The 44,800-nt window shown below is 32.8% G+C and carries 41 protein-coding genes (1 of these 41 cut by a window edge); 28 read left to right on the top strand and 13 right to left on the bottom strand.

From position 1 onward, the window contains the following. The first annotated feature begins 422 nt into the window (after positions 1-422). The 4 genes from KLA_RS11415 to KLA_RS11400 all read left to right on the top strand — a co-directional run bounded on the left by KLA_RS11415 (position 423) and on the right by KLA_RS11400 (position 6,848). Positions 423-3,227: a TonB-dependent receptor gene (locus tag KLA_RS11415; RefSeq protein ID WP_034645966.1), complete on the top strand. Its 2,805-nt coding sequence runs from the start codon at positions 423-425 to the stop codon at positions 3,225-3,227. A gap of 9 nt (positions 3,228-3,236) precedes the next feature. After that, positions 3,237-4,760: an SGNH/GDSL hydrolase family protein gene (locus KLA_RS11410; RefSeq protein WP_013620623.1), complete on the top strand. Its 1,524-nt coding sequence runs from the start codon at positions 3,237-3,239 to the stop codon at positions 4,758-4,760. A 231-nt stretch (positions 4,761-4,991) separates the two neighbouring features. Further along, positions 4,992-6,500 (top strand): F0F1 ATP synthase subunit beta, encoded by a 1,509-nt coding sequence (gene atpD / locus KLA_RS11405; protein WP_013620622.1) that lies wholly within the window; start codon positions 4,992-4,994, stop codon positions 6,498-6,500. Between the two features lie 69 nt (positions 6,501-6,569). Beyond that, on the top strand, positions 6,570-6,848 hold the full coding sequence (locus KLA_RS11400) for a F0F1 ATP synthase subunit epsilon (RefSeq protein ID WP_013620621.1): 279 nt from the start codon (positions 6,570-6,572) through the stop codon (positions 6,846-6,848). Between the two features lie 301 nt (positions 6,849-7,149). Here KLA_RS11400 and KLA_RS11395 read toward each other — a convergent pair whose 3' ends face one another. The 4 genes from KLA_RS11395 to KLA_RS11380 are packed head-to-tail and all read right to left on the bottom strand — an operon-like array spanning position 7,150 to position 10,506. Beyond that, on the bottom strand, positions 7,150-7,584 hold the full coding sequence (locus tag KLA_RS11395) for a LexA family protein (protein ID WP_013620620.1): 435 nt from the start codon (positions 7,582-7,584) through the stop codon (positions 7,150-7,152). 2 nt (positions 7,585-7,586) lie between these two features. Beyond that, entirely contained in the window at positions 7,587-8,843 is a 1,257-nt protein-coding gene (locus tag KLA_RS11390; RefSeq protein WP_034645963.1) for a Y-family DNA polymerase, read from the bottom strand. A gap of 60 nt (positions 8,844-8,903) precedes the next feature. After that, entirely contained in the window at positions 8,904-10,025 is a 1,122-nt protein-coding gene (locus KLA_RS11385; protein WP_034645961.1) for a C1 family peptidase, read from the bottom strand. A 43-nt stretch (positions 10,026-10,068) separates the two neighbouring features. Next, on the bottom strand, positions 10,069-10,506 hold the full coding sequence (locus KLA_RS11380) for an ankyrin repeat domain-containing protein (protein ID WP_034645960.1): 438 nt from the start codon (positions 10,504-10,506) through the stop codon (positions 10,069-10,071). A 193-nt stretch (positions 10,507-10,699) separates the two neighbouring features. Here KLA_RS11380 and KLA_RS11375 point away from each other — a divergent pair, with 193 nt between their 5' ends. From KLA_RS11375 to KLA_RS11335, 9 genes are all read left to right on the top strand, one after another. Next, positions 10,700-11,860, top strand: coding sequence for an aminotransferase class I/II-fold pyridoxal phosphate-dependent enzyme (locus KLA_RS11375; RefSeq protein WP_034645958.1), 1,161 nt, complete (start codon positions 10,700-10,702; stop codon positions 11,858-11,860). Then, positions 11,857-12,231 carry a DUF2007 domain-containing protein gene (locus tag KLA_RS11370; RefSeq protein ID WP_034645956.1) on the top strand — a complete coding sequence of 125 codons (375 nt, stop codon included), beginning with the start codon at positions 11,857-11,859 and terminating at the stop codon, positions 12,229-12,231. Before KLA_RS11375 ends, KLA_RS11370 begins: the two co-directional genes overlap by 4 nt. 11 nt (positions 12,232-12,242) lie before the next feature. Beyond that, a complete protein-coding gene (bioD, locus tag KLA_RS11365) occupies positions 12,243-12,857 on the top strand; it encodes a dethiobiotin synthase (RefSeq protein WP_034645953.1) in 615 nt (204 codons plus the stop codon). A 127-nt stretch (positions 12,858-12,984) separates the two neighbouring features. Next, entirely contained in the window at positions 12,985-14,250 is a 1,266-nt protein-coding gene (gene bioA, locus KLA_RS11360; protein WP_034645951.1) for an adenosylmethionine--8-amino-7-oxononanoate transaminase, read from the top strand. 2 nt (positions 14,251-14,252) lie between these two features. After that, the gene (locus KLA_RS11355) at positions 14,253-15,407 is read left to right on the top strand and encodes a beta-ketoacyl synthase N-terminal-like domain-containing protein (protein WP_034645948.1); all 1,155 of its coding nucleotides are present in this window, start codon (positions 14,253-14,255) and stop codon (positions 15,405-15,407) included. 61 nt (positions 15,408-15,468) lie between these two features. After that, positions 15,469-16,047, top strand: coding sequence for a hypothetical protein (locus KLA_RS11350; RefSeq protein WP_034645946.1), 579 nt, complete (start codon positions 15,469-15,471; stop codon positions 16,045-16,047). Between the two features lie 4 nt (positions 16,048-16,051). After that, entirely contained in the window at positions 16,052-17,473 is a 1,422-nt protein-coding gene (locus tag KLA_RS11345) for a flotillin family protein (protein WP_013620610.1), read from the top strand. A 134-nt stretch (positions 17,474-17,607) separates the two neighbouring features. Then, a complete protein-coding gene (gene bioB / locus KLA_RS11340) occupies positions 17,608-18,702 on the top strand; it encodes a biotin synthase BioB (protein ID WP_013620609.1) in 1,095 nt (364 codons plus the stop codon). Positions 18,703-18,849: 147 nt separating this feature from the next. After that, positions 18,850-19,704, top strand: coding sequence for a cupin-like domain-containing protein (locus KLA_RS11335; RefSeq protein WP_034645944.1), 855 nt, complete (start codon positions 18,850-18,852; stop codon positions 19,702-19,704). Positions 19,705-19,708: 4 nt separating this feature from the next. On the opposite strand, the gene KLA_RS11330 is transcribed toward KLA_RS11335, so the two are convergent. The 3 genes from KLA_RS11330 to KLA_RS11320 form a co-directional block, all read right to left on the bottom strand. Beyond that, positions 19,709-20,188 (bottom strand): regulatory protein RecX, encoded by a 480-nt coding sequence (locus KLA_RS11330; RefSeq protein ID WP_034645942.1) that lies wholly within the window; start codon positions 20,186-20,188, stop codon positions 19,709-19,711. Positions 20,189-20,312: 124 nt separating this feature from the next. Continuing rightward, positions 20,313-21,863 (bottom strand): ribonuclease E/G, encoded by a 1,551-nt coding sequence (locus KLA_RS11325; protein ID WP_013620606.1) that lies wholly within the window; start codon positions 21,861-21,863, stop codon positions 20,313-20,315. Positions 21,864-22,134: 271 nt separating this feature from the next. Continuing rightward, positions 22,135-22,425 carry an HU family DNA-binding protein gene (locus KLA_RS11320; RefSeq protein ID WP_013620605.1) on the bottom strand — a complete coding sequence of 97 codons (291 nt, stop codon included), beginning with the start codon at positions 22,423-22,425 and terminating at the stop codon, positions 22,135-22,137. A 125-nt stretch (positions 22,426-22,550) separates the two neighbouring features. On the opposite strand from KLA_RS11320, the gene mutY reads away from it, so the two are divergent. From mutY to gldD, 4 genes are read left to right on the top strand one after another with little or no spacing between them, the layout of a single operon-like run. Next, positions 22,551-23,576: an A/G-specific adenine glycosylase gene (gene mutY / locus KLA_RS11315; RefSeq protein WP_034645940.1), complete on the top strand. Its 1,026-nt coding sequence runs from the start codon at positions 22,551-22,553 to the stop codon at positions 23,574-23,576. Between the two features lie 34 nt (positions 23,577-23,610). After that, positions 23,611-24,096 carry a single-stranded DNA-binding protein gene (locus KLA_RS11310; RefSeq protein WP_034645938.1) on the top strand — a complete coding sequence of 162 codons (486 nt, stop codon included), beginning with the start codon at positions 23,611-23,613 and terminating at the stop codon, positions 24,094-24,096. A gap of 19 nt (positions 24,097-24,115) precedes the next feature. After that, positions 24,116-25,447: a gliding motility-associated protein GldE gene (locus tag KLA_RS11305; RefSeq protein ID WP_013620602.1), complete on the top strand. Its 1,332-nt coding sequence runs from the start codon at positions 24,116-24,118 to the stop codon at positions 25,445-25,447. Then, entirely contained in the window at positions 25,437-25,994 is a 558-nt protein-coding gene (gene gldD, locus KLA_RS11300) for a gliding motility lipoprotein GldD (protein WP_013620601.1), read from the top strand. Before KLA_RS11305 ends, gldD begins: the two co-directional genes overlap by 11 nt. Positions 25,995-26,080: 86 nt before the next feature. On the opposite strand, the gene KLA_RS11295 is transcribed toward gldD, so the two are convergent. The 3 genes from KLA_RS11295 to KLA_RS11285 all read right to left on the bottom strand — a co-directional run bounded on the left by KLA_RS11295 (position 26,081) and on the right by KLA_RS11285 (position 30,001). Continuing rightward, complete coding sequence (locus KLA_RS11295; RefSeq protein WP_034645935.1) at positions 26,081-26,470, bottom strand: heavy-metal-associated domain-containing protein; 390 nt, start codon at positions 26,468-26,470, stop codon at positions 26,081-26,083. Between the two features lie 146 nt (positions 26,471-26,616). Then, positions 26,617-28,674, bottom strand: coding sequence for a M16 family metallopeptidase (locus KLA_RS11290; protein WP_034645933.1), 2,058 nt, complete (start codon positions 28,672-28,674; stop codon positions 26,617-26,619). 4 nt (positions 28,675-28,678) lie between these two features. Then, positions 28,679-30,001 (bottom strand): M16 family metallopeptidase, encoded by a 1,323-nt coding sequence (locus KLA_RS11285; RefSeq protein ID WP_013620598.1) that lies wholly within the window; start codon positions 29,999-30,001, stop codon positions 28,679-28,681. A gap of 290 nt (positions 30,002-30,291) precedes the next feature. Between KLA_RS11285 and rplU the strand changes: the two genes are divergently transcribed. The 5 genes from rplU to KLA_RS11260 all read left to right on the top strand — a co-directional run bounded on the left by rplU (position 30,292) and on the right by KLA_RS11260 (position 37,015). After that, positions 30,292-30,930: a 50S ribosomal protein L21 gene (gene rplU, locus KLA_RS11280; RefSeq protein ID WP_013620597.1), complete on the top strand. Its 639-nt coding sequence runs from the start codon at positions 30,292-30,294 to the stop codon at positions 30,928-30,930. Between the two features lie 42 nt (positions 30,931-30,972). Beyond that, the gene (rpmA, locus tag KLA_RS11275; RefSeq protein WP_013620596.1) at positions 30,973-31,233 is read left to right on the top strand and encodes a 50S ribosomal protein L27; all 261 of its coding nucleotides are present in this window, start codon (positions 30,973-30,975) and stop codon (positions 31,231-31,233) included. Positions 31,234-31,372: 139 nt separating this feature from the next. Further along, positions 31,373-32,953: a tetratricopeptide repeat protein gene (locus KLA_RS11270; RefSeq protein WP_034645931.1), complete on the top strand. Its 1,581-nt coding sequence runs from the start codon at positions 31,373-31,375 to the stop codon at positions 32,951-32,953. A 173-nt stretch (positions 32,954-33,126) separates the two neighbouring features. After that, positions 33,127-35,985 (top strand): TonB-dependent receptor, encoded by a 2,859-nt coding sequence (locus KLA_RS11265; protein ID WP_051456096.1) that lies wholly within the window; start codon positions 33,127-33,129, stop codon positions 35,983-35,985. 10 nt (positions 35,986-35,995) lie between these two features. Beyond that, on the top strand, positions 35,996-37,015 hold the full coding sequence (locus tag KLA_RS11260; RefSeq protein WP_152536848.1) for a phytase: 1,020 nt from the start codon (positions 35,996-35,998) through the stop codon (positions 37,013-37,015). Positions 37,016-37,095: 80 nt separating this feature from the next. Here the strand turns inward: KLA_RS11260 and KLA_RS11255 are convergent, their stop codons facing one another. Both KLA_RS11255 and ahcY read right to left on the bottom strand, forming a co-directional pair. After that, positions 37,096-38,199: an SDR family oxidoreductase gene (locus tag KLA_RS11255; protein ID WP_034645922.1), complete on the bottom strand. Its 1,104-nt coding sequence runs from the start codon at positions 38,197-38,199 to the stop codon at positions 37,096-37,098. Positions 38,200-38,301: 102 nt separating this feature from the next. Beyond that, positions 38,302-39,618 (bottom strand): adenosylhomocysteinase, encoded by a 1,317-nt coding sequence (gene ahcY, locus KLA_RS11250; protein ID WP_013620591.1) that lies wholly within the window; start codon positions 39,616-39,618, stop codon positions 38,302-38,304. A 130-nt stretch (positions 39,619-39,748) separates the two neighbouring features. Between ahcY and KLA_RS11245 the strand changes: the two genes are divergently transcribed. The 5 genes from KLA_RS11245 to KLA_RS11225 are packed head-to-tail and all read left to right on the top strand — an operon-like array spanning position 39,749 to position 43,353. Further along, the gene (locus KLA_RS11245) at positions 39,749-40,384 is read left to right on the top strand and encodes a 4'-phosphopantetheinyl transferase family protein (protein ID WP_034645921.1); all 636 of its coding nucleotides are present in this window, start codon (positions 39,749-39,751) and stop codon (positions 40,382-40,384) included. A gap of 30 nt (positions 40,385-40,414) precedes the next feature. Next, the gene (locus KLA_RS11240; RefSeq protein ID WP_034645919.1) at positions 40,415-40,675 is read left to right on the top strand and encodes a thiamine-binding protein; all 261 of its coding nucleotides are present in this window, start codon (positions 40,415-40,417) and stop codon (positions 40,673-40,675) included. Then, entirely contained in the window at positions 40,659-41,297 is a 639-nt protein-coding gene (pnuC, locus tag KLA_RS11235) for a nicotinamide riboside transporter PnuC (protein ID WP_013620588.1), read from the top strand. The genes KLA_RS11240 and pnuC overlap by 17 nt, the downstream gene beginning before the upstream one ends. Beyond that, positions 41,252-41,818 (top strand): AAA family ATPase, encoded by a 567-nt coding sequence (locus tag KLA_RS11230; RefSeq protein ID WP_034645916.1) that lies wholly within the window; start codon positions 41,252-41,254, stop codon positions 41,816-41,818. The genes pnuC and KLA_RS11230 overlap by 46 nt, the downstream gene beginning before the upstream one ends. Beyond that, entirely contained in the window at positions 41,815-43,353 is a 1,539-nt protein-coding gene (locus KLA_RS11225) for a DUF4301 family protein (protein ID WP_034645914.1), read from the top strand. The genes KLA_RS11230 and KLA_RS11225 overlap by 4 nt, the downstream gene beginning before the upstream one ends. Here KLA_RS11225 and KLA_RS11220 read toward each other — a convergent pair whose 3' ends face one another. Beyond that, positions 43,354-43,725: a VOC family protein gene (locus tag KLA_RS11220; protein WP_034645913.1), complete on the bottom strand. Its 372-nt coding sequence runs from the start codon at positions 43,723-43,725 to the stop codon at positions 43,354-43,356. 283 nt (positions 43,726-44,008) lie between these two features. On the opposite strand from KLA_RS11220, the gene KLA_RS11215 reads away from it, so the two are divergent. After that, a protein-coding gene (locus KLA_RS11215) for a TonB-dependent receptor (RefSeq protein ID WP_034645912.1) crosses the window boundary here: on the top strand, positions 44,009-44,800 show its 5' end (the start). 1,434 nt of this gene lie beyond the right edge of the window; 792 of the gene's 2,226 nt are visible here — the first part of the coding sequence; it begins with the start codon at positions 44,009-44,011; its stop codon lies off the right edge, out of view.

The raw sequence follows: 44,800 nt of genomic DNA, 5'->3' as shown, positions 1-44,800 counted from the left end.
AATTAAGCTATTTAAAACCATTTAAAAACTAATTACTAATACATACAAAAAAAGCCCTAGAAAATATATTCTAGGGCTTTTGGTGTTTTATGTGGGTGTGTAGAATTATAACTCTAATTTTTTGTATATATGTAACAAAATTTTATACCATTAAGATAGATTAATGGTTGAAGTTGCTAATTAATTTTTTGTTCAGTTCTTATTTTAAATTTTAACATTGTACTATTTTAGTAAAGTAGTAATAAAAGTGTTAATGTCGTAATTTGGTAAAAATTGCTAACTATTTTTAGGGTATAAATAAATATTTGCACTAAAAAATGTTAAAAAATTACTATGCACGCATAATTTAATAGTGTTAATAGTTGTTAAAATCAAAAAAAAATATAACTTCACAATCAAAACTAACTTAATTCAATACTAGAATGAGAAAATTAATTCTTTTTTCTTTCCTGATTTTTGGAGTTCTGGGGTATTCTCAGACTACAATAAAAGGAAAGGTTGTTGATCAAAACGGTCAACCAGTATCCTCTGCCAATGTTGTAATCGTAGGAAAGGCTGAAGGTGTAGTAGCCGACTTTGATGGTCTTTTTACATTAACCACGTCAGAAGTGCCACCATTTAAACTAAAGGTTACAAGTATTGGTTATTCATCTTCAACAGTAGATGTAACTTCCAATAATCAAAACTTAACAATAAAGCTTACTGAAGAAGCAACTCAATTGGGAGAAATTGTAATATCTGCTTCTAGAACACCTGAACGTATTTTTGAATCACCCGTATCTGTAGAGCGTTTTGGGCTTAAGGATATAAAAAATACTGCTTCATCAGATTTTTATGATGGTTTGGAAAACTTAAAAGGAGTAGATATAAACACCAACAGTTTAACTTTTAAGTCTATTAACACTAGAGGTTTTGCCACATTTGCAAATACAAGGTTTATGCAAATGGTAGATCAAATGGATAATTCTGCGCCTGCATTAAATTTTCCCTTAGGAAATTTATTAGGTATGACAGAAACTGACGTTTTAAGTGTGGAGCTTTTGCCAGGTGCTGCTTCTGCTTTATATGGAGCCAATGCTTTTAATGGTATTTTATTTATGAGAAGTAAAAATCCTTTTGATTTTCAGGGTATTAGTGCTTACATAAAAAGAGGTATAACATCTCAAGAAGTATCAGGTGATAATACATATACAGATTTTGGTATAAGAGCTGCTTATAAGTTTAGTGATAAATTTGCAGGTAAAGTGAATTTTGGCTATTTAAATGGTACAGATTGGGGAGCTGATAATGAAACCGATAAATTATTTAGAGGGTTTACTAGAGATGACTTGGATTATGACGGTGTAAACGTTTATGGTGATGAAGTAAGTCAGAATATGTTTAGTGTTGCACAAATACTTACTAAAACAATTGACCCTGAAACAGGAGAAACAATTTTGCCAGCTGGTGCAGAAGCATTGGTGCCTAGTGTAAATGTGAGTAGAACTGGATATAATGAAAAATATTTAACAGATTATAATGCAGAAAGTATAAAAGCAGATTGGGGTTTGTATTACAGGCCTTGGGAGAATGACTTTGAAATTTCTTATGTTGGTAAAGTAGGTTCTGGATCTACAATTTACCAAGGAGCAAACAGATATGCAATTGATGATTTCTTTTTGCAACAACATAAATTAGAAATTAAGAATGATAATTTCTTCTTAAGAGGGTATTTGACAGAAGATAAAGCTGGTGATTCTTATGATATGGTTTTTACAGGAATTAATATTAATAGAGCCTGGAAATCAGATCAACAATGGTTTGGTGAGTATGTTGGTACATATGTGTTAAGTACACTTGGCGGAGCAACGTCAGACCAAGCACATGCAGCAGCAAGAGCTCAAGCAGAATCTGGAAGATATTTACCAGGTACACCAGAGTTTCAAGCAGCATATGAAAGAAGTATAAATGATCCGGATTTAAGTTCTGGTTCTAAGTTTCAAGATAATTCAAAAATTTATCACGCAGATGCAAACTATAATTTTTCTGAAATAATTGAATTTGCAGATATTCAAGTGGGTGGATCTACAAGAACATATGAATTAAATTCTTCTGGTACAATTTATACGGATAATGATGGGCCTATTAGGTATTCTGAATTTGGTGTATATACACAAATACAGAAAAAATTATTAGAAGACCGTTTAAAGTTAACAGGTTCTTTACGTTATGATAAATCAGAGCTGTTTGATGGTTTCTTCTCTCCTAGATTAGCAGCTGGCTATACATTAGGTGAAAATAAAAACCATAATTTAAGAGCCTCTTTTCAAACAGGATTTAGAAATCCAACTACGCAAGATTTATATATTGGTTTAGATGTAGGTAGAGCTATTTTAATTGGAGGAGCTAAAGATAACTTAGAAAGAGATGTTAGAACATACGGTGTTAGTCAAGAGGCGCAAGATAATCTTGGTCAGCCTGCAACTATAGAGAAATCTGGAGATGGTGCTTACAATAATTCTTATTTAGCAAGTTCATTACAGGCTTTTGGAGCTTCAGGAAACCCTGCAGATTTAAAAGTGGCAAACTCTAATTTGGCAAAACCAGAACAAGTAACTTCTTTTGAGTTAGGCTACAGAGGTAAAGTAAGTGATGTAGTTATAGATTTAAGTGGATATTATAATATTTATAAAGACTTCCTATCTAATGAAACAGTAGTTTCTACGTATTACGGAGAGGCAGGAGATAATAGTTTGTCTGTTTTGGCATTGGCTAACGGAGATTATCAAGCATACCAAACATACACTAATTCTGAAGCAAATGTAAATTCTTATGGAGCTACATTAGGTATAGATACTAAAGTTTTAGGAGGATTTGATTTAGGAGCAAATTATACATATTCTAAGTTAGATTTTGATCAAGAGGCAAACCCTGATTTTAGAACAAACTTTAACACTCCAGAACATAAGTTTAAAGCTAATTTTGGTAAAACTGATTTATTTGAAAATATTGGTTTTAATGTAGCTTACAGGTGGAGTGATTCTTATTTCTGGGAAGCATCATTTGGAGACGGGCAAGTACCTTCTTTTAGCGTGTTAGATGCTCAGGTTAACTTTACTGTTCCAAGTTTAAAATCTAATTTTAAAGTTGGTGCATCTAACTTATTAGGTGATGAGTATTTTACAGCTTTTGGTACAGGTTATGTAGGATCTCAATACTATGTTTCTTGGACAATTAATAATTTATAAGATTTAAATATGAAAACTAAATATATATGGCTAGTAGCCGCAATGGTAGCATTTTCTTCTTGTAGTGATGATGATGATTCGTCTACAATGACTGAGGAGCAATTACCTGAATTAACAGCAGGATCTGCAGATTTTTCAAACTATATTTCTTTAGGAGCCTCTTTTACTGCTGGTTATACAGATGGAGCACTTTTTAAGGCAACGCAGGAAATGTCTTTCCCAAATATACTTTCTCAAAAATTTGCAAGTGCAGGAGGAAGTACAACATTTAATCAGCCTTTAACTAATGATAATTTTGGTGGATTAGCTTTAAATGGAGATAGAATTGCAGATCCAAGATTGGTTTTTGGAGGTGCAGGACCAGTGCCACTTGAGGCAGCACTTGGGGCACCTGTTACAGTTACAACAGATGTACTATTAAATAATCCAACAGGACCTTTTCAGAATATGGGTGTTCCTGGAGCTAAAAGTTTTCACTTGCTAGCAAACGGTTATGGTAATATTTCTAATTTGTCTGCAGGAGCAGCTAATCCGTATTTTGTTAGAATGACAGGTAGTACGCCAGATGCAAGTATGTTAGAATTAGCAGTTGCACAAAGCCCTACTTTTTTTACGTTATCAGAAATAGGGGGTAATGATGTTTTAGGTTTTGCAGTTTCTGGTGGGTCTGGTGTAGACCGTACAGGAGATCCTAATGCGGCAAATTATGGTCCAAATGATATTACAGATCCAGGTCTTTTTCAAGTGGCATTAACTGGTATGGTAGATGCACTTACGGCTAATGGGGCAAAAGGGGCAGTTGCAAATGTGCCTTACATTACTAGTCTACCTCATTTTACAACTGTACCTTATAATCCGCTTCCAATGGATGAGGCAACGGCTACACAAGTAAATAATGGTTATGCTCAGTACAATGGTGGTTTGCAAACAATGGTTACAATAGGGCAAATAGACGAAGCAGAAGCAGAAGCACGTACAATAAAATTTGTAGCATCTTCAGCTAATGCAGTGGTTATAGAAGATGAAGATTTAACAGATTTGTCTGCATTTGGATTACCAAGTTACAGACACGCAACAGCAGATGATTTGTTAGTATTACCAGCATCATCTTTTATTGGTACACGAGTTAATGATGACCCAACAATGGTAAACGGTGTATCTGTTCCATTAGAAGATAAATGGGTTTTAGTAGCTAGTGAGTTAGCATCAATTAATGCAGCAACAGATGCGTACAATGCTGCTATAGCTTCAGTTGTATCTGCAAAAGGCTTGGCATTAGTAGATTTAAATTCGGTTCTTTCTCAGGCTTCAGAAACAGGAATTACTTTTGATGATTATACAATGAATACTGATTTAGTTTTTGGAGGTTTAGTTAGTTTAGATGGTATACATTTAACATCTAGAGGCTATGCATTAATGGCTAATAAATTTTTAGAAGCTATTGATGCTACATACGAATCTAATTTTGTAGCGTCTAAAACATTAGCAAAAGCAGCTAATTACCCAACAACGTTTTCTCCTGCATTACAGTAAAGCGTAAAATTTTATACATTTTAAAAAGCGCCTTATTTTATAAGGCGCTTTTTTGATAAAACCTCTATAAGAATTAAAAGGTTTTAGATAAGTTAAAAAAACAATAAAAAGTAGTTTTTATTTAAATTTGAAAAACTTATCTTTGCACCCTGAAAAACACAGGGTCTGTATTACAGGGTTTTATGTTTTTTAAAAACAAAAAAAATTATATATAAATAAATACTGATAGCAATGTCTAAAGTTACAGGTAAAGTTTCCCAAATTATTGGCCCAGTTATAGATGTGGAGTTCCAAGCAGGGGTAGATCTTCCAAAAATTTATGATTCATTAGAAATTAAAAAAGCAGATGGATCAATTTTGGTTTTGGAAGTACAATCACACATTGGTGAGAACACAGTAAGAACTATATCTATGGATTCTTCTGATGGTTTAAGTCGTGGAGCAGAGGTTAATGCAACAGGAAGCGCTATACAAATGCCAGTTGGAGATGACGTTTACGGACGTTTATTTAACGTAATTGGAGACGCTATTGATGGTCTTGGGAATTTACCAAAATCTGGTAAAGATGGTTTGCCAATACACAGAGAGGCACCAAAATTTGAAGACTTATCTACTTCTACAGAAGTATTATTTACAGGTATTAAAGTAATTGACCTTATTGAGCCTTATGCAAAAGGTGGTAAGATTGGTTTATTTGGAGGTGCCGGAGTAGGTAAAACAGTATTAATTCAGGAATTAATTAACAACATTGCAAAAGGTCACGGTGGACTTTCTGTATTTGCTGGTGTAGGTGAGCGTACTCGTGAGGGTAACGATTTACTACGTGAGATGTTAGAGTCTGGTATTATTAAATACGGAGATGACTTTATGCACTCTATGGAAGAAGGTGGTTGGGATTTATCTAAAGTTGATAAATCTGTAATGAAAGATTCTAAAGCAACCTTTGTATTTGGACAAATGAATGAGCCACCAGGAGCACGTGCACGTGTTGCATTATCAGGTTTAACTATTGCAGAATATTTCCGTGATGGAGCAGGTGAAGGTCAAGGTAAAGATGTACTTTTCTTTGTGGATAACATTTTCCGTTTTACACAAGCTGGTTCTGAGGTATCTGCATTACTTGGTCGTATGCCATCTGCGGTAGGTTACCAACCAACATTAGCAACAGAAATGGGTGCTATGCAAGAGCGTATTACATCAACAAAAAGAGGTTCTATTACATCTGTACAGGCGGTTTACGTACCTGCGGATGATTTAACGGATCCAGCACCGGCAACTACTTTTGCTCACTTAGATGCAACAACGGTATTGTCTCGTAAAATTGCAGAGTTAGGTATTTACCCAGCGGTAGATCCATTAGATTCTACTTCTAGAATCTTAGCTCCAGAAATTTTAGGAAAAGATCACTACTCTTGTGCACAACGTGTAAAAGAGTTGTTACAACGTTATAAAGAATTACAAGATATTATTGCTATCCTTGGTATGGAAGAATTATCTGAGGAAGATAAAATGGCAGTTGGTAGAGCAAGACGTGTACAACGTTTCTTATCTCAGCCTTTCCACGTAGCAGAGCAATTTACAGGTCTTAAAGGTGTTTTAGTAGATATCAAGGATACTATTAAAGGATTTAATATGATTATGGATGGTGAATTAGATCACTTACCAGAATCTGCATTTAACCTTAAAGGTACTATTGAAGAAGCTATAGAAGCAGGAGAAAAAATGCTTGCTGAAGCATAAATAATACATAATATTACGTGTTAGTTAATTGCTTGCACGTAATATTAACTACTTAATACTTTTATAATTATGTATTTAGAAATTGTATCACCAGAAGCTACATTATTTGCAGGAGAAGTTGTTTCTGTAACTGTACCTGGTATAAATGGAGATTTTCAAATGTTATCTAATCACGCACCAATTGTATCATTATTACAGCAAGGTACGGTTAAGATTCAAGGAAATGTATCTATAGATGAAGCTTTTGAGGGTAAATTCTCTAAAGGTTCTAACGGAGAAACTGTTTTGCCAATAAATAGTGGTACTATAGAAATGAAAGATAATAAAGTTATTGTACTAGCGGATTAAGTATAAGTAACTCTACTAAATAAATATAAACGTGAAGCTAAATGCTTCACGTTTTTTTTATGCCTTACTTTTAAATTGTGATTTTTTATACGTTTAAAATCTTATTTGTAAGAAAATATGTTAAATTTTATATATTTAAATGAATTTTCTTACATTTACAAAAACCATATATAGGCTTTTGCTCGTATATCAATAAAAATAAAAGTAGCGTATAACGGCGTAATAATATTTATTTTATTATTGGAGTTAGTATCTGTAATAAAAGTAAAGCGTAAAGTAACCACTTTGCGCTTTTTTATTTTTATACTTTTTTAATTACATTGGTAACAATACCCCAAATTATGAAGTTGTTTTCTTCAGTAATTTGTATAGGTTTATAATTGGGATTTTCTGGTTGTAACCAAACTAAATTATTTTCAACTTTTAATCTTTTTACAGTAAACTCACCATCTAAATAGCAAACAGCAATTTTGTTATGTGCTGGTTCTAAACTTCTATCTATAACTAATAGGTCGTTATCTTCTAGTCCAGCGCCAATCATGGATTCTCCGCTTACTCTTGCAAAAAAAGTAGCTTCAGGATTTTTAATTAGTTCTTTGTCTAGGCTTATTCTGTTTTCTTTAAAATCATCAGCCGGAGACGGAAAGCCCGCAGAAATACCAGTATCCACAAAAATACTAGTGCTTTTTGAGGAAGCATCAACAGAGAAAAAAGTAAGATGTGTTTTATTTATCACGCTTATTTTACTTTTATAATGTCATTAAAACTTGTAGTGTATTTAGGAGATAAGTGTTTTTGCTTCATTTTCCAAGTACGTTCCAAATCTTGATTGGCTATTTTTAGTTTTTGATCGCCATATTTAAAATTTAATTTATCTATAGCTTTCATTAGAGGTTTGTGTTTTGGATTTTCTGAGGTAAACAAATGCAATTGGTGATTGTTTGTAGGGACTAGGCCGGTTACAATAACACCAGCACGCTTGTACTTAACACCAGGTTTATATATGCGTTCTACAGCTTTTATAGCGGCATTACTAATTGCTAAACTAGAATCTGTTGGGTAAGACATACTAACATTAAACGTGCCTCTATGCTGCTCTGTGTCTTTTTTGTGTTTGTCGCTACTTAATAAAACAACAATCATATGACAGCTAGAATTTTGTTTGCGTAATTTTTCTGCACAACTGGTGGCAAAAGTAGATATGCGCTCTTTTATATTCTCTAAATCAGAGAAAGTATGTTCAAAACTTCTTGTAGTGGCAATAGATTTTTTATTTTCTTTAATTTCTAAATCTAAGGTAGGTATACCTTCTAAATCTTTTTTTAATTTCCACTCTGTTATAGAAAAGTTTTTACGCACCCAATTATCGGGTAAATTAACAAAGTCTAAAGCTGTTTTGCAGTTTTTAATGGCTAAGCGTTTATGTAGTCTTCTTCCAATGCCCCAAACATCTTCAAGCTTTATCCATTTTAAAGCTTTAAGTCGTTTTTCTTCTGTATCAATAACATAAGTACCATTTGTTTGTTTTGGAAACTTACGGGCAATTTTGTTTGCTACTTTGCTAAGCGCCTTTGTTGGAGCAATGCCAACACAAGTAGGTATTCCGGTCCATTTTAAAATACGGTCTCTTATTTCTGTACCATAACTAGTAAAGTTGTAATTATTAAAGCCTTTAAACTGCATAAAAGCTTCATCAATACTGTATACTTCTACATCTGGAGAAAATTGTTGTAGTATGCTCATAACTCTACTGCTCATATCTCCGTATAAGGAGTAATTTGATGAAAAAACGTAAATGTTATTGGCTTTAAAAAAACTTTTATATTTGAAAGCAGGAGCTCCCATTGGTAAGCCAAGAGCTTTGGCTTCGTCACTTCTAGAGATTACACAACCATCATTATTGCTTAAAATTGCAATAGGTTTACCTTGTAAGCTTGGGTTAAAAACCCGCTCACAGGAGGCGTAAAAATTGTTACAATCTACTAGTGCATACATTGCTACAAAGGTACAAGATTTGCACTTTATATTTATGCGTGCACTAGTAGTATGTGTTAATTATAGATTTATTTTTTTAGATACATTATTTGGTAATGCATCTTTATGCACCATAACGCTTATTGCTTTTAGTCGCATATAAGTTTCACTAAAATACACATAACCATTATGTGTTGTTCTGTTAGGGTCTGTACCCCAACTGTTTTTTACTTTATAGTATTTTGTTCCGTTTTGATCTTTTACTGTACCTGTTATGTGCATTAAATGATCATCTGTAGTTGTAAAGTTTTCAAACTCGTTTTGTCTGTAAGTTTGTGTAATTTTTAGCTCTGGGTAAATGCCTTCTAAAGCTTTTTTGTTGTTTTCGTAATCTGCAGGCACTACAGCAACTCCGTGTTTAGATGAAAAAGTACGTTCGCTAACATCGCAATCTAACTCAACTGTAAAACCGTTTTCTAGAGCATTGTCAATAGTGTGTATCATTTCGTCTAAAGTAACGTTGTACATACTACCGTTACTCCAGTTGTCTGGTATATTTAATATAAACGAACTGTAAAATGGTGCGTGTGTAAATGATGTAATTGTAACATAATCTTCTGGTACAATTTTAGTCATTTTTAAAAATGAAGCAGGTGTGTATTCCTTTCCTTGGTATGTAAAAGATGTTTTATTTGCTCCTAAATACACATCTAAAACGGCATTTACAGCTTTAGACCAGTTTTTGCTTAGTTCACCAGCAGGGTTTTCTGCATATGTTTTTACCATAGCTTCTAGCACTGCAACCAATTCTGCGTGATTGTGAAAAGTGCTATTTTCTAAAAGTCCGTTGTATGCTTCTTGTGGCACAAGACCATAATTTTTAACCGAGTTAATTACATCGTGTGCTAGTCCACCTTCGCTAAATTGAGCTTTGCCTTGTCTCATTACAAAGTTTTCTGCCTTTTTAGGGTATGTATTGCGTACAGTATACATCTCAGACAAATCTATTTTGTTGCCTGTAAGTCGTATAATTTCCGATTCTAAAAATGAAGAAGTAGAAAAACTCCAACAAGTTCCAGTAGCACCTTGGCTAATAACAGGTGTTGTTTCTAAATCTATAACATCTGTAAATTTGTATGCTTCTTGCGCGTTTATAGCGCCTATGGCAAGCATAAAGCCAAGGCTAAAAAGTAATTTTCGCATAGTGTTCTTAATTGATTAGTGCTTTGTGGTTAGCGTGTTTTTTTTATTGATTAAAAGATTTTATGTATTCTATAATCTCTTTACTCTCGTATTTTTTAGCAAAATCTAAAGCAGATTGCTTGTCACTGTTTCTAACTCTAATTTGTACACCTGCTTTAACAAGGTCTTTTGCCATTGCCAACCTGTTGTATTTAGCAGCATACATAAAAGGAGTTTTATTGTTGCACGTTTTTTCAACACTAGCATTTTGTGCTATTAGCTCTGCAAAACAAGATTTTGCGTTAAGTTTTATAGAAAGTGTTAGTAGCGTGTATTCAGATTCTTCTAGCTTAAAGCAACTATTAATATTTTTTGATGTTATTTGCTTTTTAAGCTCTGTAACATTGTCAGTCTCTAAAACACTTTTAATGTCGCTGTTTATTTCTTGAGCACTTGCATAAGTAGAAACAACAAGTAGGATTGTAAAAAATAGGGTTTTCATTATTTTGGGTTTATTTAATTTAACTAAGTGTTTATATAAAACGTTAGTGGGTTAAATTTATTCTTTTTCTTTTACATATTCTAAAATATCTGATGGTTGGTTATTTTTTTAATTTGTTATTAGCGTAACAAATACTAATTTCTATTGCTTCTTTTAATAACAATTAAAATCCATCTATTTGTATCTTTGCCAAATGCTACCACAAAAACTTCAGAAAAAACTAGAAGAGCGGCAACAGAATATGTCATTGCGTGTATTACCTATGTATAAGCAGTTGGCAGATTTTTCTTCTAACGACTATTTAGGGTTTTCTGGCAATGCATCAATTTTTAGCGCTACGCACAAATACTTGGTAGATAGTAGTTTTTTGCAAAACGGGGCAACTGGCTCTAGATTACTTTCTGGGAATCATAATTTATACGATGAGCTAGAGTCTAAATTGGCTTTATTTCACCAATCTAAAGCAGCAATAGTTTACAATTCTGGTTATGATGCTAATATTGGTTTTTTTAGTTGTGTACCGCAGCGTGGAGATTTAGTTTTTTATGACGAGTATATACACGCAAGTATAAGAGACGGTATTGCAATGAGTAATGCCAAGGCATATAAATTTAAGCATAACAATATTGCAGATTTAGAAAATTTAGTAGAAAGGCATACTGCTGCTGTTAAAGATAATAATAGTGCTGTTTACGTAGTAACAGAATCTGTTTTTTCTATGGATGGCGATTCTCCACACTTAAAGGAAATGGCATTATTCTGTAAAGAACATAAACTATTTTTTGTGGTAGATGAGGCACACGCTGTTGGTGTTTTTGGCAGTAAAGGAGAGGGCTTGGTGCAACAGCTACAATTAACAGACTTGGTTTTTGCGCACATTATAACTTTTGGTAAAGCTTTAGGTTGCCACGGCGCAGCTATATTAGGTAGTGAAGAGTTAAAGAGTTATTTGGTTAACTTTTCGCGTAGCTTTATATATACAACAGCTTTAGCACCGCATAGTTTAGCTACAATTTTACAGTCGTACTATTTTTTAGAAAGTAAAGAAGGTAAAGTTCAACAACAACTTTTGCAAAATGCAGTTAAGGTTTTTAAAAGTAAAGTTGAAAGTAGTAAACTAAAGCAGCATTTTATTACTAGTAACTCGGCAATACAATGTTGTTTAATTTCAGGAAATAATAGGGTAAAAAGTATAGCTAAAAAACTTGAAGAAAACGGATTTAATGTAAAAGCAATATTATCGCCAACAGTACCAAAAGGAGAAGAACGATTGCGTTTTTGTTTGCACGCTTACAATACACCAAAAGAAATAGAAAAAGTAATAACCGTTTTGCATAATTATATAAGAGAATGAGTCAGAAATTTTACAAATTAGCTGCATTTGAGTATTTAGCAGATACAGTTATCATAAAAGGTAAGCTAGAGTCAGAGGGTATACAAGTTTTTTTAAAGGATGAAAACACGGTAAACTCAGACCCATTAATTAGCAATGCAATTGGCGGAATTAAACTTTTGGTTTTAGATGAAGATAAAAATAAAGCATTAGAAATTTATAATGAAATTAGAAGCTATGCTGTAGATGATAACGGAAAACCTTTAGCGTGCCCAAACTGTAAAGCAGAAAAGCTAGAAGGCTATTACTCCAGAAAAGGAATTTTTTATAAGTTGTTCCCTTTTTTTGAAAAAAGAAAATTCCGTTGTTTTAACTGCAATATAGTTTCATAAACTACAATACAATGAAAACAAAACAAATATTTGTAACTGGTATATCTACAGAAGTTGGTAAAACAGTGGCTTCTGCAATATTAACAGAGGCGTTAGAAGCAGATTATTGGAAACCAATACAGGCGGGAGATTTAGATACGTCTGACAGTCACAAAATAGCAGATTTTATTTCTAACTCTAAAACGGTAATACATAAAAATAGTTACGCTTTACAAACACCTATGAGTCCGCATGCAGCGGCAGAAATAGACGGTGTAGTAATAGAGGTAGATAAAATAGTAGCGCCAAAAACAGATAACAATTTAATTATAGAAGGTGCTGGTGGGTTGTTGGTTCCTTTAAATGATAATGATACCATTTTAGATATTATAGACCCTAGTCACCAAGTTGTAGTGGTGTCTAGACACTATTTAGGCAGTATAAATCATACTTTATTAACGGTAAATTACTTAGAAGAACGTGGTTTTAAAGTTTCTATAATTTTTAGTGGAGAAGAACATAAAACAACAGAAAGTATTATACTATCTAAAACAAATGCAAAACTTATAGGCCGTATAGAAGAAGAGCCATATTTTGATAAAAATGTAATAAAAGAATATGCAGATTTGTTTAGAGATAACCTGTAAAATATAGGTTGGTTTGTATATTTGTCAAAAATTAAAATCTATGCATGTTAACTAAAGCACATGGTATAGATATCTACTAATAAAATAAATGCATAAGTCCTAACACTATTAGGATGGCATACAGCTTATGAACCTTACAGAAAGAGATAAAAAACACTTGTGGCACCCGTTAACGCAACATAAATTACACAATACAATGTTGCCTATTGTAAAAGCAAAAGGGGCAGTGTTAACAGATGATAAAGGAAATGATTATATAGATGGAATATCTTCATGGTATACTTCTGTGTACGGGCATTGTAATGACTATATTTTAGAAAAAGTTGGTGCTCAAATGCAACAGTTAGACCAGGTTGTATTTAGTGGTTTTACGCATAAGCCAGCTATAGAGCTGTCTGAAGAATTGATAAAAATACTGCCTAATAATCAGGAAAAATTGTTTTTCTCAGACAACGGTTCTACTTCTACAGAAATAGGAATTAAAATGGCATTGCAGTATCATTTTAATAATGGGGAAAAGCGTAATGTTATGTTGGCTTTTGAAGACGGATTTCACGGTGATACTTTTGGCGCAATGTCTGTGTCTAGTTTATCTGTTTATAATGGTCCTTTTGAAGATTTTTTTATTGATGTAGAACGTATTCCTGTACCTACAGAAGATAATATAGAAGCCATTTTATCTCAGATTGAAGAGTTGGTTAATACTAAAGCTATTGCGGGTTTTGTTTATGAGCCTTTAGTGCAAGGAGCTGCAGCAATGAAAATGCATAATGCAGAAGGTTTAAATAAAATTCTACAGACCTTAAAAAAGCACAATGTACTTTTGGTTGCAGATGAAGTAATGACTAGTTTTGGTAAAACAGGTAAGTATTTTGCGTCAGATTATATAGATGTTAAACCAGATGTTATATGTATGTCAAAGGCGTTAACAGCAGGTTTACTACCAATGGCAGTTACTAGCTGTACGCAGCAAGTTTATGATGCTTTTTATGATGACGATATTTCTAAAGGATTATTTCATGGACATACATATACTGCAAATCCTTTGGCTTGTGCAGCTGCGTTAGCAGGTTTAGAGTTGCTTCAATCTACAGAAATGCAAGATAATATTGCCAGAATTACAGCCTCTCACAAGCAATTTAATGAGGAGGTTAAAAACCACCCTAAAGTTGGTGCTACAAGGCAATTGGGAGTTATTTATGCATTAGATCTTAATATAAAAATGGAGCGCTATGGTAATTTAAGAGATAAATTATTTAAGCATTTTATGGATTCTGGAGTGTTTTTACGTCCGTTAGGAAATACCATTTATATTTTGGCGCCTTTTGTAACTACAGATGAGCAACTTCAAAAAATATACAACTCAATTAAAGAAGCACTAGAAATAGTTTAAGTATGAGTATTTACATTACGGCACTAGCATCTATTTCTCCTTTAGGAACTTCCTTAAATGAGGTTTGGGAGAGTTATAAAAACGATGCACATTTACTGCAAGAAAAAAATATAGGAAATCAAAAAAGTTGGGTTGCAGCTTTAAGTGATGAAGCTAAACAAGAAATTGAAACTTTAAAAAACTCGGACTTAAAATATAAAAGTTTAGATGATACTGTTTTGTTTGCTATGTACGCGTCACGTAAAGCGTTAGAGCAAGCTGGCTGGACATCTAAAGATAATTTTGGTGTAAATTTTGGTTCGTCTCGTGGCGCAACAGCTCTGTTTGAAAAATATCATACAGAGTTTTTAGAAAAAGATAAAGCATCAACTTTATCATCACCAACAACAACATTGGGTAATATCTCTTCTTGGGTAGCCCATGATTTACAAACGCAAGGCCCAGAAATATCGCACTCTATTACTTGTTCTACGGCATTACATTCTTTGTTAAATGGTGTTGCTTGGGTAAAAAGCGGAATGGCAAATAAATTTTTAGTAGGTGGTAGTGAGGCTCCTTTAACACCCTTTACCATTGCGCAAATGAAAGCTTTAAAAATTTACGCAAGAGGCGCAGATACGTATCCGTGTAAAGCTTTTGATCTGGCAAAAGATCAAAACACTATGGTTTTGGGAGAAGGTGCCGCGGTAATTGGTATAGAAAACGGAAATAAAGAAAATGCCCTGGCAGAAATTATAGGTGTTGGTTACGCTACAGAAGTTTTAAAACATAATATTTCTATTTCTTCTGACGCAGTATGTTTTCAACGCTCTATGAAAATGGCTTTAGAAGGAGTAGACCCAGATGACGTAGATGTTATTGTAATGCATGCACCAGGTACAATTAAAGGAGATTTATCAGAAATTGAAGCAATAAAGAAAATTTTTTGTAACAAAATACCAGCATTAACTACAAATAAGTGGAAGATAGGTCATTCTTTTGGTGCTTCAGGGATGTTAAGTATAGAGCTAGCAATAGCAATGCTACAAAAGCAAGAATTTATAAAAGTTCCTTTTGTAGATTATACAGAAATTCCAAAGAGTATAAAAAAGGTGTTAATAAACGCTGTTGGCTTTGGTGGTAATGCTGTAAGTATTTTATTGCAAAAAACTTTTTAAAACTAGCCTTTAGCTAAGTTGCATTTTACTATCTTTCACAAACCAAACTAAATTTATATTTATGGGAGAATGGTATGCAAGCTTAGAGTTGTTTCCAAAAGTGTACTGGAGTATTGCCTTAATTGGCTCTGTGGTAATGATTGTTTTTTTGTTGCTAACCTTAATTGGTGGTGATGTAGATGGTGTAGACGGTGATGTAGATGCAGAAGTAGAAGGTGATTCTGGAATTGGATTTCAATTTTTATCTATTAAAAACTTATCAGGATTTTTTGCCATTTTTGGATGGACAGGCATTGCTTGTATAGAAGCAGGCTTTTCTAATGTACTAACTATACTAATTTCTGTTATTTGTGGTTTGTTAATGATGCTGTCTATGGCTGCATTATTTTATTACCTAAGTAAATTGCAAAGTAGCGGAACACTACGCTTAAAAAATGCTTTAGGTCAAGTTGGTGAAGTGTACCTAACTATAGGGGCAAACAGAAGCTTTATAGGTAAAGTAAGTATAACAGTGCAAGGATCTTTGCGCGAGCTAGAAGCACTTACAGATGAAACTGTGAATCTTACACAGGGTAATGTTGTTAAAGTAGAGGACATTACAGATAACGGAATTTTAATTGTTAAATTATTAAATAAATAACCATATGATTTTAGTACCCCTACAGTTGGGCGGTAATGCCAGTTTAATTGGTATTGCAGTAGCCATTTTATTCTTTTTTATAATTATAATCTCGTTTATACGTAGATACAAACGATGTCCTTCAGACAGGATTTTAGTTGTATACGGTAAAGTTGGCGGCGGAAATTCAGCCAAATGTATACACGGTGGAGCAGCCTTTATTTGGCCAGTTGTACAAGATTATGAATTTTTAGATTTAACACCTATTTCTATAGAGGTTAACCTAGTAAATGCATTAAGTAAGCAAAATATACGTGTAAATGTACCTTCTAGATTTACAATTGGTATATCTACAGAGCCTGGAGTTATGCAAAATGCAGCCGAGCGTTTATTAGGGTTAGGTCAAAGTCAAATTCAAGATTTAGCTCAGGAAATTATTTTTGGTCAATTACGTTTAGTAGTTGCTTCTATGGACATAGAAGAAATTAATAATGATAGAGATAAGTTTTTAACTAACATATCTCAGAGTGTAGAAACAGAGTTAAAGAAAGTAGGTCTAAAGCTTATTAACGTAAATATTACAGATATTGTTGATGAGTCTGGGTATATTGAAGCTTTAGGTAAAGAGGCAGCTGCACACGCAATTAACGCAGCACGTAAATCTGTTGCAGAAAAAACAAGAGATGGTTCTATTGGTGAAGCTAATGCTTTACAAGATGAGCGTACGCAGGTGGCAGCAGCAAATGCACAAGCTGTAGAAGGTGAAAACATTGCAAAAATTAATGTTGCAAATTCAGACTCGTTACGTCGTCAAAGAGAAGCGGAAGCAGAACGTACTGCAATTGCATCAGAAAAAGTACAATCTGCAAAAGCATTAGAGGAATCTTACGCAGCAGAAAAAGATGCTGAACTTGCAAGAGCAGAACGTGTACGTAGCTCGCAAATGGCAGATATAGTTGTACCTGCAGAAATAGATAAGAAAAAAGTAGAGATAGATGCAGAAGCAGATGCAGAGCGTACAAGACGTTTAGCAAAAGGTGAAGCAGATGCAATCTTATTTAAAGCACAAGCAGAAGCACAAGGTATTTTAGAGGTTTTAACTAAGCAAGCACAAGGTTTAGATGAAATTGTAAAAGCTGCCGGAGACAATCCTAAAGATGCGGTATTACTATTAGTAGCAGATAAATTGCCAGAATTAGTTAAAACACAGGCAGAAGCTATTAAAAATATTAAAATTGATAAGGTTACCGTTTGGGATTCTGGAGCAAAAACAGCAGATGGTAAAGGTTCTACTGCTAACTTTATTTCTGGTATGTACAAATCTGTACCACCACTACAAGAAATGTTTAATATGGCTGGTATGCAGTTACCAGAATATTTAAAAGGTAAGGATGTAGAGACTGTTGATGTTAAGGAAGAATCTTCTGATAAGGACGACAGTAAATAGTTAAATTTTTAAATAAATTGAATAAAAATGAACCATTAGAGTATATCTTTTGGTTCATTTTTTTATTTAAAAAACCTTTATTGGGATTTAATTGGTAAATAGGCTATTTTTGACAACTGATTTAAAATAATCGTATGAGCGAAGTAAGACACAACTGGAGCAAGCAAGAAATTTTAGATATATATAATAAACCGTTAATGGATTTGCTTTACGAAGCAGCTACAATTCATAGACAAGAACATGATCCTAACACTGTACAAGTATCTACTTTGTTATCTATAAAAACAGGTGGTTGTCCTGAAGATTGTGGATATTGCCCACAAGCGGCTAGGTATCATACAGATGTTGAAGGCAATGATTTAATGTCGGTACAACAAGTAAAAGCACAAGCTTTACGTGCAAAATCTTCTGGAAGTTCTAGAGTTTGTATGGGGGCAGCTTGGCGTAATGTTAAAGACGGTCCAGAATTTGACCAAGTACTAGAAATGGTGCGTACTATAAACAAACTAGATATGGAGGTTTGTTGTACACTTGGTATGATTACAGAAAATCAAGCACAAAGACTAGCAGAAGCTGGTTTGTATGCATATAACCATAACTTAGATACCTCAGAAGATTACTATAAAGATGTAATTTCTACTCGTGCTTTTGAAGATAGATTAGATACTATTGAAAATGTACGTAAAACTAACGTTACTGTGTGTAGTGGAGGTATTATAGGTATGGGAGAGGCTTTAGAAGATAGAGCAGGTATGTTAGTTGCACTATCTACTTTAAGTCCACAACCAGAATCAGTACCAATTAACGCATTAGTAGCAGTAGAGGGTACGCCAATGGAGGATATAGAGCCGGTATCTATCTGGGATATGGTGCGTATGGTAGCAACTACGCGTATTGTTATGCCAAATACTCAAGTAAGGTTATCTGCAGGTCGTACACAAATGAGTAGAGAAGGACAAGCAATGTGTTTCTTTGCTGGAGCAAATTCAATTTTTGCTGGAGATAAATTATTAACTACTCCTAATCCAGATGTAAACGAGGATATGGAAATGTTTAAAATGTTAGGCTTAAACCCACAAAAACCATTTACTAAAGTTTCTCAACCAAAAACAGTAGAGGCTCAGGATTCTGAGTATCAAAATTTAGGTGAAAAGCCAAAATGGACTAGACCAGGTCATAAGATAGAACGTAATGAAGCTGCTAAAGAAAAAGCAAAGCTTTCTAAGTAATAAGTTGCAATAAGTAACTCTTTTATACAGCCGCTATTTAATTTGTAATTAGATAGCGGTTTATTAATTAATATAGCTTTTTAAGTAATTTTAAGAGTTATTTAAATCGTATTTTTTATTTTTACCGACTGTTTAATTTATCCAAATTTGCACTTACAAGATATTCCAAGGGTAAAAAATATTACCAAAGAAGACTTTTTAAAGCACTTTTTAAAGCCTCAAAAACCTGTTGTTATTGAGCGTTTTATAGAAGAGTGGCCTGCTTATTCTAAATGGAATTTGGAGTATATGAAGTCTGTGGCAGGTGATAAAATAGTGCCTTTGTATGATGACAGACCTGTAGATTATAAAGATGGTTTTAATGAGCCGCACGCTAAAATGAAAATGGCAGATTATATAGATTTGCTTAAAAAAGAGCCTACTAAATTTAGAATATTTTTATGGAATATTTTAAAAGAAGTACCACAGTTGCAAAGAGATTTTACATATCCAGATTTTGGGTTGCGACTAATGAAAAGTCTTCCTATGTTATTTTTTGGAGGTAAAGATTCACATACCTTTATGCATTATGATATAGATTTGGCTAATATTTTTCATTTTCATTTTGAAGGGGATAAACAAATTATTCTTTTTAACCAATCTCAAAACAAATATCTATATAAAGTACCACATTCTTTAATTACAAATGAAAGCATAGATTTTTCTAACCCAGACTACAGCAAATGGCCTGCTTTAAAGCAAGCTAAAGGGTATAAAACAACTTTGCAGCACGGAGAAGTGTTGTATATGCCAGAAGGGTATTGGCATTATATGAAGTATCTTACTCCGGGTTTTTCTATGAGTTTAAGAGCTATAGCGCGTAACCCTAAAAATTTAAGTAAAGCCTTATATAATGTATTTATTATGCGTAATTATGATAATGTAATGCGTAGAATAAAAGGACAAAAGTGGATAGATTGGAAAAACAAAAAATCTATATCTAATACCAATAAACAGTTGTAATAATTTATTTTTTTGGTGTAAGTTCTTGCACTTTTTCATACACTAAATGACTTTCCCAACCTCTATAGAGTAAGTAATCTGCTATTTTTTTACGTTTTTTATATATGTTAGTTTCTTTAACTTCATTAGCTCTTTTGCTGGCAAGCTCATTTAATGTTTGTATGTATTGGTCTTCATCTATTTCTTTTAAGGCTGTTTTAATGTTGTAAATAGATATGTCTCTAAACTTAAGTTCGTTTACAATTCTATTTTTACCCCATTTTTTTATATTAAATTTTCCGCGAGCAAAACTTTGAGCAAAACGTTCTTCATTTAAATAGTTTTCTTTAATCAAATGAGTAATTATTAGATCTCTAGCATCTGCAATCATTCCCATATCTTTTAGTTTTTTGGTGACTTCCTTATGGCAGCGTTCTTGGTAAGCACAATATTGCTCTAGCTTATGGGTGGCTTCTTTAATGGTGTAAGAGGGTTGTAAACTCATATTACAAATGTACGTAAACAAAAAAAGCGACCCCATTGCTGAGGTCGCTTTTTACTTTTTTATATAGGTCTTTTGGTTTTTTAAAGATCTATATAATAAACCGTTTTTTAAGTAAAGGTATATTCTAATATATGGTTTTACCTTTTTTGTTTTTAAAGCGATATTCTAGATACGTGTATGCGTCTCTAGGTTGCACTTTAACCCATTTTTTGTATTCCATAAACCACTTGAAACGAATGGATTGTAATCCTTTTGTAAGATATGCTGCAATAAACGGGTGTATGTGTAGAATAACATCGTTGTCTTTTGCAGGGCCGTTTAGTAGTTTTTCTAAATCGGATTTAATCTTGTCTATTAAAACTATAGGAGCTTCTACCTCTGCGCCATTTAAGCCGCTAGGATTTTTCTCCATTGTTTTAATGTTTCTTTCTGGTCTTACTCTTTGTCTTGTTATTTGAATAAGTCCAAATTTACTTGGCGGTAAAATTTTATGTTTAGCTCTGTCATCTTTCATTTCATCACGTAGATGATCAAAAAGTTTTTTTCTGTGATCTGGCTTACCCATATCTATAAAATCTACAACAATAATACCTCCCATATCACGTAAGCGTAATTGTCTGGCTATTTCTGTAGCAGAAATCATATTTACCTCTAATGCTGTGTCTTCTTGGTTTTTTGCCTTGTTAGATCTGTTGCCGCTGTTAACATCTATAACGTGTAGGGCTTCAGTATGTTCTATTATTAAATAGGCGCCTTTACTCATAGAGGCTGTTCTACCAAATGAAGTTTTAATTTGTCTTTCTATCCCAAATTTTTCAAAAATAGGTACAGAAGACTCATATAATTTTACAATAGATTCTTTCTTTGGCGCAATTTCTTGCACATAATCTTTTATTTCATTGTAAAGCGTTGTATCGTCAACATGTATTCCTGTAAAGGTGTCGTTAAATACGTCTCTAAGTATAGATGAGGCTCTGTTTAGCTCCACTAGTACTTTAGATGGGTGAGGTGCTTTATACAATTTTTTACACATTACTGTCCATTTGGTCAGTAAGTTTTCTAGATCCTTGTCTAGCTCTGCAACTTTTTTGCCTTCGGCAACGGTTCTTATAATAACGCCAAACCCTTTTGGTTTAATGCTTCTTACAAGTCTTTTTAACCTCTCTTTTTCTTCTTTACTTTCTATTTTTTGAGAAACAGAAACTCTATCAGAAAATGGCACCATAACCACATAACGCCCTGCTAATGAAAGCTCAGAGCTAATTCTTGGTCCTTTGGTAGAGATAGGTTCTTTTACAATTTGTACTAATAAGGATTGATTAGATTTTATAACATCATTAATGCTACCATCTTTATCAATATCTTTTTCAAAAGGAAAATCTTTTAAAGAAAAATCTTTTAATTTTCCTGTGCTTGCTCCTTTTACGAATTTCAGCATAGAAGATAACTGCGGACCCAAGTCATGATAGTGCAAAAATGCATCTTTTTCATAACCAACATCTACAAATGCAGCGTTAAGACCAGTAACAGGTTTTCTAATTTTGGCAAGAAATATATCGCCAACAGAAAAATTATTATTGTCTTCTTCTTTGTGAAGTTCTATTAGTTTTCCGTCCTTAGTTAAGGCAAAATCGACAGCGTTAGAACCAGATCTTACGATTAATTCTTTATTCACCTGAATCAATTTTTATTTAACTCTACTTAATAAATTAAGAGTGTTAAATGGATTAAACAATAGTTGTGCGGGCAGTATTACCCGCTGAAATTCTTTCGTTAGAATTTCTATGTCAATGAACGTTTTTAAAACGAAAAAGTAGTTGTTAACAACTACTTTTTCTTGTGTCGGTTAGCTCTTCTACGCTTCTTGCGCTTGTGAGTAGCTACCTTATGTCTTTTTCTTTTCTTACCACTAGGCATAAAATCTACTTTTTAATTAATATTATATTTTATTTTACTTGTACGTTACTCTTAACACCTTCAACAAAAACCTTTGCAGGCTTAAATGCAGGGATGTTATGAGCTGGTATTTTAATGGTAGTATTTTTAGAAATATTTCTACCAGTTTTTTCTGCTCTTGTTTTAATAATAAAACTACCAAAACCTCTTAGGTAAACATTATCTCCATTTTCTAATGAAGTTTTAACCTCTTCCATAAAAGTTTCAACAGTAGCCTGTACATCTCCTTTTTCAATACCCAGTTTATCTGAGATTTTCGATACGATATCTGCTTTCGTCATTGTCAGTATATATTATGTCCTTGTTTTTTCGGGTTGCAAATATATAAATTAAATTTATTCTTTTACGTTAATAGACTTAATTTTAAGTATATAAACCTGTACTTTTGTTTATTATTATTTATTTGATGACTTTTTCCCAAAAAATTCTTGATTGGTACACCCTAAATAAACGCTCTTTACCGTGGAGAAACACTGTAAACCCTTATAAAATATGGCTTTCAGAAATTATGCTCCAACAAACAAGAGTTGCTCAAGGTACGTCTTATTATTTAAGTTTTGAAAAACATTTTCCTACAATTTTTGATTTAGCAAACGCTTCGGAAGAAAAAGTTTTAAAATTATGGCAAGGTTTAGGGTATTATTCTAGGGCAAGAAACCTTCATTTTACCGCAAAACACATCGTAAATAATTTAAACGGAGAGTTTCCTAATACATATAAGGAGTTGGTAAAACTTAAAGGAGTAGGAGATTACACAGCAAGTGCTATTGCATCTATTTCTTTTAATGAGCAACAAGCTGTTGTAGATGGTAATGTGTATAGGGTTTTAGCAAGGTATTATGGTGTAGACTTACCTATTAATAGTACAGAGGGTATTAAATACTTTAAAAAATTAGCTACAGAAGTAATGCATACTTCTAATATTAGAGATTATAACCAGGGTATAATGGAGTTTGGAGCATTGCAATGTTCGCCTAAAAAGCCAAATTGCAATACGTGTCCTTTAAGTAGCAGCTGTGTGGCGTTAGAAAAAAACTTGGTTAGTACATTGCCCATCAAGCTAAAAAAAACAAAGATTAAAAAACGTAATTTTAATTATTTGGTTGTTGTAGATGCTGTTGGTAACACAATGTTACAACAACGAAAAGGTAAAGGTATTTGGCAAAATTTATATGAGTTTCCTTTGTTGGAAGATGAGGTTAATGAAACCAATATAAAGGAGCTTTATGCTAAAGTATTACCAAAAGTAGAGGTTAAAAGTTTTACCTTATATAATAAGGATGCAATTGTGCATAAATTATCGCATCAACATTTATATACTCATTTTTGGATACTCCATACAAATGCTATTTTGGAAGACGGAATCGCTTTTTCTGAACTTAAAAAATATCCTGTACCTGTTTTAATAGCAGACTACATAAAAACATTGTAAATTTTTGTATTTTTGATTTTAATATAACAAAATTATGAGTGGTACGTTAAACAAAGTAATGCTAATTGGGCATTTAGGAGATGCAGTAAAAATGCACTATTTTGAAGGAGGAAATTGTATAGGAAGATTTCCTATAGCAACAAATGAAACCTACACAAATAAACAAACAGGTGAGCGTGTTACAAATACAGATTGGCACAATGTTGTAGTGCGTAATAAAGCTGCAGAAATTTGCGAAAAATATTTAAGCAAAGGAGATAAAATATATGTAGAGGGTAGACTTAAAAATAGACAGTGGCAAGCAGAAGATGGTACTACACGTTATGCAACAGAAGTACACGTGCAAGATTTTACATTTTTGTCTACAAAACAAGAAAGTATGAATAACGCGCAGAATAACCCAGCGCAGCCCGCACAACAGCAACAAAAACAGCAAGCAGCACAACAACAAAATGTGGCTGCACAACAAAATAACGCAGCTCCTAGTGAGCCAGAAGAAGATGATGATTTACCTTTTTAATAGAACTAAAATTTAATTATTGGATCCTGACCCCCTTATTTTACTGTTAAATGCAATTGTTTTTGATGGCGCTTTAATAACCAAGTTGTTGGTGCTAATTGTACTATTGCTATTGTCTGCCTTAATTTCTGGAGCAGAGGTGGCGTTTTTTGGCTTGTCTGCAACAGATATTAATACTATAGGTGAAGCAAAAACCACAAAAGGAGAATCTGTAATTAAATTATTGCACAAGCCTAAAAAATTATTAGCAACTATACTCATAGCAAATAATGCTATAAATATTGGAATAGTGCTTTTATTTAGTGCTATTGGAGATGTTATTTTTTCAAGCATTACCTATAAAATTTTAGACCTAATATCTGTTAGGTTTTTACTAGAAGTGGTTTTGGCTACTTTTCTAATTTTAATGTTTGGGGAAATTATGCCAAAGGTTTATGCTAATAGAAATAGAGTGCAGTTTGCACATTTTATGGCATTTCCATTACGTTTTTTAGATGTTATTTTTACCCCTTTAAGTTCGCCAATGCGTTCTGTAACGTTGTATTTGCACAATAAATTAGGGAAACAAAAATCTAGTTTAAGTGTAGATCATTTGTCGCAGGCATTAGAAATGACTTCTGAAGATGATACCACTAAAGAAGAACAAAAAATATTAGAAGGTATAGTATCTTTTGGTAATACAGATACAAAACAAGTAATGAGGCCAAGGATAGATATTTTTGCTTTAGATGCAGAGCTTAAATTTTTAGAGGTTGTAGAGGAAATAAAGCAAAAAGGATATTCTAGGATTCCTGTTTATGAAGAAAACGTAGACAATGTAAAAGGCGTACTTTATGTAAAAGATTTATTGCCTTATATAGACCGTAAAGCATTTAATTGGGTTACTCTTTTAAGAGAACCTTATTTTGTTCCAGAAAATAAAAAGTTAGATGATTTGCTAAAGGAATTTCAAGAAAAGAAAAACCATTTGGCAGTTGTTGTAGATGAGTATGGTGGTACATCTGGTATTGTTACTTTAGAAGATATTATTGAAGAAATTGTAGGAGATATTAGTGATGAGTTTGATGATGAAGATTTGGTTTTTTCTAAAATAGATGATTTAACTTTTGTGTTTGATGGAAAAACTACATTAAAGGAGTTTTACCGTGTTGCACGTATCACTGAAGATGAAGATGATTTTGAAGAGCAAAAAGGAGAATCTGAAACAATAGCTGGCTTTGTGTTAGAAATAGCAGGAAGTTTTCCTAAAAGAGGAGAAAAAGTATTGTTTAAAAATTACCAATTTGTGGTAGAGAGTTTAGATAAAAAAAGATTGAAACAAATAAAAGTAATGCTGCCTAATGATGCGTAAATATATTTTTTTAGTAATAGTTTTTAGTGTTTTACTGGCCAGTTGTAATGAAGAGGTTTTACCAAAGCCAAAGGCTATGTTAAGGTTGGAGTATCCAGACAGTACTGCAGTAAACTTTGGTACATCTAAATATTTGTTTAATTACAATGCACTAGCTCGGGTTAAAAAAACAAATGAAAGTGCGGTTACTATAGAGTATCCAAAAATGAACGCAGCAATTTTTTTAAGTTATAAGCCTGTAGAAGGCAACTTAAACCAGTTGTTGTCTGATGCTCAAAAATTATCTTATGAGCATGCAGCTAAAGCAGATAATATTTTAGAGCAGCCTTTTGTTAATTCAGAAGCTAAGGTTTACGGTATGTTTTATGATGTAAAAGGAGATGCGGCATCACAATCTCAGTTTTATGTAACAGATAGTACAGAGCATTTTTTAACGGGGTCACTTTATTTTTCTGTGAAACCTAATTACGATTCTATTTTACCTGCGGCTGTTTATTTGCAAGAAGATATTAGGAAAATAATGGAAACATTGCGTTGGAAAAACTAGGTTGTTTTTGTTAAATACTAAATTTAAAAAAGCCAATATCTATTAATAGATATTGGCTTTTTTAATATTGTTATATGGGATTTTTTTTATTCTGCTGTGTGCATATTTTCAACAGTGTAAATATCTCCAGAAGCTGCAGATGTTACGGTTTTAGTTAAATCTTCTGTAGAAACAGAATTAGTGTCGTACTCTACAATAGCCAACTCTTTATCAAAAGAAACAGTGGCAGATTTTACACCTTCCATTTTAGCTAATTTTTTTTCAATTGTAGCGGCGCATCCAATTTGGCATGTCATTCCTTTAATAGTAAATTCGGCTTTACTAAACTCAGCATTATCAGCAAATACTTTTGTTTGTTCTTTAGCAACCGTATTGTTAACCGTAACCACTTCTGGCTCTTGCTTGTTTTCTTTGCAAGAAGCTAGTAGTGTTAAAGAGCCAATAAGAACTAGGCTAATATTTTTTATAAGTTTCATATTAATAGGTGTTATAGTAGGTTGCAAAAGTACTAATTTTTAATTTTTTAGTTCTTAAAATTGAAGTAGTTAATCTAAATAAAATCATAAAAAAAGCTGCCTAAAATATTTTTAGGCAGCTTTTTAAATTTGGTGTTTTTTGTTTACTACTTGAAATCTTCAGCACTAACACCTTCGTTAACTTTTATTTCAGTTACGTTAAAGTCAAACTTTTGTGGTCCCATTGCTTGTTTCCATACAAAAGGAAATTGTATTCCAGAAACTTCTTTGTAATCTGTGTAACTAATAGTAGCGCTACCTTGTGGGGTTGTTGTAATATCTGCAATTTTTAATCCCGTTTTGGTATTGTAAGCAGCAGACTTGGTGTCGGTAAACTTAATTACATAGGCTTTAGTTCCGTCAAAATCTTCTATGCCAGTTAATGTTGCGCCTCCATTTAAGAAATTAAGTTCAGGAAAAGGAGTAGATTCTGCTTTAATGGCAGACAGTTGAGCTTCTTGCATATCCATTTTACGACCTTGAACAATCATAAATCCACTATCGCCATCTAATACTTGTTTGCTTACGGAGTTGCCCATCATGCTAACATTTTGCATAAATTGGTTGCTAGTAGTTTTTTTCATTTCTAGCAGTAACTCTTGTCCTTGTACTGTTGCTTTAGCTTGTATGTAGCTAGATGTAACGCTTTCTAATTTGGCTTTACCACCAATTGCAGCTACATAATCTGCTAATACTTTGTTTGCATCTACACCTTCAGGAATAGCAATATCATATTTAGGCTTTTCAACAGCGTTGCCATATCTATCATAATATTTAACGGGTACAGATTGGCCTTTAAAAGTAACTTTTTCTAGGTTTTCTAAAACGTCACTTCCTTTACCAGTAACAACTATACGTGCGTTAGAAGATTTAAAGTATTTTTTAGCAGCGTTCTCTACATCTGCAATAGTTATAGCGTTAACTTTCTCTAAATAAGTTTTGTAGTAGTCTTTGTCTAAACCTTCAGTTTCTATATTAAGGGCATAGTTGGCTATTGTGCTAGGTTTTTCTAGAGCCATAATAAAGTTGCCTATGTAAGCTGCTTTAGCTGCGCTTAACTCTTTTTCAGAAACTGGAGTAGATGCTATTTTATCAATTTCAGATAAAATTTGTACTACAGCACTATCAGTAACGGCATTACGTACACTTGCGTAAGCTCTAAATCTAGATACAGAATTTTTATCATTTCCAATACTAGAGTAAGATCCGTAAGTATAAGCTTTATCTTCTCTAAGATTTAAAAATAATCTTGCAGATCCGCCACCACCTAATATACGGTTTGCCATCAAGGCAGCAAGGTAATCAGGATCACTCTTTTTAAGATTTACTAAGTTTTCTACAGCTATCTCAGACTGTACAGCATTAGGAGCGTCTATAAAATTAATTTGTGTGTATTGTACATCTTTAGGTGTAGCTAAAGAAAAAGAAGGAGGAGTTGCTTTTGTCCAGGCAACAAAGTTTTCTTTTACTAATTTTTTAGCCTCTTTGTATTCTACATCACCAATTATAACCATATATGCATTGGCGGGTACAAAATAGTCGTTATAAAACTGCTTTACATCTTGCAAAGAAATATTATTAATTGTCTCTTCTGTTACTTGCTCTCCATACGGGTGTTTTTGTCCGTAAGCTAAAGTACTTTGTACTTTACTAGCAATATTAGATACATTTTTTTCATCTGCTTTTAGGCCGGTTAAAATCTTTTCTTTTTCCTTGTCAAATTCTTCTTGTGTAAAGTTTGGATTAATACTAGCATCTGCTAATAACTCTACAATTCTAGGGAAATATTTAGATAATGCAAATGCAGAAGCACTTTCAGATCCAAAAGCCATACTTGCGCCCATAAAGTCTAACTCCTCATTAAAATCATCTTTAGAGATAGATGTAGATCCGTTGCCTAATAAGCTAGATACAAAAGAACTAACACCAGCTTTGTTACCTTCTGCAACAGGTGGGTTGTCTATAATTAATTGTATAGATACTCTTGGTAATTTATGGTTTTCAACTACTAAAACTTTTAATCCGTTTTTAAGTTCAAAACGTTGTGGTTCAGATAAATTTATTTCTGGTAGTGGACCAGCCTCTGGCATTTTACTACGGTCTACTTGTGCTTGTAGGTTAAAAGCTATTAATGCTATAACCAATAAAGAATATATTTTTTTCATTTTCTTAGTTTTCAGGTTTTGCAACAGGTAAATATTCTAATTCTACGCGTTGGTTAGGCTTAAGGTATTTGTTGGCTACAGTTTTAATGTCTTCTCTTGTAATAGCTTTGTAAATTTCTATTTCAGTATTAATTAAATTTGTGTTGCCGTATAACATATAGTTTCTTGCTAAAGAGTTAGCAATACCTTCTACGCCGCTGTTAGAGTTAACAAAGTTATTTTCAAACTTGTTTTGTAGTTTTTGGTAATCTTTCTCAGAAATTAATTCGGTTTGTAATTTTGCAATTTCTTTATCAAACTCAACAATTAAATCATTTAAAGAGGTTTTTCCTAAAGGTAGAGCACCTATTATGTAAGAGCCATAATCTTCTTGAGAATTGTTAAAAGCAAAAACTTGTAACGCCATTTTTTTGTCATCTACCAAGCTCTTGTATAGTTTAGAGCTTTTTCCGCTAGTTAGGTATGTAGATATCATATCTAATACATATGCATCTTTTTCTGTGTTAGCAGGAGTTCTGTATGCAGTAAAGATTGCAGGAATTTGTATGTTTGGATCGTTGTAAGTAGCCTTAATAGTCTTTGTAATAGGCTCCTCTGTATACTTATTCCTTTTTATTTCTTTACCTCTTGGAATAGGTCCAAAATAATCTTGAATCATTTTTTTAGTGCTAGCAACTTCAAAATCACCTGCTACTACTAAAACAGCATTGTTAGGGACGTAGTAAATTTTATTAAAATCTTTAAAATCTTCTAATGTAGCGTTGGCTAAGTGCTCTAAAGATCCAATAGTTTGCCATTTGTAAGGGTGGTTTTTAAATAGGTTTATGCCAATTTGCTCTCGGAATTTACCGTATGGAGAATTGTCTACACGCATACGTTTTTCTTCTTGTACAACTTCTTTTTGTGTATCTACCCCTATTTGGTTAATAACTGGGTGCATTAGTCTTTCAGACTCTAGCCATAGGCCTAACTCTAATTTGTTAGAAGGGAAAACCTCGTAGTAGTATGTACGGTCTTGTGTTGTATTGGCGTTATTGGTTCCTCCGTTAGATGAAACAATTTCAAACCATTTACCTCGTTCAATGTTTTTTGTTCCTTCAAAAAGTAAATGTTCAAAAAAGTGAGCAAATCCTGTTTTTTCTGGGTTTTCATCTTTAGCTCCTACGTGGTACATTACAGATGTTGTTACTATAGGGGCAGTGTTGTCTTGATGCAAAATAACGTGCATGCCGTTATCAAGATCATATTCTTCAAAAGCAACCTGTTGTGCTTGCATTGTTAATGCGGCACAAAATAGGCTTGCCGATAGGAATAAATTTCTTTTCATTTTTAATAGTGTTTTATTTAGTTATTTCATAAGTCTAAAATTACTTGATTTGTTACAGATTTTACTTAAAAAAAATAAAATAATTAAGAAAATACTCTCAAAACATTATATTAAAGCCTTCAATTAAGAATTAAAACAGCTAAAAAACATAGTGAATATATAGGGGTTAAATCAACTCGTCTTTTTTTTGTAAAATAGCTTGTAAGTTAAGGAATTAGCAGTATATTTGCATCCGCTTATTTAGGTAGGCAAGTTCATTAAATTAAACATAATTAATTAATACACAAGCTATGTATGCAATTGTAGAGATAGCAGGGCAGCAATTTAAAGTTGCAAAAGATCAAAAAGTGTATGTTCACCGTTTACAAACAGAAGAAGGTCAAAAGGTAACTTTTGATAACGTTCTTTTGTTAGAGAATGGAAAGGACATTACTATTGGCGCCCCAGCTATAGACGGAGCCGCTGTTGAGGCAAAAGTCGTAAAGCACCTTAAAGGTGACAAAGTTATCGTCTTTAAAAAGAAAAGACGTAAAGGGTATAAAGTGAAAAATGGTCACCGTCAGTATTTAACGGAGATTGTTATTGAAAACATTTTAGCCTCTGGAGCAAAAAAAGCTGCTCCAAAAAAAGAAGCTGCTCCTAAAAAAGCAGAAGCTAAAAAAGCTGCACCAAAGAAAGCTGCAAAAGCAGACGACTTAAAGAAGGTTGAAGGAATTGGACCTAAAATTGCAGAAACATTAGCTGCGGCAGGAATATCAACTTTTGCTGAATTAGCAAAAACTGATGCTGCTAAAATTTCTGAAATCATCGCTGACGTTCGTGGTAACCACGTAACTGATACATGGCCTGCACAAGCTAAATTAGCTGCTGAAGGCAAGTGGGATGAGTTAAAGAAATGGCAAGATGAATTAGACGGTGGTAAAGCATAATTGCATTATCATTTAAGTATAACAAAATAAAACCTAGAAATTATGGCACATAAGAAAGGTGTTGGTAGTTCGAAAAACGGTAGAGAATCAGAATCGAAACGTTTAGGAGTTAAAATTTTTGGTGGTCAAGCGGCTATTGCAGGAAACATTCTTGTAAGACAGCGTGGTACTAAACATAATCCAGGAGATAATGTTTATGCAGGTAAAGACCATACTTTACACGCCAAAGTAGATGGTATTGTAAAGTTTCAGAAAAAAGCAGGCGGTAAGTCTTTTGTTTCTGTAGAGCCTTTTGAGGCTTAAGAAACTAGCTTAAAATTCTATAATTAGCTCTTCCTTTTACAAGGAAGGGCTTTTTGTGTTTTGTTATTTACATAAAAATAACAACCAATTAATAATTAAGAAATTTAGAAAAAATACCTTTCTGCTTTGTTTAATTATTATGAAACTTCTTTTTTCTTCTGTTGTTATATTCTTTTTTGTTTGTCAGGTAAAAGCACAAGTTGTTTCTGCGGAGTTTGTAAAGTTAGATAGTTTAGGAGGTGCTTTTAAAGAACTAAATAAAAGTTTAAAAAAAGCCAAGGAAACAAATAACAGTTATGGTATAGCATTAGCACACTACAAATTAGCTATATTTTGTAAAAATAATAATGCTTATACAGAAGCTTTACATCAAAATAATGAAGCTCTGGTATTGCTACAAAGTAAAAAAGATACATTAGTTGTAAATGTTTTAAACCAAATAGGAGCTTTACATTTAGAACTTAAAAATTACAATTACGCTAAGGATTATTTTGCAAAAGCAATTACACAGGCAACTACTTTAAAAGATTCTTTAGCGCTTGCTTTTTCAACCTCAAATTTAGGTAGTTGTTTTGAAAAGCAACATAAGTATGCAGAGGCTTTAAATTATCAAAATAAGAGTCTTAAACTGTACAAGCAACTAAATAACAGTAGCGGTTTGGCTATTGTAAATGAAAATATTGGTAGTATTTATGAGGATTTAGAAGACTACAAGCTTGCCAAATATTTTTTTGAAAAAGCATTAGCTTATGCAAAAAATAGTAAGGAAGCTAGGCTAGCCAACATATATAATAATTTAGGCGATGTTTATAGAAAAACAGATAATTTAACTAAGGGATTAGAGTTTACAAAAAAATCCTTAGAGTCTGCCATAAAAACTAATAGTAGTGCAGATGTTGCAAGCGCATATAAAGACTTGTCTAAAAATTATAATTTACAGGGAGATTATAAAAAAGCCCATAGCTATTTACAGTTGTTTGTTGCGCTAGATACTAAAAATAGTAAACAGCAAAATACAAATCAGGCTAGTGCGCTACAGCATATCTACAATTCTAAAGAAAAGGAATCGCAAATAGCATACTTGTTGCAAGTAAATAAGGTTAATAGAGCGCAAAATATAATATTGGTTATACTGGTTGTAACAGTGTTGGCTTTAAGTTTAATTTGGTTTATGTATGTTCAGAAAAAAAGAAGACACTCTCGTAAAGAGCAAGATTATGAACAGCAATTATTAAAAGCAAAATTAGATAAAAAGCAAGCAGAAGAGAAAACATTGCAAAAAGAGGTGTATATAAAAACAGCTGCTTTATCTAGATATAGTTTGCATTTGTCTCAAAAAAATAAAATGCTGTCTAACTTATCTCTAACATTAAAAAATAGTCTTCAGCGTTCTAATATAGATTTAAAGCGCAAGTTAAAAACACTTATAAAAGAGATTGATTTTAATTTGTCTCAAGAAAAAGAATGGGATGAGTTTATGTTGTTTTTTAAAGAAATTCACCCAAGTTTTATAACTAAAATTAGTGCGGCTGCACATTGTAAATTATCTCCTGCAGAGTTAAGGCTCTGTATTTTGCTAAAGCTGAATTTATCTTCTAAAGAAATTGCATCAATATTAAGGTTAACACCAGATAGTGTACGAGTGTCTAGATACAGATTAAGAAAAAAATTACCTATTAATGCCAAAGAGGAATTAGGTGCTTATTTAACCACTTTTTAGTGTGTATAGGTGCAAATATTTTTTTTGAGTTATGGGTATGTAAATTAATCCTTATTGTTGCCTTGTTGTTTCCTTACTATTCTTGTCTTGTTGCCTTTTTGTTTCCATTAAAAAAATGTGCTATGTGTTTGATAAACATATTTTTGGAGAACAAATAAACAACTAAAATAAAAATGAAAAACTATTTAAAAACTAAGATTTTATTTCTAATTGTTGCTCTGTGTAGCGCAGCTACAATGGCACAAAATGGAAATGTTTCGGGAACAATTTCTGATGAAAACGGAATTTATGTTCCTGGTGCATCTGTAATGATTACGTCTTTAAAAAAAGGAGCTGTAACAGATTTTGACGGACACTTTTCTTTGGTAGACATTCCTGTTGGCACCTATGAGCTAAAAATTACATATTTGGGTTATGCAGACAGCAAGCAAAGTGTTACGGTAAGTGCTAATAATACAACAGCAGTTTCTATCTACTTACAACCAAAAAGTGTAGAGTTAGATGGTGTAGAAGTTATGGGTTATGGTTTAGGTAGCCAGGCCAAAGCATTAAATACACAAAAAAATAATTTAAACATTACTAATGTAGTATCTACAGATCAGATTGGGAAATTTCCTGACGCAAATATAGGAGATGCTGTAAAGCGTATTTCTGGTATTACAATGCAGGTAGACCAAGGTGAGGCACGTAATATTATAATTCGTGGCTTGTCTCCACAATTAAACTCTGTTACATTAAACGGTAGTCGTATTCCATCTGCGGAAGGAGATAATAGAAATGTTCAAATGGATTTAATCCCTGCAGATATGATACAAACCATTGAAGTAAGTAAAGCAATTACACCAGATATGGATGCAGATGCACTTGGTGGTTCTGTAAATTTAATTACTAGAACATCTCCACAAGGTTTTAGGTTATCTGCAACTGCAGGATCGGGGTTAAATTTTATTACAGATAAAGCAATAATTAATGGTTCCTTCTTGGTTGGTGACCGTAGTAAAGATGGTAAGTTTGGTTATATGTTATCTGCATCTTATAATAACAGCGATTTTGGTTCGGACAATGTAGAAGCAGATTGGACAGATGAGTTTGAGTATTACACAGGCGTAGATGATGTAGAAGGAGAACCTATTTTAAACCAAGTAGATGTAGATCCTTACACCAAAGAATTTCAGCAAAGAGAATATCTTGTGCAGCGTATAAGACGTAGTTTTTCGGCTAATATGGACTATAAGTTTGATGTTAATAACACTGTGTTTCTTAAAACTATTTACAACTGGAGAGATGATAGAGAAAATAGATTTAGGTTGTCTTCAGAAATTTTAGATGCAGAAGATATACAACTTCAAGACTTTACAGTAACTAATGGTATGCTTACTCGTTTTCCTGCAGAAGTTGCACGCGAAACTAAAGGAGGTATTAATAACAGTAGAAATAAAAACAGACGTTTAGAGGATCAGCGCATGCAAAACTATTCACTTGGTGGCAAGCATTTGTGGGGAGATTTAAAAGTAGATTGGTTAACTTCTTTTGCAAAAGCATCTGAAGAAAGGTTAAATGAGAGGTATTTGGTTTATGCTACAGAATATTCAATATTAAATGATAATTCTAATACTAAATTCCCAATAATGACTGCAGAAAATGTAAATGATGCAGCACTAGATAATTTTGAATATGATGAAATTACAGAAGAAAATCAATTTACAAAAGAAGAAGATTTTAATGCATTTGTTAATTTTCAATTGCCTTCAAATATCTTTGGACAAGGAGATGGCGCTGTAAAGTTTGGAGCTAGAGCTCGTTTAAAAACAAAGTTAAGAGATAACAATTTTTTTGAGTTTGATTTAGAAGATGCATACCCTACATTAAGCACTACAAGAACTAATAATTTGTCTGATACAGATTTTTTAGCAGGGAGTAAATACAAAATAGGATCTTTTACAAGTCAAGATTGGTTAGGAGATTTAAATTTAGTAGATGGTGAGTCAGTCCCAGATGAGTTTTTAAGAGAAAATTATAACGTAGATGAAAATGTATTTGCTGGTTATGTAATGACAAATCAAAAATTATCTAAAAAATTAGATGTTTTGGTGGGTCTTCGTTTAGAGAGTACTAAAATTACGGCAACAGGAAACCGAATTGCTGATGAAGAAAATTTAGAAGGAGAAATTACAGAAGAAAGCTCATATACAAATGTTATGCCTGGTGTGCATTTTAAATATGCAATATCTAATGCTACAATACTGCGTTTTGCCTGGACAAATACTTTGGCAAGACCTAATTATGCAGATTTAGTACCGTCTGTAGATGTTATTTCTGGTGATGAGGCAATTGTACTTGGTAACCCTAAATTAGATGCAACTACAGCTATGAATTTTGATGTAATGGCAGAACATTACTTTGCTAATGTTGGGTTGCTTTCTGGAGGTGTTTTTTACAAAGACATAGATAATTTTATTTACACTTTTGTTGGTGAAACTATAGATGATACTTACGGAGCAGATACAAGTGGGTTTGATGTTTATCAACCACTAAACGGTGAAGGGGCAAGTATTTTTGGAGCAGAATTTGCTTTTCAGCGTCAGTTAGATTTTTTACCTGGCTTTGCTAAAGATTTAAGTGTTTATTTAAATTATACTTACATATCTTCTTCTGCAGATGGTATTATAAATGAAGATGGAGATGAACGAGAAAATGTAGATTTGCCTAATACAACACCTAACACTTTTAATGCTTCTTTGGCGTATAATACCAAACGCTTTTCTGCAAGGTTGTCTTCTAATTTTTCAGATAGTTATATTGATGAGTTGGGCGGTAATGAGTTTGAAGATAGGTATTATGACAAACAATTTTTTCTAGATTTTAATGCAACATATAAAGTAAATAGTAATTTAAGTATTTATGCAGATTTAAATAACATTACAGATCAACCATTACGTTATTTTCAAGGAGTTAAAAACAGAACACAACAGGTAGAGTACTATGGGCAAAGGTTAACTTTTGGTTTAAAGTATGATTTGTTTAAAAAATAAATACCTAAAAATGAATAAATACATAAACTATATAGGGGTAATGGTTGTTGTGCTTGCATTTGCGTGTAAAGAAAATAGTTTGCCTGCAATAGCTCCAAATGTTATCACAGAAAAAACTAAGAATGATACAGACGACCCTGCTATTTGGGTGAACCCTAAAAATGCAGAAAAAAGTATTGTTTTTGGAACAGATAAAGAAACTGATGGCGGAGTGTATGCTTTTGACTTAAATGGGAAAATAATTAAGAATAAAAGTATTACCGGAGTAAAAAGACCAAACAATGTAGATGTGGCTTATAATTTTAAAATAAACGATTCTACCTTTACAGATGTTTTGGTTTTTACAGAACGAGAAAAACAACAAATTAGGATGTTTTCTGTGCCAGATATGATGCCTTTGGATAACGGTGGATTTTCAGTTTTTAAAAATGAAAAAAATTTAGAATACACACTTCCAATGGGTGTAGGCTTGTATACCTCTTCTGTAGATAATACATTGTATGCTATTGTAAGCCGTAAAAATGGCCCTAAAGATGGCTATTTACATCAGTATAAATTAAGTACAGACACAACTGGTGTTGTGCAGTCTACTTTGGTACGTAAGTTTGGTGTTTTTAGCGGGAAAAAGGAAATAGAAGCAATAGCTGTAGATAGTGAACTGGGTTATGTTTATTACTCTGATGAGCAACACGGTATACGCAAGTATTATGCAGAGCCAACAAAAGGTGATAAAGAAATTAGCTGTTTTGGAGGCGAGTTGTTTTTATCAGATATAGAAGGTATTGCAATTGCAAAGCAAGCTAAAGGAAAGGGTTACATAATAGTATCTGATCAGCAAAAGGGGCAGTTTAATATTTTTTCTAGAGATACAAATAAGTTTGTAAAAGCTGTTAACTTGTCTACAACAGAAACTGATGGTTGTGAGGTTGTAACAGTGCCTTTAAATAATGTATTTAAAAACGGATTGTTTGTTGCAATGAACGATGCTAAGGACTTTTATTTTTATGATTTAGCTAAACTGGGGCTATAAAAAAGTAATGCGTTGTTATAATAAACCAAAAAAGGGATAACATTTTATGTTATCCCTTTTGTTATTGTAATGTGGTTATACTACCATTTCTGATTTCTAAAATTTTTAAGCTTTGCAAACTCTACTGTGTTGCCTAAATATTGTTCTAAATCGTACTTAGGTATAGGTAAAATGCTTTCTAGTAAAGAGGTGTCCCATTCATATGGTTTAGACGTTAAGTACGGGTTTAAGTGCACGCCAATAGTCTCGTAATAAAATTGTTCTAATTTAGATTCGAAGCCTGCTGCTTTAGTAATAATATCTTGTGTAATATTGTACGAGGTAAAATCTACCGTATCTAAAATTTTAGAAATACCTTTTGTTATGTTGGTAGCTTTGTTGTGTACAATATTTAGTTGTTGTACATCGGTATCAAAAACCTTAACAATAACTTTGGCAGCATAATCTGTTGGTATAATGTTTAACCCACTATCTGCATTTGCAGTAATCCTTATATGCTCCTTTGATGGGGTGTTGTAAAAGAACTTTGCAAATAGGTAAAACACCATATATTTAGAAATAAAAAAACTTGGATTGTCTATAGCATTACCTCCTAGTACACTAGGTCTTAGTATTTGTAGTGGTATGTTATTTTCCTTACTCTTTTGAGTTAAAAACTTTTCAGAAGCGTGTTTAGATGCTTCATAAAAGTTACGGTAAGTTCCGCCTTCAATCTCTATATAATCATCGCCAATAATGCCGCCTAAATCACCAATAGAAAAAGCAGTGCTTATGTAAATAAACTTTTTTAAATAAGGTAAATATGCATTGTAAATAGACTTGGTGAAATTAAAATTTTCTTCAAAAATTTCATCTTTATTAGCAGGGTCTACAGATAAGTTAACATAGCCAGCAGAATGTATAAAGTAATACTGCTTGTTAGTTTCTAAAAAAGATTTTGGCTCCAAAATATTATCAGCATTAATAACCTTTATTTTAGAGGTAATTGCATCTAAATTATCTTTTATAAACTGCGGAGCATATTCGCTTTTTAGCATATTTATAACTCTTTCAAGTGGGGCAGTTAAGCCTTTTTTACGAACCAAAAGATACACTGTATTAATTTGGCTGTATTTAGTTTCAAAAAGAGTGTGCAGCACTTTAGAGCCTAATGTACCCGTTGCTCCTGTTAAGATAATGTTCATTTATAAAGTTGTATAAGTGAGGTTGGTGTATAAAAAAAGCTCTTTTCCAAATAGGTTTATATATGAGGAAAAGAGCTGAGTTATTTTATAATGCTAAAAGAATTAGTATCTGTAATGCTCTGGCTTGTATGGGCCTTCTACAGTTACCCCAATATAACTAGCTTGGTCTTCTTTTAATTCAGTAAGCTCAACGCCAATTTTAGCTAAGTGTAATTTAGCTACTTTTTCGTCTAGAGCTTTTGGTAGCATATAAACATCATTTTTATAAGCATCAGCATTTGTCCAAAGTTCTATTTGTGCAAGTGTTTGGTTGGTAAAAGAGTTGCTCATTACAAAACTAGGGTGTCCTGTAGCGCAACCTAAGTTTACCAAACGACCTTCGGCTAAAAGAATAATATCTTTCCCGTTAATAGTGTATTTATCAACCTGTGGCTTAATAGTGTTTTTAGTATTACCGTGTTTCTCGTTTAACCATCCTACTTGGATTTCGTTATCAAAGTGACCAATATTACAAACTATGGTTTTGTCTTTCATAGCTTCAAAATGCTCAGCACGTACAATATCTTTGTTACCGGTAGTTGTAATAATAATATCAGCATTACCAACAACAGTTTCTAATCTTTTTACTTCAAAACCGTCCATTGCAGCTTGTAATGCACAAATAGGATCTATTTCTGTAACAGTTACTATAGAACCAGCACCTTTAAAAGAAGCAGCAGTACCTTTACCAACATCACCATAACCACAAACCACAACACGTTTACCGGCTAACATAACATCTGTAGCTCTACGTATAGCATCTACTGCAGACTCTTTACAACCGTATTTGTTGTCAAATTTAGATTTGGTAACAGAATCGTTTACGTTAATAGCTGGCATTGGTAAAGTTCCGTTTTTTACACGCTCGTAAAGTCTGTGAACACCAGTTGTAGTTTCTTCAGATAAACCATTAATACCTTCTGCAAGTTCTGGGTATTTATCTAAAACCATATTGGTTAAATCTCCACCATCATCTAAAATCATATTTAATGGCTTTCTTTCCTCGCCAAAAAATAAGGTTTGCTCTATACACCAGTCAAACTCTTCTTCTGTCATATCTTTCCAAGCGTAAACAGCTGTTCCTGTTGCAGCAATTGCAGCTGCAGCCTGGTCTTGTGTAGAAAAAATGTTACATGAACTCCATGTAACCTCTGCGCCTAAAGCTTGTAAAGTTTCTATTAAAACAGCAGTTTGTATAGTCATATGCAAACAACCAGCAATTCTAGCACCTTTAAGAGGCTGAGAATCTTTGTACTCCTCTCTTAAAGACATTAAACCTGGCATTTCTGCTTCAGCTAATTCAATTTCTTTTCTTCCCCAATCTGCTAGAGAAATATCTTTTACCTTATTTGGTACGTAAGCAACTGTATTTGAGCTCATTTTTTCTTTTTTTCGTATTTTTAATAAAAAGAAACACTTTGGCGTAGCGTTTTAAATAGTTAAATTCGCTTACCAATACTATTTCATTTGCCTTAAGCAGTGCAAAGATACTAATATCTTAAATAATGCTATGCCTCTTTACAAAACTATAACAGTAAACAATACCACAAAACTCTACATTTGGAAAATAGAAGAGCCAGAGGCAGAATTAGCTAAGCCAATTACACTTACAGATCATTGCCAAAACAGATTAAACGGAATGAAATCTGATATGCACAGAAAAGGGTTTTTAAGTATAAGGCATTTGCTTAAACAAGCTGGTTATACAGATTTTGATTTAAGGTATGATGAGGTGGGGAAACCACACTTAAAAGATGGTAATTTTATATCTATAACACACTCACATCACTTTACAGGAATTATTGTTAGCAAGACAGATGAGGTTGGAGTTGATATAGAAATGCAGCGAGATAAAATTTTAAAAATTGCACATAAATTTACTCCAATTGAAGAGTACAAAACCATAGCAAATGTATCTGCATTAACCCAAAAATTAACTATAGTTTGGGGAGCAAAAGAATCGTTATATAAAATTTATGCGCAAAAAGGATTAAGTTTTTTGCATCACATAAATGTTAAAGATTTTACGTTTGCAGATGAGCAAACAACAGCAGAGATATTATACCAAGGAGCATCTTCATTTTATAAGGTTGCATTTTTAGAGTTTGAGGGTTTTACTTGTGTTTATGCATTAAAAACAACATAGACTTACTAATTTATTACTAATAATTTTACAATGAATATTTCTGTAGAACTTACATTTTCGCCACTTCAGGATACTTTTGAGGAGCACATAATTAATTTTATTAAAAAACTAAGAGCATCTGGATTAACAATTTTAGAGAACCCGCTAAGTACCCAAGTTTATGGAGATTATGATGAGGTAATGCGTGTTTTAAACTCAGAAATTAAAGAAGCATTTGAGTTAATGGACAAAGGGCTGCTTTTTATGAAAATTGTAAAATCTGACAGAAGCGATTATGAGCCACATTTTTGATTGGATTTTTGCGCAATACAATGGCGTACCAACACATTTAATAGTTTTAGAATCTATTGGTGTTTTATTTGGGTTGCTAAGTGTTATTTACTCTAAAAGAGAAAACATATTGGTTTTTCCTACAGGTATTATTAGCACCGCTATTTTTGTATATATTTTATTGGTATATGGCCTTTTAGGTGATATGATGATAAATGCCTACTATTTTTCTATGAGTATTTATGGTTGGTACGTTTGGACCAGAAAAGTAGATGCAAATCATTTTATACCAATAACAACAACAACGGTTAAAGATAAAATGTGGTCTGCAATTTTATTTACAATTACTATCGCATTTGTAACGCTTGTTTACTTGTTTTTTGATAAATTTAATAGTTGGACCGCTTATGTAGATACATTTACCACAGCAATTTTCTTTGTAGGTATGTGGTTAATGGCAAAAAAGAAGATTGAAAATTGGATATATTGGATTATAGGAGATGTTATTTCTGTTCCGCTATATTTGTATAAAGGACTTGTTTTTACAGCGTTACAATATTTTGTATTTACAGGAGTAGCAATTTTAGGATATTTAGCATGGAAGAAAAGTATAGGCAAGAGCCCACAAACATTGTTAAAGTAGTTTTGTTTGGGCCAGAGTCTACTGGTAAAACAACGCTGTCAGAACAATTAGCAAGGCATTACCACTCTGTTTGGGTGCCAGAATATGCTAGGGAGTATTTGCAAGACAAATGGAACAACGAGCGTAAAACCTGTGAACCTAAAGATCTTTTGCCAATTGCTGAAGGTCAAATGAAATTAGAGAATAAATTAGCAAAAAAGGCTACAGATGTACTTATTTGTGATACAGATTTGCTAGAGACTAAAGTGTACTCAGAGGCTTATTACATTGGAACTTGTGATCCTGTTTTAGAAAAATATGCCTTAGGAAATACATACGATTTATACTTTTTAACCTATGTAGACGTTCCTTGGGAGGCAGATGATTTAAGAGATAAGCCACAAGAACGTCAAGAAATGTTTAATTTTTTTAAACAAACATTGCTTAAGTATAATAGGAATTTTATTACTTTAAGGGGCGGTAAAGCAGAAAGACTAGCTACAGCAGTAGCAGCAATAGACAAAATACTAGAAAATAGATGAATTTTACAGATATAGATTTAAAGCAATTTGCAGCAAAAGGAATTACTAACGAAAAGGTTTTAGCTCAAATAGAAACCTTTAAAGAGGGGATACCTTTTGTAAATTTATCTAAAGCAGCCGTTGTAGGTGATGGTATCTTAAAATTTACAGATAAAGAGCAGGAAGAGCTTATTTCTTTGTTTGAAAAAGAACGTTCAGAAAAAGAATTGCTAAAATTTACTCCTGCCTCTGGTGCAGCAACACGTATGTTTAAGGCTTTATTTGCTTTTTTAGAAGTATATAACCCTAAAAAACAAACATTACAAGAGTATATAAATACATCAGAAGATAATGCTATTAAGACTTTTACAGAAGGATTAAAAAACTTCCCTTTTTATAAAGATGTAAAATCGCGTATAGGTAATAATTTTTCGTCTACAGGAGAAGAAGTGTATGCTTTTGTGGAAGAATTATTAGCAGAAAATAAATTAAATTATGGCTTTTACCCCAAAGGATTATTGCCTTTTCATGCATACAAAAACGGTATTGTAACTCCGTTTTATGAACATTTAAAAGAGGCTGCATTGTACGCAACAACTGCTAAAAAGGCCAAGCTGCATTTTACAATTTCTGAACAGCATAAAAAAATGTTTTTAGAAAAGGAAGCGCAAGTATTAGATGTGGTTACAAAAGAAACAGGTGTTAGTTTTGAGGTAGATTATTCATTTCAGAAAGTAGAAACAGACACCATTGCTGTAGATATAGATAACATTCCTTTTAGATTAAAAAACGGAAGCTTATTGTTTAGGCCAGGAGGTCATGGGGCACTTATTGAAAATTTAAACGATAAAAAAGCAGATGTTATTTTTATAAAAAACATAGATAATATTATTGTAGAAGAACATATAGAAACAATAGCTAACAGCAAAAAAATGCTAGCAGGGTTTTTATTAAAAGTTCAGAATAAAGCGTTTAAATATGCTTCAATTTTAGACAATAATGATGTTGATGACGATTTAATAAATGAAATTAGATTGTTTTTAAAGGAGGAATTAAATGTCAGATTTAAAAATGGATTTATTCACTTAGGAAAAGAAGATCAAATAGCACTTTTAAAAAATCATATAAACAGGCCAATTAGAGTTTGTGGTATGGTAAAAAACCTTGGAGATCCAGGTGGTGGGCCATTTTGGATTAAAGATTATCAAGAAAATGTTTCACTTCAAATAGTAGAGTCAGCACAAATTAATACGTCTAATTACAATCAGGCTAAAATATTGCAAAATGCAACTCATTTTAACCCAGTAGATTTAGTTTGTGGTGTTAAAAATTACAAAGGAGAAAAATATAATTTGTTAGACTTTGTAAATGAAAAGCAAGGTTTTATAACAGAAAAAACAAAAGAAGGAAGGCCTGTTAAGGCTTTAGAATTGCCTGGTCTTTGGAACGGAGCAATGGCATATTGGAACACTATTTTTGTAGAGGTGCCAAGTATTACTTTTAACCCAGTAAAAACAGTAAACGATTTGCTTAAATCTGCTCACCAACCGTTGTAATTACACGTGTTGGTCTAGCAGAATAGGGTTTCCGTCAGGGTCTACAATAACTAAGTTTGCAGGTCCTGTAGTGTTTTCATCTGCTTTTGAGCTAAGCTCAAGTCCAGAGGCAATTAATTGCTTTTGTATGTCTCTAATATCATCATAATTTTTAAGTGTATTTGCACTTTGGTCCCAACCAGGATTAAATGTTAGCATATTTTTATCAAACATTCCTTCAAACAAACCAATAATGGTGTTTTCGTTTTTAAGTATTAGATACTTTTTATCAATTTCACCAGCAAAAACACTAAAACCTAATTTTTCGTAAAAAGCTTTAGATGTTTTTATGTCTTTTACGCTTAAACTTATAGAAAATGCTCCTAATTTCATAATGTACATTTAGTTGTTGTAGTTAATAAAATTAACTTTTTTTTATGAATACTAGAAAGTGTGCCCTACATTTGCTGCCATCTCAAAGGGGTGCTTATTAGTTTAGGCTGAGATTATACCCAACGAACCTGAGCGGGTAATGCTGCTAAGGGAAGTAATAGCAACGCAGTACAGAGGTGTTAGCTAGGTTAAAAGGCAATTAATAAATGGAGCTTGCCACTCAAAAAAAATCTATACAATTTAACAAAAATAACAGCCCCTTTTATTTGTAATACTATTACGAATGAAAACAAACTGTTTTAAATTAAGTGCTACTACTCACAAAAATAGCAGCAATAAAAGACAAGTATACTTAAAAACTTTAGGCACAACTTTAGCTGTTTTTGGATTAGCTTTTACAAGCGCGGCACAAGAAAAAGAAATAGACACCTTAGAAGGTAAAAAGGTAGTTTTAGATGAGGTTTTAGTTTCTGGAGTACGTGTAACAACTCAATCTCCTGTAACATTCTCTAACTTAACCAAAGAGCAATTTAAATCTCGTAATTTAGGTCAGGATATTCCTATTTTAATGAACTTTTTACCGGCAGTAGTAACAACATCAGATGCTGGTGCTGGTGTTGGTTATACGGGTATTAGAGTGCGTGGTACAGATGCTACGCGTGTAAATGTTACCATAAACGGTATACCTTATAACGACTCTGAGTCTCACGGTACTTTTTGGGTTAATATGCCAGACTTTGCTTCTTCTACAGAGAATTTGCAATTGCAACGAGGTGTTGGTACATCTACTAACGGTTCCGGTGCTTTTGGTGCCAGTTTAAACATTTTAACAGATGCTGTTTCTGCAGATGCATACGGGCAAGTATCTACATCTATTGGTAGTTTTAATACGTTAAAAAACAATATTAAATTTAGTACAGGGTTACTAAATAATCATGTAGAAATTTCTGGTAGGTTATCTAGAATTGCTTCAGATGGTTATGTAGACAGGGCTTCGTCTAACTTAGATTCTTACTTTTTGCAAGCTGCTTATGTAGATGATAATACTTTAATAAAGGCATTACTTTTTGGAGGT

It is taken from the genome of Cellulophaga geojensis KL-A (genome assembly GCF_000568425.1).
Taxonomy (GTDB): Bacteria; Bacteroidota; Bacteroidia; order Flavobacteriales; family Flavobacteriaceae; genus Cellulophaga; species Cellulophaga lytica.
The sequence above is the reverse complement of the archived record's forward strand: the minus strand, read 5'-3'. Positions and strand labels throughout refer to the sequence as shown.

What these genes read in the sequence shown, in the direction of transcription:
- KLA_RS11220 (WP_034645913.1), bottom strand. Translation starts at nt 43,725, where the DNA reads ATGAAATTAGGAGCATTTTCTATAAGTTTAAGCGTAAAAGACATAAAA.
- KLA_RS11255 (WP_034645922.1), bottom strand. Translation starts at nt 38,199, where the DNA reads ATGAACATTATCTTAACAGGAGCAACGGGTACATTAGGCTCTAAAGTG.
- KLA_RS11265 (WP_051456096.1), top strand. Translation starts at nt 33,127, where the DNA reads ATGAAAAACTATTTAAAAACTAAGATTTTATTTCTAATTGTTGCTCTG.
- KLA_RS11415 (WP_034645966.1), top strand. Translation starts at nt 423, where the DNA reads ATGAGAAAATTAATTCTTTTTTCTTTCCTGATTTTTGGAGTTCTGGGG.
- KLA_RS11345 (WP_013620610.1), top strand. Translation starts at nt 16,052, where the DNA reads ATGATTTTAGTACCCCTACAGTTGGGCGGTAATGCCAGTTTAATTGGT.
- KLA_RS11295 (WP_034645935.1), bottom strand. Translation starts at nt 26,470, where the DNA reads ATGAAACTTATAAAAAATATTAGCCTAGTTCTTATTGGCTCTTTAACA.
- KLA_RS11260 (WP_152536848.1), top strand. Translation starts at nt 35,996, where the DNA reads ATGAATAAATACATAAACTATATAGGGGTAATGGTTGTTGTGCTTGCA.
- KLA_RS11410 (WP_013620623.1), top strand. Translation starts at nt 3,237, where the DNA reads ATGAAAACTAAATATATATGGCTAGTAGCCGCAATGGTAGCATTTTCT.
- KLA_RS11355 (WP_034645948.1), top strand. Translation starts at nt 14,253, where the DNA reads ATGAGTATTTACATTACGGCACTAGCATCTATTTCTCCTTTAGGAACT.
- KLA_RS11385 (WP_034645961.1), bottom strand. Translation starts at nt 10,025, where the DNA reads ATGCGAAAATTACTTTTTAGCCTTGGCTTTATGCTTGCCATAGGCGCT.
- KLA_RS11380 (WP_034645960.1), bottom strand. Translation starts at nt 10,506, where the DNA reads ATGAAAACCCTATTTTTTACAATCCTACTTGTTGTTTCTACTTATGCA.
- rpmA (WP_013620596.1), top strand. Translation starts at nt 30,973, where the DNA reads ATGGCACATAAGAAAGGTGTTGGTAGTTCGAAAAACGGTAGAGAATCA.
- gldD (WP_013620601.1), top strand. Translation starts at nt 25,437, where the DNA reads ATGATGCGTAAATATATTTTTTTAGTAATAGTTTTTAGTGTTTTACTG.
- KLA_RS11350 (WP_034645946.1), top strand. Translation starts at nt 15,469, where the DNA reads ATGGGAGAATGGTATGCAAGCTTAGAGTTGTTTCCAAAAGTGTACTGG.
- KLA_RS11285 (WP_013620598.1), bottom strand. Translation starts at nt 30,001, where the DNA reads ATGAAAAGAAATTTATTCCTATCGGCAAGCCTATTTTGTGCCGCATTA.
- bioB (WP_013620609.1), top strand. Translation starts at nt 17,608, where the DNA reads ATGAGCGAAGTAAGACACAACTGGAGCAAGCAAGAAATTTTAGATATA.
- bioD (WP_034645953.1), top strand. Translation starts at nt 12,243, where the DNA reads ATGAAAACAAAACAAATATTTGTAACTGGTATATCTACAGAAGTTGGT.
- KLA_RS11390 (WP_034645963.1), bottom strand. Translation starts at nt 8,843, where the DNA reads ATGTATGCACTAGTAGATTGTAACAATTTTTACGCCTCCTGTGAGCGG.
- atpD (WP_013620622.1), top strand. Translation starts at nt 4,992, where the DNA reads ATGTCTAAAGTTACAGGTAAAGTTTCCCAAATTATTGGCCCAGTTATA.
- rplU (WP_013620597.1), top strand. Translation starts at nt 30,292, where the DNA reads ATGTATGCAATTGTAGAGATAGCAGGGCAGCAATTTAAAGTTGCAAAA.
- KLA_RS11290 (WP_034645933.1), bottom strand. Translation starts at nt 28,674, where the DNA reads ATGAAAAAAATATATTCTTTATTGGTTATAGCATTAATAGCTTTTAAC.
- KLA_RS11375 (WP_034645958.1), top strand. Translation starts at nt 10,700, where the DNA reads ATGCTACCACAAAAACTTCAGAAAAAACTAGAAGAGCGGCAACAGAAT.
- KLA_RS11310 (WP_034645938.1), top strand. Translation starts at nt 23,611, where the DNA reads ATGAGTGGTACGTTAAACAAAGTAATGCTAATTGGGCATTTAGGAGAT.
- KLA_RS11240 (WP_034645919.1), top strand. Translation starts at nt 40,415, where the DNA reads ATGAATATTTCTGTAGAACTTACATTTTCGCCACTTCAGGATACTTTT.
- mutY (WP_034645940.1), top strand. Translation starts at nt 22,551, where the DNA reads ATGACTTTTTCCCAAAAAATTCTTGATTGGTACACCCTAAATAAACGC.
- pnuC (WP_013620588.1), top strand. Translation starts at nt 40,659, where the DNA reads ATGAGCCACATTTTTGATTGGATTTTTGCGCAATACAATGGCGTACCA.
- KLA_RS11225 (WP_034645914.1), top strand. Translation starts at nt 41,815, where the DNA reads ATGAATTTTACAGATATAGATTTAAAGCAATTTGCAGCAAAAGGAATT.
- KLA_RS11330 (WP_034645942.1), bottom strand. Translation starts at nt 20,188, where the DNA reads ATGAGTTTACAACCCTCTTACACCATTAAAGAAGCCACCCATAAGCTA.
- KLA_RS11230 (WP_034645916.1), top strand. Translation starts at nt 41,252, where the DNA reads ATGGAAGAAAAGTATAGGCAAGAGCCCACAAACATTGTTAAAGTAGTT.
- KLA_RS11245 (WP_034645921.1), top strand. Translation starts at nt 39,749, where the DNA reads ATGCCTCTTTACAAAACTATAACAGTAAACAATACCACAAAACTCTAC.
- KLA_RS11370 (WP_034645956.1), top strand. Translation starts at nt 11,857, where the DNA reads ATGAGTCAGAAATTTTACAAATTAGCTGCATTTGAGTATTTAGCAGAT.
- bioA (WP_034645951.1), top strand. Translation starts at nt 12,985, where the DNA reads ATGAACCTTACAGAAAGAGATAAAAAACACTTGTGGCACCCGTTAACG.
- KLA_RS11400 (WP_013620621.1), top strand. Translation starts at nt 6,570, where the DNA reads ATGTATTTAGAAATTGTATCACCAGAAGCTACATTATTTGCAGGAGAA.
- KLA_RS11320 (WP_013620605.1), bottom strand. Translation starts at nt 22,425, where the DNA reads ATGACGAAAGCAGATATCGTATCGAAAATCTCAGATAAACTGGGTATT.
- ahcY (WP_013620591.1), bottom strand. Translation starts at nt 39,618, where the DNA reads ATGAGCTCAAATACAGTTGCTTACGTACCAAATAAGGTAAAAGATATT.
- KLA_RS11270 (WP_034645931.1), top strand. Translation starts at nt 31,373, where the DNA reads ATGAAACTTCTTTTTTCTTCTGTTGTTATATTCTTTTTTGTTTGTCAG.